This window comes from Palleronia pelagia, from assembly GCF_900110115.1.
GTDB lineage: Bacteria > Pseudomonadota > Alphaproteobacteria > Rhodobacterales > Rhodobacteraceae > Palleronia > Palleronia pelagia.
Map to the genome: position 1 here is coordinate 554,682 of NZ_FOCM01000001.1, position 55,131 is coordinate 609,812.

Genomic DNA, 55,131 nt, shown 5'->3' on the forward strand with positions numbered 1-55,131 from the left:
GGAATTCCGGGAGCGGAAGGCTGCTCAGAATGACGACGCGCTTCCTGTGGCTTGGAGTAACGAGCCGAAGCCTGGCGATGGCTTGGAGGGTCGCGCATTCGCGGGACTGTGCGAGTATCGCTTGCACTCGCGGGTCGGGATGCGCCCGCAGATCGGCCTCCCGGGCTGACCCATCGGCCATCAGAAATCGCGATGCGACCGCCGGCAGAGGACCTGAGACGTGCCTGGTGATCGGCAGCGTATCCTGAGCAAAAACCGCCCGTGCCGAGGTCTCAATGTCGGTGATCCCCGGCTGGAGACGCCCGATGACCACAATCGTAGTGTAATTTTCATAGTCGTTGACGCCTTGGGTTCTGGGCCCAAACCAGCGCGGCTTTGCGCCGAGGAGCGGCTGCCTGAGGCCGTCGTCATCGCCCTTGGCGATGGAGCGACCTAAATCTCTATGCAGCGCCGAGAGGACGGCTTTCGTCGCGACGACAAGGACGCCGCCTCCCGCGGCCTTATCGACTTCGTGCCTCAAGATCGTCAAAACCCCGGCGCGCCGTCGTGCTCCCTCGTTTAGGTCAAGCAGCCAGCTGCCTGATAGAGTCCTGTCAGAGACCTGCACGATGTCCGCGATCGGCGGTGACTGGATCGAAATGAAATCCGCCCCGGGAGCAACACGTTCGGTGATGTCGCGATCTACATCGGCGTCCAGCAAGAGAAGAGGTGCCTCACGAGCGACGGCCTCCATTCGCGAACACATGATCATGCGTTGAGAGCCATGCTCGGTGGTCACCTCGGCCAAGTTCAGGCCAACACAATGCCCCGCCTCCTTTCCGCTGAGACTGTCGAATATTCGGCGCCGACGCTTTGAGGCGACGAAGGATCTCGTGTCGAAGTTCGCGACACGGAATTTGACCGCTTCGGCGGACTGCCATGGACCAATCTCGAGGGAGCTCCGCGATCGGTCCTCCGCTCGCACCAGCTCCTGCAACTGCTCGGTGTCGATCCCGGAACTCCGCAGATGGTCGTGGAGGGGCAGGCCGCGCTGTAGCCCATCGACGAGCGCGGCCGTCGCGCGGGAGAGATTTCCATAGAGCCCATTAGGGAACAAGTTCGTCGGCGCGCGCATCAGATCCTCAATCGAGAGATGCGATGTGCGGATCAGGGTCGGCCAGACCTTCTCGTCGATCACACGAAGTGCAATGGGAAAATCGCGGTCGATCGGAGGATCGACGGTCAGATAGGCATGGGAAAGTAATACGACATGGGGACCCGGGACGTCCTTCTGTCGGAGATACGGACATCCCGAAGCGCAGGGCGACTGAACGAAGTTGTCGTCCGGGTCCTGTCCGCGACAGAGGGCCTGGGTGACCGAGGGCACGAAGCCGGAAATCTCCCTCGCGAGCTCCGCCCGATCGCACATCTTCTTCTCGCAGTCATCTGGACGCTGCGCGTCGCGTCCGCGGATCACCCGGGACGGTAGTCTTGGCGCGAGTGACCGAAACTCCTCATCAGCTCTTTCCGCGAGATCGAGCGTCGGCACGTAGATCAGCACGTGCCCGCGTGCCAGGAGCGCCTCGCCGTGGCGCGCAATCACACGCAGAGCCGTCGCCGTCTTGCCGAGACCGGCGGTCACCCGCAGGGCAAGGGCAGCATCTGGCTCCGCGGTTGCCGCCGCAGCTGCGGTGACGAAGTTATCAATTTCCTGATCGAGCCGTTCCCTGGCCTCACCCGGTGTCGACCAGTCTGGAATCTGGAACGCAGCTTCAATTTGTGTGTCGTGCTTCATCAGCATCCTCCGTTTCAGAGGATCTGGGCGCGGACGCTGTCGCGCAGAAACGCATCCAATCACGACAGCGTGAGCGGTGGCGCACCAGCAGAGGTGTCGCGCCTCAATTGATATCGCTAATTAAGACGCGACACCTTTGGTCACGACTGCCTCCGTTTCAGAGCTGCTCGCGCGGTGACTAATTCCTTATCAGGAACGAACTGATGAGGAAAAAATGCTGTCAGTAGAAGATGTTGCCGAGCACTACGGCCTGAGGCCAGATACGGTCCGACGCAAGATCCGCGCCGGTGAGCTCGATGCGATCCGGATCGGCAGAACCTATCGCCTGAATTGGCCCGACGTCTGGGCCTGCGAAGACGGTCCGATGCCGAAACGCGCGCGTATTCCGCGCTACCAGCATCGTCTGCTTTGCAAGAAGACCATCGCCGGAGCGCTCCGCGTCAGCGTGCGCACTGTCGAGCGGTGGATCGATGACGGGCTGCCCACGCGGAACGTGTTCGGGGCCGTGCGCTGCAACCCGCATGACGTGGCGGACTGGCTGGCGCTGCAAGGTGTCAATCTTCCTGCGGAGTGGTGGATCTGATGCCGACGGTCCGTCGCACAATCTCGACAGGGATCATCGCGACAAGAGCGGGACCGCTCTGCCTGTCGCACAGTCGTCCCCAAACATTTATCGGCGTTATGCTTGGGGGCGGTCCTGCGAAACGCGGGAAAATCACGACAGACTGTGCGAGACGCCCCACCGGGCGCGATCTCCTAAAAGGACCGGATGAGGTCCATGGCTTGGGCCGCGCGCGCCGCCTTTCTGCCCGAAGGCGGCCCGCGAGGCCCCACCCCTGGAGATCGAAAAGATGAAACACGACCGAATCCTGAGCAACGCCGGCTCCCCGATGTTTCCGGATTTTCTGGACTGGGCGAAGGAGACCGGCGAGAACCGCGACACCGTCTATGAGATCGAGAAGGTCGCCACGCGGCTCGACCTGACGCAAGAGGAGTTGGATCTCGTCCCGGCTGACCTCGGCTATTTCGAGAAGGTGATCGCCGTATCCGCCTATGGAGCCGTCTCCCGTTCGAAAGATCTCGACACGGCGCGCAAGCGCGGGAACTCCCGTGTTCGGTCCGCTCTGCAACGATTTCTCGCGGTGCGCGGTCATGAGACACCCGACGTTGGCGTTCGCGCGAGCTACGACAAGGCCATCCAGTTCATCATGGAGAACGAGGGGTTCGTCGACAGCGGCGCGCTCTTTACCACCAGCACCCACAGACCGCTTCTTCTCGTTCGGGCGCGCGCCCGAGTTGGCTTGCCCGACCTCGACCAGGGAGAGTTCGACCGGCTCTGGCACGACGCGACACCGGACAGCCGCAAGTCGCTGCGGAAATTCGCACAGCGCATTGCCGAGCTCCGACGCGGCCACAATTCCTGGCCCGAGCTTGCGGACCTGCTCCCGCCTCTGGACTTCGTCGTTCCGGTCGCGTCGGACCGCGCCCGGCGTATCAAGTGGAAATCGCTGCCGGCATCCTTTCGCGCGGATGCCGTGGAGGTGTTTCGGCAGACCTTGCGTCAACCTGCTGATCTGAAAGCCTGGGCTAAAGAGCAACAACGTCTTGGTCGCCCCGCGGTCGAGGTCGATGCCGAGGTCGCGGCGCGGCGCGGCAAGAAGAAAAAGCTGCCGAAGAACTTGGAGTCCGCGCTTGCCGGTTACCGGCAGTCGACGACCTGGCTGCTGCGCGAAAGCTACTCGCCAGATACCGGGTTCGCCGGGCTCGGGACGCTGCGGGAGCTCATCACGACAGACGCATTGGAGGCCGCCTGCGACGCCCAGATTGCGCGGAGCGCGGCCTCCCCTACGCTCAAGGATGCTGACAAAAGTTCTGTGCTCTGGTCCAGGTTCACCAATCTGACGACGATTGCGCGCCATGGTTTGCGCGATCCGGAGGTCCTTGCGCGGATCAGTCTCGTGCGCATGTTTTATGCCGACTACGTGCTGTCGCCGATCGAAATGACCGCCGACGCGGAGGCAATCTGCAACCGGCTTCGGAAAGCGCCGCATCTTGCGGCCGCGTTCGTCAACGCGCCGTCCCGCCTTGGCGTCATCTCGACCGAAGCATTGCAGACGGCAACCACCACCTTCGCACAGGAACGCGCGCTGCGGCTCGCCGCTTGCGCAGCTGCCTACGCTGTCCAGGTCAGCCGGGCGCTGCGCCCCGCCAACCTGTTCATGATCCGCCGCAAGGCCACGGACGGATGCCCGCGGAATCTGACCTGGATCGTCGACGGGCAGCATGCGGAGATCAAATTTGTAGGCGGCGAGGTCAAGAACGGCCAGGCCGTGACCGTCAACGTTCATGGCGAGGATGCTCGCATTCTCTGGGAGTGGGATCGGGTTCATCGCACGGATCTCATGCAGCTCCGCGGAATCCCTTCTTCGCCATATCTCTTCCCGGGAACGGCCGCCCCGCGGCTGCGGAAATCCTTCCTGAACCTGCCCTCCGGGTGCATGTCCGTCGCGTCGATCATGGAGCTTTGGGATCTCGGGGACAGGCAACTCGGGCTCGGGCTGTCTCCACATCAGTGCCGGCACGCGCTGGCGACGCTGATGCTCGCCGTCCGTCCGGGCGATTTCGCCAGTGTGGCCTCCGTTCTCGCCAACACCGATCAAGTCGCGCGGCGCCATTATGGCAAAGACAGCGGCGAGGCCGCGGCGGTCGCCGTCCGCGAATCTCTGCTGGCACAACACCCCGACATCTTCGCCCGCATGAACAGGAGAACCTGACATGAGAGGCAATCTCGACGTGATTCTGAAGGACGCCCCTGCCGCGGTGCGTCGCGCCATGATCGAAGACGCGCCGAACCTCGCGCCGGGTTCCGCCCATGTCATGGGCCGCTTCTGGTCCGCTGCCCGCGAGCGCAAGAGCAATCTGTCGATGCCGGGAGCGGAGGTCTACCGGTCCGCCGCGGCGTCCGAGTCGACGTTTCGCTGTCTACTTCGCGCTCTCGGTGCATATGCGCCTCACGTCTGCACCGCGCCGGCCAGGGAAGTGAGTGACGAATGGTATGCGCTGCGCACCAAAGCGGCCCCGAGGGTTGCCCCCACAGCGAAGATGGCGGTCGGGGCCAACTGGCCCATAGCTTGGCAAAGGATGAAACCGGCCCTCGATGCAGCGCCGATCAAAAGCAGCACCCGAAAGCGTTATTTCGACAGCATCGACCGGTGCGCCAGAGCCGTCGCGGAGGGCCTGGCTTCAGAGACCCACGGGTTCGTTGCAGCATGCGAGTTGTCGGAGGCGTTCCTATTTCACCCCGAGAAGGATCGGCGTGTGAAGCCTGTGACGGCCGCCAACTACATCGAAGGGCTGATCGCCCTTGGAGCACGGGGCGGAGTCGCAGAGGACAGCCTGATCGCCATGCGGGTGATCCTGAGCGATCTTCGCGACCAGGCCGCCATGGCCGAGAAGAACAAGTTCGAACGTCTGTCCGGCCTGATGGAACGCGGAGGCTATGCGCATGTCGCCGACCGCGTCGGACAGCTGAGGGCACGGGCTCAAGATTTGCCGGCGCATAGCGCCGCCCGCCGCCGCTGCATGCAGCAAGCCGTCGTCTGCGCCGTCATCCTCAACAAGCCGCCGCGCAAAGGCGATCTCGTGTCATGGCGGATTGGCCAGCAGATCACCCGGGACGCCGACGGCACCTGGCGCGCGGAATGGGAGCAGGAGAAGACGGGAGGTGGGACGGAAACAGGCGCGATGTGGCCCGAGATCTGCGACATCCTCGATGAATGGGTTCTCGACGGTCGTCCCGATCGGCTGATCCACGCTCGATACCAGGAGCTCGTCGGGAAGAACTGGCTGACGCTCGCTGAGAACGAGCCTTATCGCAATCTTCCCACCGAACTGACGCACACCGCGATCGGCGTGCCGTCGCACGATCTGAGGACCCTCGCCGCAGACTACATGCGCCGTCATGATCCGGCGCACGCGGCAGATGTCATTGCGACACATCTCGGGCACGGAACACGCAAAGCAGGAGGAGCCTATCGGACCGATTGCGTTGCGGCGACAGCCCAAGCTCTGTGGCAGACTTCTCGAGACATCATCGCGGCCCAGTCGACGAAGAAGCCTTCTGGGAAACGCAAGACGTAGTGACCGTGCCGGTCCGAGCGGGTGTCGCGGTTGAAAGTCAGAGAGCCCTCCGAACGGACAGTTGAGAAGGATCGATCCGAGCGCTTGCGGCCGTCTACGCGGGGCCGCAAGCGATGCGGTCGACCATCTTGTAGATAGGGAGAAGAACTGCCCCAAGGGTAGGGCACCAGGCATCCGGATCATTGCCGATCTTGACCCGCGCCTGACGCGGACACCTTCCGGAGCCAATCATGAAACCAGACCTGAAATCCGACTTCTCCGCCGACATCGCCCAGAAAATCTCGGTCGATCCGGTTCTGAACTTCGTCTCCCGAAATTACGAAGGCCTTTGGCACGCGGCGCGCCTCCTGGGCGGCTACGAGTCCGCTCGACTCGTCGACCGATGCGTGGAACTTCTCGCGCAGGATCAATGTGTGTCACAACAAGCGAGGATCATGCTCGACCAGATCCTGGCTGTTCTGTCCTTGGAACACGTCCACGACGAGAACTTGCCATACATGGGGTTCTTCGCCGTGATCGACCCGTGCGACCCCGCGGTCGAAGAGATCTGTTTGCTGACCGATGGCTTACGTCATGTTCTCTCGTGCACCATCGGTGAGACTGGCCTGCGGTGCGTCGCTTAGGGCAGCTCATCAAGACGACATCGCCGGTTTCTCCCGCCGGCGATGCTTGACCGCGCAAGGTTTTCGCCCGGCCTCTCGGCCGGCCCTTCGCGCGGGGAGATTACTAATGAACAAGACCCTGTATGGCGGCTCTGCGCTTAGCGTAGCGCTCGATGCCCGGGATTTCGTGCGGCGCCACGGAAACAGCCTCTCAGAGGTTCTTCATGTGGTCGCAGGTGAATGCGGTCTCGAGCTTTACTGCGAGGCTGACCGGCTCTTGGACGGCCTGAGTCCTGATCCTGCGCGCGTCGGGAAGGTCGTGCGGCAGATGCGCGACCGACTCGCCGAGGTCGATTCACCTGAGGACCGGTATGCGGCGTCGCTGCGATGGCATGGCGCTCGGCTCAGCGACCTCGCCGCCGCGTTGCCGAGCTGAGGAATTGGGCCCCGATCTCCGGATCGGGGTCGCCACGACGTTATCGGTCCAGCTCGAGGGTAAGATCCATCGGTTCACACGCAGAAGAAGAGAGGACCCGCATGCACCTCAGCACGGCGAAGATCTCCATCGTTCAAGACATCGAAACTCGACGACTCGAAGCGTATCACGAGCAGGCGTTCTTATGGTCCAAGGTGCCGACCGATCCCGGCTGCGCAGACGAAGTGGCGGAATTCTACACCGTTACCTTGGTCCGGTTCATCGAGGTCCTCGAAACCTCGTCGGCGCACCAGCGACTGGATCTTATTGCGAGGTCGCAGCAAAGCGCCGCGCAGCATCGGAAGGCCTCCGGCGCCGGATTCCTTGGGGTCGTTACCTCTCTATGATCCTGCGTCATCGCCCGGACGTGATCGGGATCGATCTCGACGGGGCAGGCTGGGTGGATGTTGCCGGTCTTCTGCGCGCGATGAAGCGTCACGGTCGTCCGATGTCGCGCTCACGGCTTGAAGCCGTCGTGGCGGAGGATGAAAAGAGCAGGTTCACACTGTCGGCAGACGGGTCACGTATCCGGGCGGCACAGGGCCACTCGATCTCGCTGGACCTTGGTCTTGTGCCGGATATCCCGCCGCCGGTGCTCTACCATGGCACTGCGCGGCATCACCTGAACAATATCTTCGCAGAGGGGCTACAACCGCAGCGTAGGCAGTTCGTCCATCTCAGCCGCGATTTCGAAATGGCCAGGATCGTTGGGTCCCGGCACGGGAAGGCGGTCGTGCTGACCGTGGACTGCGCTGGCATGTCAGCCTGAGATCACACCTTCTTGCTGTCCGAAAACGGTATCTGGATGACAGCTGCGGTGCCGCCGCGTTTCCTGGGGTTCGCGGGGCCTTGAGGCCGCAGACCAGCCTTTCCACAATCTCCTCTGATCTACCAGGAATGCACTGTGCCGTGCGCAATGAACGCCATGGCCGAGCGGGGGCGTTTCGGACCTCTGCCAAGCCGTCGCGGGTCCTGCACCCTCTTGAGAATGGGAGGAGACAAGAGCAGTCGCCGAAAGATTCCAAGGGCCGGATCGTGAAAAGTGGGCCAACACGAGGTCAAAACCGGTCTCGGAACAAGGACGGTCAGTGGCGCTCAAATCGAAGCGACTCAGGGAAATCTCGCGAGAAAAAATCCAGTGAGAAGAAGGGTTGCAATCTCACTACGGCGAAATGTGAGTTTCGCGGCTTACCGGATGATTGCCAAGAGCTTCGCGTGCTCCGAGACCTTCGAGACGAGGCTCTCATGAAACACCTGAGGGCATCAACTTGGTGGATAATTACTATGAGATCGCCCCGCGCTTGGTGCCTCTCTTGGAAAACCGACAGGTTGCCGAACGAGCTTGGAAGGACATCGTAAAAGCAGTAGAGCAGACTGAAAGGGGCAATACATCCGATGTGGTATCGACCTATTGAACGACGGTTGATTCATTGCGGCGCGAGGAAAATAATGCCGCATGTAGAGGCGCCGATTTGTTCCTGCGGTCGGCCGCTGAAACGAGGGCGAGAAGGTAAGGGCCGCCGAGCGATTAGGCCCGAACAGTTATTCGATTGTAAGTGATCCAATTTTTTATCGCACGCCCCGAGGTGGAAAATATAAGGTTATTTCGAAGTCGGTTCAATTATCGTTCACCTCCAAAGGTTCTTGAAGTCTCGCTCTGCATCGACCGCCCGCTGGTCAAGAATTTTGGCAATGGTTTCAACGCGCACGAGCTTGACAGATTTTTGTTTTCCGTCAGAGGTGAAGTAGGGTAGGCGAATATCGCCGGCATCTATCTTCTCCTTCATGGTCTTCTCGGTATGCCCCCAGAGAATTCCGGCCTCCTCAAGAGGGATGTAGGGCCGGAAGTGGTAATGTTTCAGCAGCAATTCAAAGGTGTCCATTCGAGCCTCCGTATTTGGATTCTCAGGAAGTGGGTTCATCCTACTCCGTGGAAAAATATGGAAGCTCAACTTTCTTTACATCTTATCGGGGTCGGCTTGGTCTGCTGCCCGTAGTGTCCATGGCCAATCTAAGAACCTATCGCCTTCCTGTTCAACATGCTCATACCGAAATAGGCATCCACCGTTCTTGTGGCCGGAGTGGTTGGCTACGAAGGCTGCCGGCTTTCCCATCTCGAAGAGCCTGGTGATGCCCTCATGACGAAGGTCATGGAACCTGAGGTCATTTATTCCAAGTCGGTCGCGATGACGGCGCCATGCCGTTCCGACAGAAGTTGTCTTGAAGGGAAAAATTAGATCTCCTTCCCGAGGCATTGAGAGAATAATTGCCAGTGCTTCGTCGGTCAGGTCGCACCAAACATCATTACCCTTCTTCTTTTTTGGGTGTTTCATGTCGCGGACCAGGATTTGTTTCTTCTCGATTCGTAGATCCTCCCAGCGAATCCGGCAGATTTCCCCAAGACGTCGACAACTGAAAATTGCGAAAACAATGATTTTTACGAGCGGAATTTTCTGCCGCTTATTTTCGACCACTGCGTCGAGGATCTTGTTCAGCTCATCAATTGTAGGCCGACGATCCCGCTCCTCGGAGCGGGCGAGTATCTCGTCTTCCCACATGTGCTCCATAGCTTCCTTCATGGCTGCAATGGGCACGGAGAACCCCCGTTTTGACGCCCAGTGAAGCGTGTTCACGAGGATCGTAAGGTATCCGGCTACCGTCTGCGGTTGGCGCTCTTCTCCAAGCATTTCGTCCGCGAGGTCAGTCAGGTCGTCCAGCGACAACCCATTCAATTTCTTCTTTCCGAACCCGCTTGCCTTCACCCAGCCAAGTTGTTGTTTAGCCGAACGCCCCAAGCTCTTGTGCTTCGCCAGGCGCGCAGTGATTGCATCTGCAACAGTATCACCACTTCTCGATACGGCCTCTACGCCATCAATTTCGATCTCGGCGATCTTTCGCTTCTTCCATTTCCTGGCCATGCTGAGTTTGGAGAAAGTCTTGGTGAAGCTTATGCTCCTACCTGAGACAAATTTTCGGATTTGCACGCGGTAGGATAGCTTGCCATTCTCACCGCGGATCTCCTGAATGTTTGGCTCGACACTGCGAGATTTGCCGTCCTTTTTGCGGCGACGGTCGGTGGGCGCATGAGAGCTGCTGTCTGGACGTGGCTTGTTGTTGTCCGCAGCGCGGGTGTCGGACACCAAATTCTTGGCCGAGGTTCCAAGACATGTGGCGGTGTGTAGACCAGGAAAGGTGATGATGGTGGCGGACATGTTTGGGCTTCCTTGGTTGATCTCAGGCGGAAGGTTGGTCCGGGTTCTGAAGCCCGGAAATCGAGTTGCTGAGACAGCTTCGGAGGCCCTCTCGATCGCGCAGGAGGCCTGCCGTTCGAGTTGCTACGTCGTAGCAACTCCGCTCGTGAAACCTGGCAAAACCCGGCATAACGCGCCGAAATCCACTGATTCTGAAGGTATGAGGCAGGTCTCGTGACTGTGAATGTAGTCGTAAAATCAGATACCTGGGCCGCGTCTCGGCTTTCTGTGGCACCCATGATGGACTGGACCGACCGCCACTGCCGGACGTTTCACCGGCAGCTGTCGCGTCGCGCGTTGCTTTATACCGAGATGGTGACGGCGCCCGCCTTGGTGCGGGGCGGGGCAACGCACCTGCTGGATTTCGGCTCGCAGGAGCATCCGGTGGCGCTGCAACTGGGCGGCTCGGAGCCGGGCGAGCTGGCACGGGCCGCGCGGATGGGGGCGGACCATGGCTATGACGAGATCAACCTGAATGTGGGCTGTCCATCGGACCGGGTGCAGTCGGGCCGGTTCGGCGCCGTGCTCATGCGCGAGCCGGAGCTGGTGGCCGAGTGCTGCGCAGGGATGATCGCGGCTCAACCTTTGCCGGTCACGGTGAAATGCCGGATCGGCGTCGATGACCAGCGGCCCGACGATGTGCTGCCGGACTTCCTTTCGAAGATCCGTGCGGCAGGTGTGCGCAGGGTCACCATCCACGCGCGCATGGCGTGGTTGCAGGGGCTAAGCCCGAAGGAAAACCGTGACGTGCCGCCGCTGGATTACGATCTGGTGCACCGGATGAAGGCCGAGTTTCCGGACCTGCACGTGTCGATCAATGGCGGTATCACCGATCTCGACCAGGTCGAGACGCACCTGGCGCGCGGGCTCGACGGCGTGATGATCGGACGCGCCGCTTACCACGATCCCGCGATGGTCTTGCTGGAGGCCGACCAGCGCATCTTCGGTGAAACGGGTCCGGCGCCCACGCGCGAGGAGGTCGTCCACGCGATGCTGCCTTATATCGACCGTCACATCGCGGCGGGCGGCAAGCTGGGGCAGGTCACGCGGCACATGCTGGGGTTGTTCACCGGCCAGCCCGGCGCTCGGCGGTGGCGGCGTGTCCTGTCCGAAGGGGCGAGCCGCCCGGGTGCGGATCGGGAACTGGTGCTCGAGGCCCTGGGCGAGGTGACGCGCGCCGCGGCGTGACCCGGCGGCGCGCATCGGCGCCTAGTCCTCCAGCGCGGCGACGCCCGGCAGGGCCTTGCCTTCCATCCATTCCAGGAACGCGCCGCCCGCGGACGAGATGTAGGTGAAATCGCCCGCCGCGCCGGCCTTGTTCAGGGCCGCGACCGTGTCGCCGCCGCCCGCGACCGACACGAGATTGCCGGCCTTCGTCTGGTCAGCGGCCATGCGCGCGGCCTGGTTTGTGGCCACGTCGAAGGGCGCGATCTCGAACGCGCCGAGGGGACCGTTCCAGATCAGCGTGCGGCAGTTCGCCATGGCCTTGCCGATGCGTTCGACCGAGTCGGGCCCGGTGTCCAGGATCATGGCGTCGGCGGGGCACTTGTCGGCCGGGACGACCTCGCTGTCGGCGCCGGCCTTGAACTCGCGCGCGACGACCACGTCCTGCGGCAGGATGATCTCGCAGCCCGCCTCGTCCGCGCGGTCGAGGATATCGCGCGCCGTGCCGGTCATGTCGTGCTCGGCCAGGGACTTGCCCACGTCGATGCCCTGCGCGGCCAGGAAGGTGTTGGCCATGCCGCCCCCGATCACCAGGTGGTTCACCTTGCGCACCAGGTTGCCCAAAAGGTCGAGCTTGGTGCTGACCTTGGCGCCGCCGACCACGGCCATCAGCGGACGCTCGGGGTCGCCCAGGGCCTTTTCCAGCGCGCCCAACTCCTCGGCCATGAGCCGCCCGGCACAGGCCGGCAGCTTGCGCGCGAGCGCTTCGGTCGAGGCATGGGCGCGGTGCGCGGCCGAGAACGCGTCGTTCACGTAGACATCGCCCAGAGACGCTAGGCGCCCGGCGAAGGCATCGTCGTTCTTTTCTTCGCCGGGATTGAAGCGCAGGTTTTCCAGCAGCGCGACATCGCCCTGGCCCAGCTGGCCCACCCGGTCGCCGTAGTCACCGTCGATGAAGGTCACGTCGCGGCCCAGTGCTTCCTGCAAGGCGGGCACCACCTGGTTCAGCGACATCTCGGGCACGACCTTGCCCTTGGGCCGGTCGAAATGGGCCAGCAGGATCGGGATGCCGCCCGCGTTCACGATATCGTTCACCGTGGGCACGATGCGGTCGATCCGGGTGGTGTCGGTCACGCGCCCGTCCTCGACCGGCACGTTGATATCCACGCGCACCAGCACGCGCTTTCCGTCCAGATCCATGTCGTCGAGCGTCTTCCAACCCATCGGGGCCTCCTGCATCAAGAACCGGTCTAGTCATCGCGTGATCGGGACCGGCGCGCAACCGCCCCCGCGATGGCTTTCCGCTTCCCAACACCGCGCGTCACGACTAGGGTCCGCGCGACCCGAAGACCAAGCAAGGATCCCCCGATGGCCGAGATCAAGGACCCCGAGAACACCATCATCATCGAGCTGAAGGACGGCCCCGTGACCATCGCGCTGCTGCCCGACGTGGCGCCGCAGCACGTGGACCGGATGAAGACGCTGGCCCGCGAAGGCGCCTATGACAACGTGGTGTTCCACCGCGTGATCGACGGCTTCATGGCGCAGACCGGCGACGTGTCGAACGGCAATGCCGAGAAGGATTTCAACATCCGCCTGGCCGGCACCGGCGGGTCCGAGCATCCCGACCTGCCGGCCGAGTTCTCGAAACTGCCGCACGATCGCGGCACGCTGGGCGCGGCACGGTCGTCGAACCCCAACTCGGCCAACTCTCAGTTCTTCATCAACTTTTCCGACAACCATTTCCTGAATGGCCAGTACACCGTCTACGGCCGCGTCATCGAGGGGATGGAGCATGTCGACAAGATCACCCGCGGCGAGCCGCCGATGAACCCCGACCGCATGCTGAGCGTGAAGGTGGCCGCGGATGCGTAAGGGCCTGATCCTTCTCGCCTGCCTCGCGGCCGGCCCGGCGGCGGCGTCGGGGATCGAGATCTCGCTGTCGGGCGGGGTCGAGGGCACCGTGCGGATCGACCTGCTCGAGGACGTGGCGCCCAACCACGCCGAGCGGATCACGGCGCTGGCCAATCGCGATGCCTATGACGGCGTGGTGTTCCACCGCGTGATCGACGGCTTCATGGCGCAGACCGGTGACGTGCAGTTCGGCCGGGCCGATGGCGACATGTCCCGCGCGGGCTATGGCGGGTCGGACCTGCCGGACCTGGCGCAGGAATTCTCGGACATCGCTTTCGAGCCGGGTGTCGTCGGCATGGCGCGCTCGGGCAACTCAGTCGACAGCGCCAATTCGCAGTTCTTCATCATGACGGAACCGGCCCCGCACCTGAACGGCGACTACACCGTCGTCGGCCGCGTGACCGAGGGCATGGACCTGATCGACCAGATCCCGGCGACGGGGCAGGGCGAGATGGTGGTGATGGACGAGGTCACGACCACGGACTGACGGTCAAGCAGCCTAAGACAGCGGCGCGGGGCGGCAGTTTTGCCGTCCCGCGTTTGCGTTTGTACCTCCCGGCAAGCCTCGGCTCAGGTGCCGCAGAAGGTCGCCGTGACCACTTCGCCGTCCAGTGGCGGCGCGGCGAATTCGGGGTGATCGTCGAAGGGCGAGACGAGGGCCGCGTTGATCGCCTGGAATGGCGCGTAGTCGCCGGTCACCGCCGCGGCGATGACCTGTTCGATCCTGTGGTTGCGCGGAATGATGGCGGGGTTGGCCCGCCGCATCCGGTCGCGGGCGGCGGTGGCATCGGTGCCCTCGCGCGCCAGCCGCGCCTCCCAGGCCTGTGCCCATTGGTCGAACGCGGCCGGATCGCCGAAGCGCTCGCGCGCGCTGCCGTCCACGAGACCCCGGAAGGTCAGCGTGAAATCGGCCCCGGCGGCCGCCATGCGGTCCAGCAGCCCCTCGATCAGGTCGGCGTCATCGTCCTCGGCCGTGGCGAGCCCCAGCTTGGCGCGGAACACGCCGAGCCATGCGTCCCGGAACCGCGGGCCGAAGCCGTGGATCATCTCGGTCGCGCGGGGGATCGCCGTCTCCTCCTCGCCCAGAACGGGCAGCAGGGCCGATGCGAACTGCGCCAGGTTCCAGGCTGCGACATCCGGCTGGCGGGCATAGGCGTAGCGTCCGCCGCGGTCGATCGACGAAAACACGCGCATGGCGTCGTAGTCGTCCATGAAGGCGCAGGGGCCGTAGTCGATGGTCTCGCCCGAGATGGCCATGTTGTCGGTGTTCATGACACCGTGGATGAAGCCCACGCCCATCCACCGCGCCACCAGGTCGGCCTGCGCGCCGATCACGGCGTCGAGCAGGCCCCAGGCGTCGCCGGCCTTGGGATAATGGCGGTCGATCACATGTTGCGTCAGCAGCTCCAACGCCTCGGTATCGCGGCGGGCGGCGAAGTACTGGAACGTGCCCACGCGGATATGCGACCGGGCCACGCGGGTCAGAACAGCGCCGGGCAGGGGCGCCTCGCGCAGGACGTCCTCGCCCGTGGTCACCGCAGCCAGCGCCCGGGTCGTTGGGATTCCAAGCGCGGCCATCGCCTCGCTCACCACGTATTCGCGCAGCACGGGGCCCAGCCAGGCGCGTCCGTCGCCGCCGCGGCTGAACGGCGTGCGGCCCGCGCCCTTCAACTGGATGTCATAGCGGCCCGTGTCGGTCAGCACCTCGCCCAGCAGGATCGCGCGCCCGTCGCCCAGCTGGGGCACCCAGCCGCCGAACTGGTGCCCGGCATAGGCCTGCGCCAGCGGGGCGGCGCCCTCGGGCACGGTGTTGCCGGCCAGCATGGCCACGCCCTCGGGCGTGCGCAGGGCCTCGGCATCCAGGCCCAGCTTCGCGGCCAGCGCGTCGTTCACGGCGACCAGGTCGGGCCGCGCGACCGGAACGGGCGGCTGCCGGCTGTGAAACCGGTCGGGCAGGGCGTCGTAGGTGTTGTCGAATGGCAGGTGCATCATGATCTCCTTGTCATGGACCTAAGCAGTTGCGGACGTATCGAAAAGACTTGCCGCGCGGGCGATTGCCCTACGTCTTTTCACCAACGCGGATCAACGACGAACGGAGGACGCCATGAAAGCCGAGACCAGAGGCGGCATGCGGATCAAGGACCGGGCCGAATACGTCTCCAAACCCAAGCCGTTGACGATGACCAAGGACCAGATGGTCAGCGACGCCGTGGCCGCCATGTGCCAGAAGAATTACGGTTCGGTCATGATCGTGGACGCCGAGGACAAGGTGATCGGCGTCGTGACCGAGCGCGACGTCATGCGCAAGATCGTGAACCAGGGCCGCGACGCAAAGGCGACCCAGCTGCACGAGATCATGACCGAGGAGCCCCGCCTCGCACGCGAGGATGACGACGTGGTCGACTGGCTGCGCATCATGTCGAACGAGCGGTTCCGCCGCCTTCCCGTGGTCGATGCCGACGGGCGCATCAAGGCGGTGTTCACGCAGGGCGACTTCGTCAGCTACACGTGGCCCGACCTGCTGAACCAGGCGCGGCAGATGACGCGCGCCTCGGTCACGCGAAACTTCCCGACGGTTCTGATCGGCGGCGGCATCATGCTTTACACGCTGATCATGATCATCGTTATATCGCTTGTTCTGTAATTAAATCAGCGTCTTGCATCGCATTTTGAATGCGGTGCATGAAGTTTGTCAAAGGACCAGGTCCAGCCGTTGCTCGGACCGGCCCTTGAACAGCAGTCGCCGAAACAGCGCGTCAGGCGCTGCGTCGTCCAGGCGGGCGGTGAGTCGTGCGATGCCAAGGTTGCGCAGGTTGCGGGCCAGGCTGTTGACCGCCTCGCTCGCCATGGCGCGGTTGCGGACCGGCGGGCGGATGTAGATCTCGTCGATATCGGCCACCATGCCGCCCTGGGCCACGGAGTAGCCGAAGCGCAACAGCACGTATCCCACGGGGCTGGAGGGCGGTCCGATCAGGTAGGCGGCCCCCGGTACGTCGCCCGCCAGCAGCGGTTCGAGCGCCGCGCTGCGCGCGTCCTCGTCCATGGCGTGACCGGTCTCGTCGTGGCAGGCCGCCATCAGGCGGTCCAGCTTGGCGGCATCCTCGGGCGCGGCCAGGCGCAATTTGGCAGTCATCGGGATGGGGCCTTTCGCGGCGGCCTAGTATCGGGCCAATCGCTCGGTCAGTAGCCCGAAGAATCCCTCGGCGTCCAGATCCCCGATGAAAAGCGCGTTGGGCGCGCGCTCGGTGACACGCCACCAGTCCGCGACGGTCATGCCGCGGGTGAGATCGGACCGCGTTTCGATCTCGACATTGATCTCGCGCCCGGTGAAAAGGTCGGGGTTCAGAAGCCAGGCGATGACCGTGGGGTCGTGCAGCGGCGCGCCGTGGCTGCCGTATTTCTCGCGGTCGAAACGCTCGAAGAAATCCGTCATCTCGGCCACGGCGATGCCCACCGGCGTGCCGAGCGCGCGGAAGGCGTCGTTGCGCTCTTTCGTGACCAGCGCCTTGTGGGTCACGTCCAGCGGAAGGATGGTCAGCGGAACACCGGACTTCATAACGATATCAGCCGCTTCGGGGTCGACATAGATGTTGAACTCGGCGGCGGGGGTGATGTTGCCGACTTCGAAATAGGCGCCGCCCATCAGCACGATGCGGGCGATCCGGTCGGCGATGTCGGGCGCCTTCTTCAGCGCCATGGCGATGTTGGTCAGCGGCCCCAGCGGGCAGATCGTGACGCTGCCCGGTCCCTCGGCCCGTAGGGTGTCGATGATGAAATCCACCGCGTGGGCGTCCTGCAGCGGCATTTGCGGATCGGGCAACACCGGCCCATCCAGCCCCGTGCGGCCATGGACGTGCTCGGCCGTGACCAGCGGGCGCATCAGCGGCGCGGCGCAGCCCGCGAAGACGGGGACTTCGGTCCGGCCGGCCAATTCGCAAACGATGCGGGCGTTCTTGGCCGTGAGCTCCAGCGGGACGTTGCCGGCCACGGCGGTGATGCCCAGCACCTCGATCTCGGGGCTGGCCAGGGCCAGCAGGATGGCCACGGCATCGTCCTGGCCGGGGTCGGTATCGATGATGATCTTCATGCAAGCCTTTTCCAGGACATGGTTTTCAGGCCGAAAGCCTCAGGAGATCGCGTCGAGGATACGCGCCCAGGACCGCATCCCGCGATGGAAGCTTTCCAGGTCGTATTTCTCGTTCGGCGAATGGATCTGGTCGTCGCCCTTGCCGAACCCGATCAGCATCGAGTCGATACCGAGGATCTGCTGCAAGTGCCCCGCCACGGGGATCGAGCCGCCCGCGCCGACATAGGCCGCGTCCTTGGGCCATTCGCCCGACAACGCCTTGCGCGCCGCCTCGAAGGCCGGGTCGCTGATATCCATGCGGCTGGCCGGGGCCGCGCCGTGTCCGTGGAACTCGACCGTGCAATCGGGCGGCATCGCGTCGCGCACCATCTGGCGAAAGCTCTCGCGTATCTTCAGCGGATCCTGCGCGGCCACCAGTCGGAAGCTGATCTTGGCGCTGGCCTGGCTGGGCAGAACGGTCTTGAAGCCCGCCCCGGCATATCCACCCTTGATCCCGTTGATTTCGCAGGTGGGCCGCGCCCAGATCTGCTCCAGCGCGCTGCGGTCGGCCTCGCCCGCGGGGGAGCTCAGCCCCACCTCGCCAAGGAAGCTGCCCGCGTCGAAACCCAGCGCATCCCATTGCTGCGACACCTGCTCCGAAACCTCTTCCACGTCGTCGTAGAAGCCCGGGACGGTGACGCGGCCCTGCAGGTCGTGCAGTCCGGCCAGCACCTTGGCCAGCACGCGGATCGGGTTCATGGCGGGCCCGCCGTAGGAGCCCGAGTGCAGGTCGCGCGACGGGCCGGTGACAGTGACCTCCTCGCCCAGCAATCCGCGCAGCATGGTGGTGATGGCGGGCGTGTCGCGTCCATAAAGCGCCGTGTCGCAGATCAGCCCCAGGTCTGCGGCCAGCAGATCGCGGTTCTGCTCCAGGAACGGCACGAGCGAGGGCGAGCCCGATTCTTCCTCGCCCTCGAACAGGAAGGTCAGTCGCGCGGGCAGGGTGCCGTGCACGGCCTTCCACGCGCGGCAGGCCTCGACGAAGGTCATCAGCTGGCCCTTGTCGTCCGAGGCACCGCGGCCGCGGATGACCTTGCCCTTCGGCGTATCCTCGATGGCCGGATCGAACGGGTCGCGGTCCCACAGCTCGAGCGGATCGACCGGTTGCACGTCGTAGTGGCCGTAGAACAGCAGGCTGCGCCCGCCCTCGCCGCCATGGCCCACCACCATCGGGTGGCCCGGCGTCTTGTGGGCGGTCGCGTCGACGCCGATCTGCCCCAGCTCGGCCACCAGCCAATCCGCCGCCTCGGACACCTGGCCCTTGTAGGCGGGATCGGTCGAGATGGACGGAATTCTCAGGAAAGTCAGCAACCTGTCGGTCGCGGCGCCGAGATCGGCATCGATACGGGACAATACGGCGTCGAGGCTCATCGCGGGCTCCGGTCGGCAAAATACGAGCGGCGAACGTAACAGCCCGGTCGTCACAGTCCAGTGCGACGATTGATCCGGGAAATCGGGTCTGTGCCCCGGCGGCGAATTGGCCTATCTAAGCGACAGGAGAAATGTGAAAGACTGCTTGTGTCCTACGAAACAGATATCGACGCCGCGATCCAGAAACTGCACGACGAAGGACGCTATCGCACGTTCATCGACATCGCGCGAGAGCGGGGCAATTTCCCCCACGCCACCTGGACCCGGCCCGATGGCACAGAACGCCCCGTAACCGTTTGGTGCGGCAACGATTATCTTGGCATGGGGCAGCATCCGGTGGTGCTGGAGGCGATGCACGCGGCGCTGGACGCCGTGGGCGCCGGATCGGGCGGCACGCGCAACATCTCGGGCACGACGGTGTATCACAAGGTGCTCGAGTCCGAACTGGCCGATCTGCATGGCAAGGAAGCGGCGCTTCTTTTCACCTCGGCCTACATCGCCAATGACGCGACGCTTTCGACGCTGCCCAAGATCTTTCCCGGGCTCATCATCTATTCCGACGCTCTGAACCACGCATCCATGATCGAGGGCGTGCGCCGCAACGGCGGGGCCAAGCGGGTGTTCCGCCACAACGACGTGGCGCACCTGCGCGAATTGCTGGAGGCCGACGATCCGAGCGTGCCCAAGCTCATCGCCTTCGAGTCGGTCTATTCCATGGATGGCGATTTCGGGCCCATCGCCGAGATCTGCGACCTGGCCGATGAATTCAACGCGCTGACCTATATCGACGAGGTTCACGCGGTAGGCATGTACGGCCCGCGCGGCGGCGGCGTCACCGAGCGGGACGGCCTGGCGGGGCGCATCGACATCATCAACGGCACCCTGGCCAAGGCCTATGGCGTCATGGGCGGCTATATCGCGGCATCCGAGAAGATGTGCGACGCGGTGCGGTCCTATGCGCCCGGGTTCATCTTCACCACCTCGCTGACGCCCTCCACGGCGGCGGGGGCGGCGGCCTCGGTGCGTCACCTGAAGCACGACCAGGCGCTGCGCGACGCGCACCAGACCCAGGCGCGGATCCTAAAGACGCGGCTGAAAGGGCTTGGCCTGCCGCTGATCGACCACGGCAGCCACATCGTGCCGGTCCACGTGGGCAACCCGGTGCACTGCAAGATGATGTCGGACATGCTGCTGGAGGATCACGGGATCTACGTCCAGCCGATCAATTTCCCGACCGTGCCGCGCGGGACCGAGCGGCTGCGCTTCACCCCGTCGCCGGTCCACGGGCCGCGGGAAATGGATGCTTTGGTTAACGCGATGGATACGCTTTGGGCGCAATGTGCGCTAAATCGCGCCGATTTATCGGCTTGACGCCACAAAGAGTTATCCAGAACGTTCCATTCTGTGTTATTTCGTTGTCAAAAGGCACAATAGGGTCGAATCGCGGTCGGGATGCCGTTGATCCGGTCAGATGAAGTGCATGGAGCGACGAGGGGACGGGCATGATAGGGCGCAATCGCCAACCCGATACTGAACCCGCCGAGATCAAGGGGTTCGACGATTTCGACATGCGCCTTGGCGATGTGATGCGCGGTGAACGCGCGACGCTCGGCAAATCCCTTCTCGACGTCCAACGCGAACTGAAGATCAAGGCGACCTACATCGCCGCGATCGAGAACGCCGACCCCTCGGCCTTCGAGACGCCCGGCTTCATCGCGGGCTACGTCCGGTCCTACGCCCGTTACCTGGAACTCGACCCCGACTGGGCCTTCAAGGCGTTCTGCGTCGAATCCGGTTTCGAGACGGCCCACGGCATGAGCGAGGCGGCATCGTCCAAGCGCCGCGAACCGCGGGTCCAGAACTCGACCCGCGATCCGTTCCTCGATTCGCCGCTGGGCTTCGTGCCCAAGGGCGACGGTCTACTCTCGCGGATCGAGCCGGGGGCCATCGGCTCCATCGCCGTGCTGTTCGGCCTGATCGGTTTGATCGGCTACGGTGGCTATGCCGTTCTGAACGAAGTGCAGCGCGTGCAGGTGGTTCCCGTGGACCAGGCGCCCGAGGTCGTGGCGGATATCGACCCGCTGGACAGCGCGCGTCCCGCCGCGCCGGCCGAGGATGACCCGACCGAGCTGGCCACGGCGGCACCTGACAATTTCGACCGCATCTACCGCCCGCAGGCTCTGGACGTGCCCGTCATGGTTGCCCGCGACGGGCCGATCGCCAATCTGGACCCGCGTGAATTCGGCGCGCTGTCGGACCGTGCGCGCACGGAGCCCACCACGCTGGCCGGCGCGTCGCCGGAAGCGCCCACCGCTCCGGGCGCGGGCACAAGCCAGCTGCGAGGCCCCGACATGGCCGCCGCCCAGGTCGCAGAAGCGGGGACCGGCGACGGGAGCGGACCGGCCGGTGTGCAGGTGCTGGCCGACGGGACGCCCGAGGTGGTCCTGGTCGCCGTGCGGCCCAGCTGGGTGCGGGTGCGCTCGGCCGAGGGCACGACGCTCTACGAACAGATCATGCAGGAAGGTGACACGTTCACGCTGCCCGCGACCGAGGAGCCGGCGACCCTGCGCACGGGCGAGTCGGGGGCGATCTACTTCTCGGTCAACGGCACGGCTTACGGTCCCGCAGGGTCCAGCGGCCAGATCACGTCGAACCTGGCGCTGAGCGCACAGAACCTGACCGAGACCTACCAGACCGCCGACATCGCCGCGGACCAGGCGCTGGCCCGCGTCGTGGCCGAGATGTCGGCCCAGCCCGAGCTGCCCGGCGCGACCGAGAGCGACGGCACCGAGTGACCCTGCGCCGCGCGCGGCGGTCGACGCGCTGGTAGCGGTTGGCATCGGCGTCAGGGGCCACTAGGTCTGGAGCAACGCATCCTGCCGGAGCCAATCGATGTCGCTGAACGCCGTTCGTCCCTGGAAGAACATCTATCGCCGCAAGTCGCGCCAGATCATGGTGGGCAACGTTCCCGTGGGGGGCGACGCGCCGATCTCGGTCCAGACGATGACCAACACCGACTCGGGCGATGCGCGTGCGACCTTGAACCAGGTCCTGGCGTGTGCCGATGCGGGCGCCGACATCGTCCGTGTGTCCTGCCCCGACACCGACGCCACCGCCGCGCTGAAAACGGTCTGCCGCGAAAGCCCCGTGCCGATCGTCGCCGACATCCACTTCCACTACAAACGCGCGATCGAGGCGGCCGAGGCCGGCGCCGGCTGCCTGCGGATCAACCCGGGCAATATCGGCGACGAGAAGCGGGTGAAGGAAGTGATCCGCGCCGCGAAGGACCATGGCTGTTCGATCCGCATCGGCGTGAACGCCGGCAGCCTCGAGCGCGATTTGCTGGAAAAATACGGCGAGCCGTGCCCCGACGCGATGGTGGAGTCGGGGCTCGATCATATCAAGATCCTGCAGGACAACGATTTCCACGAGTTCAAGATCAGCGTGAAGGCCAGCGACGTGTTCCTGTCGGCCGCCGCCTACCAGGGCATCGCCGAAGCGACGGATGCGCCCATTCACCTTGGCATCACCGAGGCGGGCAGCCTGAACGCGGGCACCGTGAAATCGGCCATCGGGCTGGGCAACATGCTGTGGATGGGCATCGGGGATACGCTGCGCGTGTCGCTCAGCGCCGATCCGGTGGAAGAGGTACGCGTGGGTTACGAGATCCTGAAGGCGCTGGGGCTGCGGCACCGGGGCGTGAACATCATCTCGTGCCCCAGCTGCGCGCGGCAGGGCTTCGACGTCATCAAGACGGTCGAGATCCTGGAAGAGCGGCTGGCGCATATCAAGACGCCCATGTCGCTCAGCATCATCGGTTGCGTGGTCAACGGACCGGGCGAGGCGCTGATGACCGACGTGGGGTTCACCGGCGGCGGGGCGGGGTCCGGCATGGTGTACCTGGCCGGCAAGCAGAGCCACAAGATGTCGAACGACCAGATGATCGATCACATCGTGGAGCAGGTCGAGGAACGGGCCCAGCAGATCGAGTCCGAGACGACGCCGGAAGCGGCGGAGTAACCGCGCCTCTCAACGCAATGATTTTCAAGGAAAATTCGGGCGAATTTCGGGTCGGAATTCGCTGCCGCGTCAGCTTTCGCGTTCGGCGGCGAGCTCGTCGATATCCTTGAACTTAATCGACTCGCCGCAGCCGCAGGCGTCGGCCACGTTGGGATTGCGGAATTTGAAGCCCGATTCCAGCAGGCTGATCTCGTAATCGATCTCGGTGCCGAACAGGAACATTTGCGCCATGGGCGCGATCATTACCCGCGCGTCGCCCTGCTCGACGACTTCGTCATGGGTGTCGATCTCGGTCACGTAGTCCATGGTGTATTCCATGCCCGCGCAGCCGCCCTTCTTGACCCCGATGCGCAGGCCCTGGTGGCCGTCGCGGGACATGAGCTTGGAGATCTGGCGTTCGGCGGCCGGGGTGATCGTGACGGCCTGCTTGCCGGGAATGGCGAACATGGTGCGCTCCTGTTGACTTGTCCCAAAGGTAAGGGTGCAGCGGGGACGGCTCAAGGGGGCGAAACGGCGCGCCGTTCGAGTATTTTCGGACCAGTGATGCCAGGGACGCGCCCTAACGGGCCGGATTGCCCTTGACCGTGACGCCTGCGGGGACATCGCGGGTGACCACCGCGCCCGCGCCGATGATGGCGCCGTCGCCCACGGTGACACCCGGTAGCACGATGGCCCCGCCGCCGATCCACACGTCATCGCCGATGGTGATGGGCGCGCCGTTCTCCAGCATCTGGCGCCGGGTCTCGGACTCGCGCGGATGGTCGGCCGTCAGCAGCTGCACGTAAGGCCCGATGGCGGCGCGGTGGCCGATGCGGATCTCGCAGACATCCAGGAAACAGCAGCCGAAATTGGCGAAGACCTGGTCGCCCAAGTGGATGTTAAAGCCGTAATCCACGTAGAAGGGCGCCCGGAGCGCCGGCGCGGCGCCGTGACTGCCCAGAAGCGCCGCGAGGATCGGGCCGCGGGCGTCCTCGCCCACGATGGTCTGGTTGTAGGCGCGCATGAGGCCCTGGGCCCGGGTGCGGGCGGCGGCAAGCTCGGGATCGCCCGGGTGATAGAGCTGACCCGACACCATCTTCTCGCGCTCGCTGGCCATGGGACCCCCTTTGTTGCGGATGAAATTCGGGCGGCCCCGAGGGACCGCCCGCCTGTCGTCATGAAAAGGTATGACGGGTCTCAGAGCCCGTAGCAATTGGCGTAATAGGTCACCGTGGCGGGCCAGTCCGAGAACACGCCTTCGACGCCCACGTCCTGCGCCAGCACGTGGAGCAGGGTGAAGTAATCCTCGTCCCCGTCGATCAGGTCGCTCACCGACTGGAAATACCAGCCGCCGCCGCCCGCCAGCGGGCCGGAGCGTTCGAGCGTCCAGGTGATGATGCCCAGGTCGGCGGCCTTGGCCTCGATGGCGAGGGTCGAGGGAATGATCTCGCCGTCTTGCGCCGTCACCAGCATCCAGAGCGGCGGGGCGATGTAGTTCACGCCCATCTCTTTCAGCTCGGCCATGGTGTTGGGCCAGGTCGAGGCGTCCATGGGGTCATAGCCCTCGGTGTCGTACTCATCCATCAGGTAGACGGCCTGCGCGCCGAACTCGGGCTCGGCCTCGATCCAGTAGAGCACGTCGTCGAGGTTGAAGCTTTGTGGCCAGACGCGCGAAGGGTCGATGCCGGCGGTCTTGTACTCGTCGATCAGCTTCTGGGCGTAGTCCTCTTGGGTGAAACCATCGAACGGCATCTCGACCGACGGGCTTTTCAGCTCGGGCGTGAAGTCGGCGCCGAGCGAATCGAACAGCTCGATCGACTCGGCATGCGTCATCAGCGTGGCGCCGGGCACGTAGAGGTCGGTGCGGAAATCGGCGGTGCCGCCCAGGTAGCCCTCTGGGGTGGTGGCCGAGGCGTCGGCGGCGTCCATCTTGGGCGACAGGGTGCGGAACTCGGCGAGGCTCAGATCCGAGGTGCGGCATTCTGCGGCGGCGTCGTTGTCGCCTTCGGCGGGCGTGAAGGGCATGGTGCACTTTTCGCCCAGGTCGGTCGCCACGATGTCGGTGGTGGTGTGCAGGTCGTTCTGCGCGTGGCGGCAGACCAGTTCCTTGTCGGCGGTGAAGGTCACGTCGCATTCGAGGATGCCCGCGCCCATCTGCGCGGCGGCGACGTTCGATTCGACCGTGTGCTCGGGGAACATGAGCGGTGCACCGCGGTGGCCGACCGAGAATTTCGTGGCCTGCGGCGTCTGGCCCTTGCAGGACATGAGCTTGGTCTTCAGTTCGCCCTCGGGCAGCTTGTCGACCAGGAACGCGGGCCGGGTGCCATAGGTCAGCGCGGGGCCCGACGCGTGGGATTCGGCGAAGGCGGGCAGGGACAGGGCGCCCAGAAGTAGGGCGGGAAGGATCGGTTTCGTCATCGTCGGGACCTTTCAAATGGCAACATCACCGCGAGGATGATGGCCGGTCTGAAACGGTCTGACGACAGTCGTGTCACAGGGGCGTGACAATGCGCGCCCCTTTGCCGATCACATGAAGCCGAGCTCGAGCCGGGCCTCGTCGGACATCATGTCCATGCCCCAGGGCGGCTCCCACGTGAGGGCCACGTCGACCTGCTTGACCCCCGGCAGCGGCTCGATCGCGTCGGCGACCCATCCGGGCATTTCGCCCGCCACGGGGCAGCCGGGCGCGGTCAGGGTCATGATGACGTTGACCTCGTTCGCCTCATTGATCTCGATCGTGTAGACGAGGCCCAGGTCGTAGATGTTCACCGGGATTTCCGGGTCATAGACGCTGCGGCAGGCCTCGACCACCTGTTCGTGCAACGGGTGTTCGGTCGAAGACGGCTTGATGAGCGGTGCGCCTTCCATCTGCGGGCTGTCGGGCTGGTCGTCCATGGGGCGATCCTTCGTTGAATTCCGACAATGGACATAAGGATTGCACCGCGCGCCGTCCAGACCCGTCAGGCGGCGGCGTCATCCATGCCCACCCGCGGGAGCACCGGCTTGCCGGTCTCGTCCTCGAGACGCCGGGCGGCTTTCAGCATGGCCTCGCGCAGGTCGCATTCGGTCGCCCAGGCCTTGTCCTGTTCGGGGATCGGCGCCTCGAAGCGGACCTGCTGGCCGAAGGCGTCCTGGCCCAGCACGATCACCTTGACGCGGTCCTTTGGTTCGACCCGGTCGTCCTCCTCGCAGAGGGCGATGAACTCGTCACGCAGGGCATCGACATCGGCCTCCTGCGCGAAGGTCAGCACCGAGAAGCGGATCGAGGCCCCGTCCTCCATCGATAGGTTCTCGAACTCCTTCGACACGAAATAGCTGACCGGCACGACCTTGCGCTGGCCGTTCCAGGTCTTCAGCTGGACGAAGGTGAAATGGATGCGCTCGACGTTGCAGAAGGTGCCGTCGAAGATCAGCTGGTCGCCGATCCGGGCCGAGCGGTTCAGCGCGATCTGCAAGGACGCCAGGATATTGCCCAGCACCGTCCGTGCCGCGAAGCCCAGGATCAGTGTCAGCGCGCCGGCCGAGGCCAGCAGCGAGAAGCCCAGGGACCGGAACAGGTTGGCCGAGGACATGACGACGCCGGCCGCGATCATCAGCCCGATCACGATGAGAGCCCGCCTGCCCGCCGTCATCACGGTCGCCAGGTTGCGGATCGTGGAATTGTCGGGGTCGGCCAGCTTCTCGCTGTCGAAGGTCACGATGCGGTCCAGAACCGTGTCGATGACCTCCAGCGCGAACAGCAGAACGGCGGTCGTGTAGCCGATAACGGTCAAGGGGGTCAGGATGGCGCCGGCCATTCCCGAGACGGTGAAGACGCGCATGGCGGCGATCAGCAGGACCGTGGTCACCACGAATATGATCAGCGGCCAGCGCAAGGCGCGCAGAGTGATCCGGCTCCAGTACGAGTTGGCAAAGCGGTCGAGCTCGTGAAACCCGCGATAGGCGAGCAATCCCGACACGAGGGTGATCGCCACGATCACCGGGATTCCGATCAGCTCCCACCGCTCGGGGCCAAGGAACGTCTCGCGCTTCAGGACGTCGGGCAAGACGTTCTCGAGCCACGAGGGCCCGTATTGCGCGTAGAGATCCGGGATCTGGTCGACCGTGCGCCGGGAAAAGATCCAGATCGGTTCGGCATCGCCTACCCGCACCCGCGACAGCCGGACCGCCGCCTCGCGCGGGCCGTCGTCCAGCACACCGAGAAGGATCGAGCGCCGCGGCTCGCCCGACATGGTGGCCGAGTTGGCCTGCTGCGCGTTCAATGCGTCCGGCCGTTCCAGCAGCAGGCGCCACGAGATCAGCGCCTGGCGGTCCAGCACGAAGGCCAGTTGCCGGGCGAGCCGGGGGCCCAGCACGGGCTGGTTCACCTCGTCCAGCCCGTTCATGTTCAGCACGTGGGCCACCGCGGGATCGCCCACGTCGATGAGGTCGAGAAACGTCTCGATCGCCCCCTGCGGCGTGGAAAGATCCAGGTAATCGGGTCTGTTCTCAAGTCCGGTATTCAGCGATTCCAGCTGGAAATACGTGCCGACGGGGCCCTCGCCATCCTGCGCGGACGCGGGCCAGGCCACAGCGATGACGATCGCGCAGACCAGCGCGACGGCGGTGATGATTCGTCTCCCCATGATACGCAAAGCGCGTTGGCGTCCGTCAGGTTCCCGCCGTGCCGGCGCTTTTGCGGCTGCGGCGCACCGGGGCGGGCCGCGCGCGGCGTTCGACCATGTCGTAAAGCGCGCCGGCGATGTCCTTGCCGCTGGCGCCCTCGATCCCTTCAAGGCCGGGGGAGGAATTGACCTCGAGCACCTTGGGCCCGTCGCTGGCGCGCAGGAGATCCACGCCCGCCAGCCCGAGGCCGAAGGCGCGCGCGGCCCGTTGCGCGGTGTCGCGCTCGGCCCGGGTGATCTTCACCGCCTTCGCCGCGCCGCCCAGGTGGAGGTTGGACCGGAAATCGCCCGCGACGCCAGTGCGCTTGATCGACGCGACCACGCGGCCGTCCAGCACCAGGCAGCGGATATCCTCGCCCGCGGCTTCCTTGACGAAGCTTTGCACCAGGAAATTCGCCCGCAGCCCGCGGAAGGCGGTGATGACGGATTCAGCGGCCTTCTTGGTCTCGGCCAGCACCACGCCCTTGCCCTGGGTCGATTCCAGCAATTTCACGATCATCGGCGCGCCGCCCGCCAGCGCCATCAGGCTGCCCGTGTCCTTGGGCGAGGCGGCGAAGGCGGTGGCGGGCATGCCGATCTTCTGGCGCGCCAGCACCTGATGCGCGTGCAGCTTGTCGCGGCTCGCGGTGATGCCCGCGCTGCCATTGATGCACCAGGTCCCAATGGTCTCGAACTGGCGGATGATGGCGGTGCCGTAGGGCGTGATCGACGCGCCGATGCGGGGGATCACCGCGTCGTAGCGGGGCAGGCGCTTGCCGTCGTAATGGACCTCGGGCGCCATGGCGTTCAGGGCAATGTAGCAGCGCAGGGTGTCGATCACCTCGACCGTGTGGCCGCGCCGCTCGCCCTCTTCGACCAGCCGGCGGGTGGAATAGTTGTTCTCGCGGCTGAGGACCGCGATGCGCAGCGCGCGGTCGGGCGCCACCTCGCGCACTTTGGCAGAGGAATAGACATCATAACTCAGCGTGGGCTGGCAGAACGACTCGTTCGGGGTGACGATGACCTCGTCGTTGAAGGCCTGACGGCCCAGCAGCATGCGGTATTGCATGGAGCTACGGTCGGTCAGTGTCATGTCGACCGGCCATTCGCGGTCAGCCACGCGCATCTTGGTGGTGATGACGAAGCGCAGCTCGGTCTCGCCGTTCGAGCTGGTGACCTCGCGCCGGTCGGTCACCGGGGCCGAGCACGCGATGGCGAGCTCCGGCCGGCTGGGAATCGGGTGCATCAGGAACCGCACCTTGGGCTGCGCGGCGGTGCCGAAGGGCTCGATATCGCTTGCGTGCAGCGCGCTGGTCTTCGCGCCCGTGTCGACCTTGGCCTTCAGCGCGGGCAGGCCCAGCTGCGGCAGGCTCACCCATTCTTCCCAACCCAGTCTCAGCGGTTCAGACATATGCGCCTCCTGCTTTTGCGGCGCCTCTGTCGCACAGCCGCCGCCACAGGGAAAGGTCTGGCGGGCCGCGCCGCGCTCTGGTCATATGCCGCCATGGTTAACGAGACGCAAAAGGCGTTCTGGGGCGGTGACGTGGGCGCACGCTGGGTCGAGATGGCGCCGTTCCTCGACGCGACCTTCACGCCCGTCACCCACGCCGTGGCCGACGCGCTGGGGGATCTGTCGGGGGCGGTGGTGCTGGACGTGGGCTGCGGGGCCGGTGCGCTCAGCCGGGTGCTGGCCGCGCGCGCCGGGCAGGTGCAAGGGATCGACATCTCGCCCGCGTTCCTGGCCGCCGCCCGGGCGAGGGCGCCCGGAAATGCCGACTACACCCTCGCCGATGCCGAGACCGACGCTATGCCCGGTGCGCCGGTCGATGCCATCGCGTCGCAATTCGGCATGATGTTCTTCACCGACACAAAAGCCGCGCTCGCCAATCTCCGGCGCGCGGCGCGGCCCGGTGCGCGGCTGGCCTTCGCCACCTGGGCCGCGACCGAGGTGAATCCCTGGTTCTCGGTCCCGCGCGCGCTGGCCGTCGCCGCCACAGGGCCGCTCGACAGCGATCCCGACGCGCCCGGGCCCATGCGGCTGCGGGACGTGGACGCCACCGTGGCGCTGATGCGGGCGGCCGGATGGCAGAAGTCCCGGGGCAGGGCGCTCGACATCGTCCTGCCGCAGCCGGGCACGTTGGAACAGGTCGCCTACAACGCCACCCGGGTCGGCGGCGCCAGCTCGGTGCTGGGACACCACCGGGCCGACAAGTCCACCCGCGCCGCCGTGACCGGGCGGATCGCGCAGGCCTTCGCGCCCTGGGCCGCGGACGGCGCGGTGCATGTTCCGGCGCGGATCAACCTGTTCACCGCGGTGGCCTGACCGGCCGATGGCGGCATCACTGGTCGTCAAATACTCATCCGACGTCCGCCACCCACGCCACGATCCGCCTTTTCCGCGCCCGCGTTTCGGCCTAGACCGCCGGCCATGACCCGCTTTTCCTTCGACCTGCACGCCACCGACGGCGCCGCCCGCACCGGCACCATCCATACCCCGCGCGGCGATATCCGCACGCCCGCCTTCATGCCCGTGGGCACGGCGGCGACGGTCAAGGCGACGCTGCCCGAAAGCGTGCGCGCCACCGGGGCCGACATCCTGCTGGGCAACACCTATCACCTGATGCTGCGCCCCACGGCCGAGCGGATCGACCGGCTGGGCGGGTTGCACGGGTTCATGAACTGGGACCGGCCGATCCTGACCGACAGCGGCGGCTTCCAGGTGATGAGCCTGGCCGACCTGCGCAAGCTGACCGAGCGGGGGGTGACCTTCAAATCCCATATCGACGGCTCGCGCCACGAGATCACGCCCGAGCGCAGCATGGAGATCCAGCGCCTGCTGGGCAGCGACATCGTCATGTGTTTCGATGAATGCCCCGCGCTGCCCGCCGACCGCGACCGCATCGCCAGTTCCATGCGCTTGTCCATGCGGTGGGCCGCGCGGTCGAAGGACGCGTTCGGCGACCGGCCGGGCCACGCGCTGTTCGGCATCCAGCAGGGCGGGCTCGAGCCCGATCTGCGCGAGGAGAGCGCGAAGGCCCTGGTCGATATCGGCTTCGACGGCTACGCCGTGGGTGGCCTGGCCGTGGGCGAGGGGCAGGAGGCCATGTTCGGCGTGCTGGACTACGCCCCCGCGCAGCTGCCGGCGGACAAGCCGCGATACCTGATGGGGGTGGGCAAGCCCGACGACATCGTGGGCGCCGTCAAGCGCGGCATCGACATGATGGATTGCGTGCTGCCATCCCGCTCGGGGCGGACCGGGCAGGCCTTCACCCGGCGCGGCGTGGTCAACATCAAGAACGCCCGGCACGCCGACGACCCCCGCCCGCTGGACGAAAGCTGCTCCTGCCCGGCCTGCACCGGCTATTCTCGCGCCTACCTGCACCATGTGTTTCGCGCCGGCGAGATGATCTCGGGCATGCTGCTGACATGGCACAACCTGCATTACTTCCAGGAGATCATGCAGGGCATGCGCGACGCCATCGCCGCCGGCCGCTTCGCCGCGTGGGAGGCCGATTTCCACGCGACCCGCGCCGAGGGGGATATCGCGCCGCTATGAAAGCCGTCGTCGCCGCGCTGCTGATCGTTCTCGCCGCACCGGCGGCCAACGCCACGTCGCTGTGCGAGGCCCCGGACGACGCGCTGGCAGACCTCTTGGCCGGCACCTGGACGGGTGAGCCGCGCCAGTCCATCGACAGCCTCGACACCGCGCGGATTCGCGCGCCGGGAGAGATCCGGGTGCGCTTGGCCGCCGGTGATCCGGGCCTGGCGATGACCACGGGTTTTCTCGACAACCTCGGCATCGCGCCGCTGGACATGCGACGCGCCCGGCCCGTGCCTTTCGATGTCGACCGGGTGGACGACGTGCTCGACACGACCGAGAACGCGGTGCTTGCGGACCTCCTGTCCGATACGCCCTGCGGGCCCGAGAGCCTGCCGCAGTTCAGCGGTACAGTGGATATCGAGGGCGGCACCCGGGTCGAGGGGACGATCACGATCGTCGCCTATTTCACCGACCGGCTGCTCGGGATCACCGAACTGACGCTGCAGAACGATGGCGCGACCCTCTACCTGACCGAAACCGTGCTGCTGCGCCCCGCCGAACCGGCCCCGGGCGACGGGTGAGGCAAAGCGGCCCTTGCGACCGCTGCGCGCAGGCGTCACAGTCAGCGTCATCACGGGTCTCACCCTGGTTGAAGCGTCCCCACGCCGCCCCCAGATAACGGAAGACCGGGGAACGACAGCATCGCCGCCCAAGCGGGATCGTTCGTTCCTGCCAAGAAGGATACAAAGATGACCGAGCATTCCTACCCAGTCCTGCCGCTGCGCGACATCGTGGTCTTCCCCCACATGATCGTGCCGCTCTTCGTGGGCCGCGAGAAATCCGTGCGCGCCCTGGAAGAGGTGATGGCCGACGACAAGCAGATCCTGCTGGCCAGCCAGATCGATGCCGCCCAGGACGAACCCGACGAGAACGGGATCTACCGCGTGGGCGTTCTGGCCAACGTGCTGCAATTGCTGAAGCTGCCCGACGGCACCGTGAAGGTGCTGGTCGAGGGCCGCGGCCGCGTGAAGATCGACGACTACGTGCCGAACGAGCGCTTCTTCGAGGCGACGGCCACCCCTTTGACCGAGACCCCGGGCGAGCCCGAGACCGTGGGCGCGCTGACCAAGTCGGTCGGCGAAGAGTTCGAGCGCTATTCGAAGGTCAAGAAAAACATCCCCGAAGAGGCCCTGTCGGCCGTGTCGGAGACGCGCGAGGCCGCCAAGCTGGCCGACCTCGTGGCCGGTCACCTGGGCGTCGAGGTGGAACAGAAGCAGGGGCTTCTGGAAACGCTCGACGTGGGCGAGCGGCTGGAGAAGGTCTATGGCATGATGCAGGGCGAGATGTCCGTCCTGCAGGTCGAGAAGAAGATCAAGACCCGCGTCAAGTCGCAGATGGAGCGCACCCAGCGCGAATACTATCTGAATGAGCAGATGAAGGCCATTCAGAAGGAGCTGGGCGACGGCGAGGACGGTGCCGGCGAGGTGGCCGAGCTGGAGCAGAAGGTCGCCGAGACCAAGTTCAGCAAGGAAGCCCGCGAAAAGGCCGAGGCCGAGCTGAAGAAGCTCAAGAACATGTCGCCCATGTCGGCCGAGGCCACGGTGGTGCGCAACTACCTCGACTGGATGCTGTCGATCCCGTGGGGCACCAAGTCCCGCGTGAAGAAGGATCTGGGCCGCGCGCAGAAGATCCTCGACGACGATCACTACAGCCTCGAGAAGGTGAAGGAGCGGATCGTCGAGTACCTGGCCGTGCAGCAGCGCTCGAAGAAGCTGAAGGGGCCGATCATGTGCCTCGTCGGTCCTCCGGGCGTGGGTAAGACGTCGCTGGGCAAATCGGTTGCCAAGGCCACGGGACGCGAATTCATTCGCATCTCGCTGGGTGGCGTGCGTGACGAATCCGAGATCCGCGGCCACCGCCGGACCTATATCGGCTCGATGCCGGGCAAGATCATCCAGGCGCTGAAGAAGGCCAAGACCACGAACCCGCTCATCCTGCTCGACGAGATCGACAAGATGGGACAGGACTTCCGTGGCGACCCGGCCTCGGCGATGCTCGAGGTGCTGGACCCGGAACAGAACGGCACCTTCGTCGACCACTATCTCGAGGTGGAATACGACCTGTCCAACGTGATGTTCCTGACCACGGCGAACTCCTACAACATGCCGGGGCCGCTTCTGGACCGGATGGAGATCATCCCGCTGGCGGGCTACACCGAGGACGAGAAGGCCGAGATCGCGCGCCGTCACCTTCTGGGCAAGCAGGTCAAGAATCACGGCCTGAAGAAGGGCGAGTTCGAGGTCACCGACGAGGCGCTGACCGCCATCATCCGCACCTATACCCGCGAGGCGGGCGTGCGGAACCTGGAGCGTGAGCTGGCCAAGCTGGCGCGCAAGGCGACCACGATGATCGTCAAGAAAGAGGCCGAGAAGGTCACCGTGACCGAGGACAACCTGGCCGATTTCCTGGGCGTGCCCAAGCATCGCTATGGCCTGGCCGAGGAAGAGGACCAGATCGGCGTTGTCACGGGACTGGCCTATACCAGCGTCGGCGGCGAGCTTCTGTCGATCGAGGCGCTGCGCCTGCCGGGCAAGGGCCGGATGAAGACCACCGGCAAGCTGGGCGACGTGATGAAGGAATCCATCGACGCGGCCAGCAGCTATGTCCGGTCGATCAGCCCGCAGATCGGGGTGAAGCCGCCGAAATTCGACACGCTGGATATCCACGTCCACGTGCCCGACGGCGCGACTCCGAAGGACGGCCCCTCGGCCGGCCTAGCCATGGTAACGGCCATCGTGTCGGTGCTGACGCAGATCCCGGTGCGCAAGGACATCGCCATGACCGGCGAGGTCACGCTGCGCGGCAATGCCTCGGCCATCGGCGGGTTGAAGGAGAAACTGCTCGCGGCCCTGCGTGGTGGCATCAAGACGGTGCTGATCCCGCAGGAGAACGAGAAGGACCTGGCCGACATCCCCGATAACGTGAAGGAGGGGCTGACCATCATCCCCGTCCGCCACGTCTCCGAGGTGCTGGAGCACGCCCTGACCGCCAAACCCGAAGCGGTGGAATGGGGCGAGGCCGACCAGGAAGCGGCGGACGCCCAGGCGCGCCTGGCGCCCGGTGCGGACCCGGCCGCAACGCCCACCGCGCACTGACGGAACCGGCAAACTGACCACCAAACGGGCGCCTTCGGGCGCCCGTTCTCGTCTCAGGGTGGAATGTGAGGGTCCGGGCCGCTCGGCCGATGACAGGCGCATCGCCAGCGGCTAACCTGCGCGCAAACCAGACAGGGATGACAGGATACCATGGCACGACCGACGAAAGGGGCCACCGGCAGCAAGTCCGCCGCGCCAAAGCCCGGCACACCGCCCAAACCGGAACTGGCCAGCGTGCCCGAGGCCCCGCCGCCGTCGCTGGTCAAGCCCGCGCAGAAGGTCGCCGACGGTCCCGAGATCAAGAAGAAGGACCTGCTCGAACGTGTCGCCGCGCAGGCGGGCGTGAAGAAGCCCGAGGCCAAGCCGATCGTCGAGGCCATGCTGGCCGTCATGGGACAGGCGCTGAGCGACGGCGAACAGCTGAACCTGCAACCCTTCGGAAAGGTGAAGGTGCAGAAGAAAAAGGACCTGCCGAACGGCCAGGCGCTGACCCTGAAACTGCGTCGCTCGTCGCAATCACTGGACGAAACGGAAGCCCTTGCAGACCCCGACGCGGGCGGCTAGAAGGCGGCCCAACGGGTGATTAGCTCAGTGGTAGAGCGCTTCGTTCACATCGAAGATGTCAGCAGTTCGAATCTGTTATCACCCACCATTTCCCCCTTTTTCCGGAACATATGTTGATCTGGCCCGCCCGGCGACCCACTGACCATGACCCTGCCTGACCGGGTCGAGGTGGCCGTGGTCGGTGGCGGGCCGGCCGGCGCGCAATGCGTGCTGTGGCTGACCAAGCTGGGCATAGATTGCCTGCTGCTCGAACCCGGGACCCTGGGCGGTTTGCAGGCGCGCTCGCCCTTCACCAACTCATGGCTCGCGGTCGTTCAGGCGACCACCGCCGCGCGGTCGGTGGCGCGCAACATTGCGGACAACCTGTCGGCGCAGGGCTGCCGCGTGGCGGGTGAGCGTTGCGTCGCCGTGTCGGCGTCGTCCGACGGCTTCGTCCTGACGCTCGCCGGCGGAGGAACGGTGTCGGCGCGGACGGTCGTCCTGGCCACGGGCACGCGCGAGCGGACCGGCGGGCTCGAGTCGCTGCCGGGTGTCGAGATCGGACTGGTCGGCACGGCGGCGCTGGACGATATCGGCGGGCGCAACGTGGTGATCCTGGGCGGTGGCGATGCGGCCTGCGAAGCGCACGGGATCCTGTCGGCGCGTGATCCCGCCTCGCTGCACCTCTTCGCCCGGACACGGCGCGCACGGGACGACTTGTGGGACGCAATCCCGGCGGAGCACAAGCACACGGGCGCATACACGGTCGAGAACGGCGCCGTGCACTGGTCCCGCGGGGCGCATCGCTTCGACCGCGCGCTGGTCTGCTACGGCTGGGCGCCCGCCGTGCCAACGTTGCCCGGCACGATCGAAACCGACGCGGCGGGCCACCTGGTGGTCGATGCGGTGTGCCAGACCAATCTTCCCGGTCTATACGCTGTGGGCGACGTGAACGGTCGCGGTTATCCTTGCGTGGCGACCGCGCTGGCCGATGGTGTCATCGTGGCGAAGGACATCGAAAGACGACGCGGCGGGACGACATGAACATCGCGAACCAGGTCCAGATCATCTTCATTCCGGTCTGGGTGCGGGTCCTGATAGGATTGCTGGTGGCGGGCACGCTGGGCGTGGCGATGCTGCTGTTCTGGGGCGCGCTGGTCGAGGATACCAGCCCCGACTGGGTCGAGGCCGGAGCCTACGTGCTGGGTATCGTCTTTCCGTTGCTGCTGGTCTGCATCATCGCGCTGGGGGCGTCATTCGGCGAACGCTCGATCCGGCGCCGGACCGAGCGGGTGCTGACCCGCACGATCCCTTACCAGTTGCAGTTCCTGCCCGAGGAGGATCGGCAGTGGCGGACCTTCCCGTCGCGCCGCTGGTCGCCGCGCACGGATACCGAGGCACTGGCCAAGGTCGAGCTGCATCACAGCCGGGGCCGCTGCCACGCCGATTACCGCATAAGCCTGCCGGGTGAGACGGGCGGCCATCTCCGCCTGCGGGTCGAGTTGAACGTAAAGCGCGCCAACGTGAACATCGCGTTCCGTCACGACCACCTGGCGCGAATGGCCGAGGCCGACGGCACGCCGCTGGACCCGGCCGGCATCCTGCGCAGCCATTTCCAGCACACGCTGGAGGTCGAGCAGATCCAGGCGCGCGACGCGGGCGCGCAGGGCCCAGAGGGGCGCACCGGCATCGCCTATGCCTTCAATCCCGAGCCGTTGATCCGCGTGGTCGACGGGCGCACCTACGTTGTCCTTGTGGCCTCCACCCGGCTGGCCGAGGACACGGTCTGGAATCCCTCGGAAAAGGTCTATTTCGCGCAGGACCTGATGTTCATGATCCGCGCCCTGCTGCAGGAAAGCCCCAAGATGTTCGCCCGGCCCTTCGACGATGCCTAACATTCTCATCACCGGCGGGGCCAAGCGGCTGGGCGCCGACGTGGCCCGGCATTTCGCCGCGCTCGGGTGGAACGTCGTCGTCCATTACCGCAGCTCGGCCACCGAGGCCGAGGCGCTGGCCGAGGAGTTGAACCGGGACCGCAAGGTCTGCGCGCTGGTGCAGGGCGCGCTGGACAGCCAGCAGGCCTGCCACGCTGTCTTCGACGCGGCGCGCGCGGCGTTCGGGCCGGTGGACCTGCTTCTCAACAACGCCTCGAGTTTCGTGAACGACGACATCACCGACCTGACCGACGCGAGCTTCGACACGCATTTCGAGGTGAACCTTCGCGCGCCGGTCTTTCTCGCGCAGGCGATGGAGGCGCAGGGCGACAACACGGACGGGCTGATCGTCAACATGCTCGACAACAAGCTCGACGCGCTCAACCCGGATTTCTTCACCTACACCGTGTCGAAGGCCGCGCTGAAGGCCGCGACCGAGATGCTGGCCCTGCGCTTCGACGGGCGGCCGCGGGTCTGCGGTATCGCGCCCAGCATCGTGCTGATCTCGGGCAAGCAGAGCCAAGAGAACTTCGTGAAATCGTCGCGCATCAATCCGCTGAAGCGACGGGTCAGCCCGGCGGACATCGCCGCGACGGTCGAATATCTGTGGAATGACGGGGCCGCGAATGGGCAGATCGTGACGCTAGACGGCGGGCAGGCCCTGTGGGCGCTGCCGCGCGACGTGGCGTTCCTGGTGAAGGAGGGGCAGGCGGGATGACGCGCTTCAAGGTGTTGCTGGAAGAGCTTGAGATCGAGATGTACCTGGGCATCCACCAGTTCGAGAAGGACGCCATGCAGCGGGTCCTCGTCTCGACCGAGATCGATGTCGAGGTCGCGGCGGCCGATGGTGACCTCTATTTCGACTACGACCGGGTGGCCGACCTGATCCGCGGCTATGCCGGCACGCGGGTCGCCACGCAGGAGGAACTGACGACCCAGATCCACGCCGCCATCGCGGCGATGGAGGGCGTCCGGCACGCCCGGGTCCATTCGAAAAAGCCGGACGTCTATCCGGACTGCAAGGCGGTTGGCCTCGTTTTCGAAGGCTAGGCGAAGGTCACGTGGTCTGCGAAGGGCAGGGCGCGGATGCGCTGTCCCGTCGCGGCGAATATCGCATTGCCCAAAGCCGGGGCCGCGGGCGGCACGCAGGGCTCGCCGATGCCGCGGATATGGTCCGATGTTTCCAGCGCCCGCGTCGTGATCGGCGGGCACTGGGGCAGGCGCAGCGCGCGATAGCTGTCGAAATTATCCTGTTCGGGCACACCGTCGCGATAGGTCAGCTTGGCGAACATCGCGTGTCCCAGCCCCCAGGCCATGCCGCCCTGCATCTGGTTCGCCACGTTGTCGGGGTTCAGCACGCGGCCGATTTCGGACACCGCGTATCCCGCCACCAGCCGCAGGCCGCGTGGGGTGGTGGCGACCTCGACCACCTGCGCTGTGGGCACGCCGAAGGACAGGCAGAAGGCCAGCCCGCGGCCGTGCCCCGCGGGCAGATCGGTGCCCCAGCCCGACAGATCCGCCACGGCTTCGAGCACGCGGGCCGAGGCCGGATCGCTGCACAGCCGCAGGCGTTCTTCCAGGGGATCGGCCCCGGCGGCGTGGGCCAGCTCGTCGATGGCGCATTCGTGGAAGAACGCGTTGGCCGATGCGCCCACCGACCGCCACGAGCTGACGCCGACGGTCTCGGTCGCACGGTAGCCGGTGACCCGCAGGGCGGGAATCGCGAAGGGCTGGTCCCAGGCACCGGCCACTATGGCCACATCCGGCCCCATCGCCGGATACCCCAGCCGGCCCATCTGCGACGCGGCGGTCGACGGCGCGGCGATGGCGAGATCCAGCGCGCCGATGCCGCCGTCGGCCACGGCCCCCCGTGCCCGCGCTACGGCGGCCGGGCGCGGGAAGTCGTGGGTCATGTCCTCTTCGCGGGTCCAGGTGAGCTTGACCGGGCGACCCCCGGTGTGGGGCGCGATCCGGACCGCCTGGAGGGCGTAGTCGAGCTCGAGCCGCCGCCCGAAAGACCCGCCGCCGGTCAGCACGGTCACCTCCACGTCCTCTGGCGATATCCCGAGCAATTCGGCGGCCTTGTCGCGCAGCATCAACGGCACCTGGGTCGAAGTCCAGATCCGCAGCTTGCCGTTCGCAAGCTGCGCGGTGGCACTCATGGGTTCCATCGGCGCGTGGGCGAGGTAAGGCACGAAATACTCGGCGTCCCAAGGCTCGGCCGCCCCGGCCAATGCATCATCCACGTCACCGTCATCGCGCAGCCGGCTGTCGCGGGTGTCGTCGGTGAGTGCGGCCATGAGGCGGGTCCGTGTTTCACGGCTGTCCTCGCGCGGGCCTGAGGGGGCCGTCCAATCGACCCGCAGCAGCTTCGCGGCCTTCATCGCCGGGTAGGTGCCACTGGCGATGACCGCGACCGCGCCGTCCACCTGCACCACGTCGCTGACACCGCGCACGGCACGAGCCGCGCTGTCGTCGAGATTGCCGATCGTCGCGTCCGGCCACGGCGGCTGGCGGATCGCGGCATAGACCATCTCCGGCAAGTAGAAGTCGATGCCATAGCGCGCCCGGCCCGTCACCTTGTCCCGTAGCGCGAGGTCCGGGAAGGACGTGCCCAGCAGTCGCCAGTCTTCCGGATCCTTCATCGCCACCCGGTCGGGCAGCTCGGTCTCGGCGACGCGGCCGGCCAGCGCCCCATAGGGCAGGGCGGTGCCGTCGGGCAGAACGACCTGCCCGGCCTCGGTGCGCAGGTCGCCCGCGTCAATCCCTGTCTCGGCGGCGGCGGCGCGCAGCAGCGTGGCGCGGGCCACCGCGCCGGCGGCGCGCATCTTGTCGTAGGCGTCCGGCACGGTGGACGAGCCGCCGGTGATCTGAAGGCCGAGCACCTTGGCCGCCGCCGCGCCGATGCCGCGGCCGGCCTGCGCGAGGTAGCTGTCGTCGGTGGCTGCGATGGGCAGGCCTTCGCCCGCCACGACGCCGTTCCAGTAAGCCGGCGACGGCGGGCCGTGCAGCGTGCGGATGGCGCCCCAGTCCAGGTCCATCTCTTCGGCCAGAAGCGCGGCCAGCACGCTGGTCGCGCCCTGTCCCAGCTCGGCGCGCGGGGTGATGAGCGTGACACCTGTGGCATCGAGCAGCACGTAGGGGGTGATCGGCACCTCGCCCGGGCCCGCGCTGGCCTCCAGCGGGTTTTCGGGGTCACGGACCACCAGGTAGGTGCCGAAGGCGACACCACCCGCCAAGGCGGCACTGCCGATGAGGAAACTGCGGCGCGCGATCCGGGCCGCGCGTCCCATCAGTCGTCGCCCTTCAGCGCGTCGCGCAACCCGGCGAAGGGCTTGGTGTCCTCGTCCCGGATCGGCTCGGCCCCCGGCGGCGTCGCGCCGACATCGCCCATCTCGGCCCCCTCGGCGCGCGGGAAGGCGGGGATGGACAGCGCCAGCTCCTCGATCAGCACGCTGTCCAGGTGCAGCGTGTCGGGCAGCGGCTCAAGGCTGTCATCCTCGGGCATCTCCTGTTCGGCCGGCAGATCCTGCTGCTGGAAGGCCTCGACGTAGCGGCGGGCGACCGGGCGGTCGATACGCGTGGTCACCGGCTCGAGCGTGATGCCGCAGGGCTGCACCACGGTCGCGCCCAGCGTCGCCTCGAGCCGCCAGTCGGCGCGGCCTTCGGGGTGAAGCGCGCCTGCCAGGCGCAGCTTGCGCAGTGCCGACAGGTCCAGCTCCTCGGCCAACGCCGCGCGGGTGTCGGCGTCTGGCACCAGTTCGAACGCGTGCGGATGCGTCCGGTCGAGCCGCGCCAGGCGCAGGGAGCGTGACGTCACTTTAGCGCCGTCATGGGGTGTTTGGGGCATTCGCGTCTCCATTCTTGAAGTGCGCGGTGGATTTGCGTTACCTGTCACCGGAATAGGCCGAGGCGTCTCGGCAGGACAAGGGGCAGGGACGAGAATGGCAGCAGCACTGCGTCGCGGTATCGCGCTTGGTCTGGTGCTGGCGCTGGCCGCCTGCACGGCCGTCTATCGCAATCATGGATACGTGCCGACCGATCAGGACCTGGCGCAACTGGATGTGGGCGTCTCGACCCAGGCGGACGTGACACAGGCCATCGGGCGGCCCACCAGCATGGGCGTTCTCGACGACAGCGGCTGGTATTACGTGCAAAGCCGGTTTCGCAATTTCGGCTGGCGCGCGCCGGAAGAGATCGACCGCGAAGTCGTCGCCGTCAGCTTCAACAGCGGCGGCACCGTCAGCAACATCGAACGCTACGGCCTTGAGGATGGTCGCGTCGTGCGCCTGTCGCGACGCGTGACCGAGGCCAACGTTCAGGGCGTGGGCTTCCTGCGTCAGCTGTTCGGCAACCTGGGCAACTTCAACGCCGCCGACTTCTTCGAGTGAGGCGCCGCGCGCCGCCCGTCGGGGCGACGCGCCTGACCCCTCAGCGCGACGGCTCGAAATCCAGCGCCACGCCGTTGATGCAATAGCGCAGACCCGTGGGCTTTGGGCCATCGGGGAAAACGTGGCCCAGATGCGCCTCGCAGCGTGCGCAATGCACTTCGGTCCGGACCATGAAGAACTTGCGATCTTCCGAGGTCTCGACATTCGCGTCGTCGGCCGGCTTGTAAAAGGACGGCCAGCCCGTGCCGCTTTCGAACTTGTGGTCCTGGTCGAACACGGGCAGCCCGCAGCACACGCAGTTATAGGTGCCCGGCCCGTCCGGGAAATCCTCGTGCGTGCCGGCGCGTTCGGTGCCGTGCTTGCGGGTGACCTTGTAGGCCTCGGGCGTCAGTTGCTCGCGCCATTCGGCGTCGGTCTTCTCAATCTTCTCCATGACGGTCCTTCGGTGTCTCCTGTCGGGGCCGCGCGCGCCGGTGGCAGGGCGGCCTATGGTTGCATTCCTTGGCCATTAGATAGACACGTCACCTGACCATCCAAGGGGTGAGGGGCGCCGCGGCTCGCCATGATCGACCTTCAGACAGGGCGTTTCCGCCTGCGATCGGGGCGCGCGCCGGGCGATCTGGACCGGGCGATGGCGCTGCGTGCGCGGATTTTCCCGGTGGACCGGGATGGCCCCGACGCGGTGGACGACCGCGCCACCCACGCCACGGTCGAGGACAGCGTCAGCGGCGCGCCCGTGGCCGCCTTCCGCGCGCTGAGCCTGCGGGGGCCCGAGCTTGCGAATGCCAGCTACGCGGGCCAGTTCTACGACCTGTCGAAACTGGCGGCTTTTCCGGCGCCGCTGATCGAACTGGGCCGGTTTTGCGTCGCGCCCGGGGTGGGCGACCCCGACATCCTGCGGCTGGCCTGGGCGGGCATCACCCGGCTGGCGGACCGTGACGACGCGGGGCTTCTGTTCGGGTGCACCAGCTTCGCGGGTTGCGACCCGGCGCCTCACGCCGCGGCGCTGTCGCTGCTGGGCGCGCGATATCGCGGCCCCGACCGGTGGCGCCCCACGCCCGGCCGCGGCCCGGTGGTCCGGTTCGACGACCTGGCGCCGGCCATCGATCCGCGCGCGGCGCTGCAGGCCATGCCGACGCTCATGCGGTCCTATCTGGGGATGGGCGGCTGGGTGTCCGACCACGCCGTGATCGATGCCGGGATGGGCACGCTGCATGTCTTTACCGGGGTCGAGACCGCGCGGATTCCCCCCGCGCGGGCGCGCCGTCTTCGGGCGCTGGCGGCGACAGGCTGACGGGTCGCGCCGGTTGCGCCGTCGGGCCGAGGTATTTGCAGACCGGTGATGGGTCGGGGCCGCGTAGTCCGGAGCCGCGCTGGTCCACGACGGATGTTCGCGCGTGCCGCGTTGACCTTCCCCGCGGCTGCGCCTACCTGCGAGCCATGGCGCGTGCACCCCTTCTCCAGCTCAATGGCATCTCGCTGACCTACGGCGGGAACCCGGTTTTCGACGATCTCGACCTCGTGGTGCATCCCGGCGACCGGGTGGCGCTGGTGGGGCGCAACGGCTCAGGCAAGTCGACCCTGATGAAGGTCATGGCCGGGCTGGTCGAGCCCGACCGGGGGGACGTCGTGCTGCCGCCCGGCACCACCGTCGGCTATATGGAGCAGGACCCGAGCATGGAAGGGTTCGCCACGCTGGGCGACTTCGCCGCGAGCGCGCTGGACCCGGGGGAGGCCTACAAGGTCGAGATGGTGGCCGAGGGGCTGAAGTTCGATCCTGCCGCCGACCCGGCCAAGGCCAGCGGCGGCGAGCGGCGGCGCGCGGCGCTGGCCAAGCTTCTGGCCGAGGCGCCCGAGCTCATGCTGCTGGACGAGCCCACGAACCACCTGGATATCGAGGCCATCGCCTGGCTCGAGGACCAGCTGAAATCCAGCCGGACGAGCTTCGTGCTCATCAGCCACGACCGGGCTTTCCTGAAGGCGCTGACGCGCGCCACGCTGTGGATCGACCGGGGCGCGGTGCGCCGCCAGGAAAAGGGGTTCGAGGCCTTCGAGGAATGGCGGGACGCCACCTGGGAGGAAGAGGACATCCAGCGCCACAAGCTCGACCGCAAGATCAAGGCCGAAGCGCGGTGGGCCGTGGAAGGCATCAGTGCCCGGCGCAAGCGCAACCAGGGCCGGGTGCGCGCCTTGCAGGACCTGCGCCAGCAGCGCGCCGACATGATCCGGCGGCAGGGGACGGCCGCGCTGGACACCGCCGCGGCGCCGGGCAGCGGCAAGCGCGTGATCGAGGCGCGGGGAATTTCGAAATCCTACGGCGACCGGACCATCCTCAGCCCGTTCGATATTCGCATCCAGCGCGGCGACCGGGTGGCCTTCGTGGGGCCCAACGGCGTGGGCAAGACCACGGTGCTGAAGATGCTGACGGGCGAGCTTTCACCCGACACGGGCGAGGTGCAGCATGGCACCAACCTGGAGATCGCCGTCTTCGACCAGGCCCGCGCGCAGCTCGACCCGGACATGACCCTGTGGGAAAGCCTGACCGGCACGCCCGAGATGCGCGTGGGCGGCGCGGCCGATCAGGTCATGGTGCGCGGCCAGCCCCGCCACGTGGTGGGCTACCTCAAGGATTTCCTGTTCTCCGAAAGCCAGGCCCGCGCCCCGGTGCGGTCGCTGTCGGGGGGCGAGCGCGCGCGCCTGCTGCTGGCGCGGATCCTGGCGAAGCCGTCCAACCTGCTGGTTCTGGACGAGCCGACGAACGACCTGGATATCGAGACGCTGGATCTTTTGCAGGACGTGCTGGGCGATTACGACGGCACGGTTCTGCTGGTCAGCCACGACCGCGACTTCCTGGACCGGGTCGCAACGCAGACCGTCGCCTTCGAGGGCGGGGGCCGCGCGACAATCTATGCCGGGGGCTGGAGCGACTACCAGGCGCAAAAGCCCGACCGGGCCATGCCGCAGCCGGCCGCGAAGCCGCAAACCTCCGACAAGGCGTCAAAGCCCAACAGCGGCGAGACGGGCAAGACCGGGGATGACATGTCCGGAGCCGCTCGGTTGAGCTTCACCGAATCACATCGCCTCGAGGTTTTGCCGGGCGAGATCGCTCGGCTCGAGGCTGAAATATCGAAACTTGAGCAATTGCTGGCCGATCCGGCGCTTTTCACCGCGGAACCGGTAAAATTTCGCAAGGCCACCGAGGCACTGGCCATTCGCCAAGAAAAACTGGCCGCCGCCGAGGACGACTGGCTGGATCTTGCTGAAAAAGCGGGAGGCTGAGCGATGCAAATACGTAGCACTCGCCCAGAATTGAGCGAAACCCTGCTTGTTCGACGGGTCCAAGGGGCAGACAATTGCCGTAGCCGTTGCACGACTTATTTGTCGTGTTGAGCACCCGAGGTCGCCGAATGATCAGCGTAACGAAGGCCGAAGCGCCTCGCGTCAAAGTTTGAACCACAAAGGAGCAGAAATGAAACTGCTAACTGTTTCCGCCGCCGCCATCGTTGCGGCTTCCACCGCCTTCGCAGGCGGCATCGAAACTGCGCCCGCGCCCGTCGCGCCGCTGGCTCCGCTGCCGCCGGTCTCGATCGACTGGACCGGTGCATATGCCGGTACGTCGCTGGGCTACGGCACGGGCGATATCGGTACGCTGTCCGATCCCAGCGGCGAGATCGCCGGTGTCTTCGCCGGCTACAACGTGGATTTCGGCAATACCGTCGTGGGCGCCGAACTCGACCTCAACGCCGCCAATATCGACGATGAGCCGATTGCCTTCATCGACCGTGTGCACCGCCTGAAGGTCAAAGCCGGTTACGGCACCGGCGCAGCGCTGTTCTACGGCACCGTCGGCGGGGCGTATGCCTCGGGCGAAGTCGGTGGCGCGAGCGTCAGCGACAACGGCTATCTCTACGGTGTCGGCGTCGATTATGCCGTTTCCGACCGCTTCCACTACGGTCTGGAACTGCTGCGTCACGAATTCGACGACTTCGACAACTCGGGTGTCGACGTGGACGCGACCACCCTTCAGGCGCGCTTCGGCTACCGCTTCTGATCGAAAGATCTTTCGGACCGGAAAAGGGCAGGCCGCCGGGCCTGCCCTTTTTCAATCGGAAATGCCGTTTCGCGACAGCATGGCATCCACCTCGGCACCGGGCATGCCGTCGGTCAGGGGCGTGAAGTCCCCGTGCCGGAACATGGCGATGCCCGCATCGCGAATCGCGGCGTGGGTCACGCGGGCCAGGGCCGATCCCAGCGAAATGCGCGCCGCGCCAGCCCCCGCGAGCGCCGCGCGGTCGTGCCGGGCCAACGGACCGGCAGCCAGCACGTTCACCGGCTTCGACGTTGCGGCGCAAACCCGTTTCAGCGCCGCCAGGTCGCCTGGCAACGGCACGTAAAGGACATCCGCCCCGGCGGTATCGAACGCGGCGATCCGCGCCAGCGCCTCGTCCAGGTCGTAGCGGCCGTTCATCACCCCGTCGGCCCGGGCGCAGAGGACGAAGTCGCGGGGCAGGGCCCGCGCCGCGGCGGCCCCGGCGCGGACGCGCTCGATGGCAAGATCGCGGTCGTAATGGGCCGCGTCGGGATGGGGCGTATCCTCGATGCTGATGCCGGCCAGGCCCGCCTCGGCGGCCAGGCGCACGGTTTCGGCCACCTTTTCGGGTGCGTCGCCCCAGCCATCCTCGAAATCGCCGGACACGGGCAGCGGGGTCGCCGCCACAAGGTCCTGCGCGTGGGCAAGCGCCTGGTCGCGGGTGAGGCTGCCATCCGGCAGGCCCAGCGTGAACGCCTGCGCCGCCGACGAGGTCGCGATGGCCCGGGCGCCCAGCGCCGCCAGCATCCGGGCTGATCCCGCGTCCCAGGCATTGGCCAGGATGAACGGGTCGCCGGGACAGTGCAGGGCGCGAAAGACCGCGCCCGGATCACTCATGGCGCGTGTCGGGGCTACCGACCAGCTCGACGATGGCCGGTGGCACCTTGAGGCCGGCCTGCACCTCGGCATCCAGCGACGTCTCGGAATGGCGCACGGCGTCCAGCCGGGCGATCACGCTGTCGATCTGGTCGAAGGGCACGACGACCACGCCGTCCGCGTCGGCCACGATCATGTCGCCGGTGGTGACGTGCTGCCCACCCAGCGCCATCGCGCCGCCCACCGTGCCGGGGCCGGTGGTGAAGGGCGAGCCCGGGTTCAGCCCCGTGCACCAGGCCGGAAGGCCCACCGCCTCGATCCCCTCGAGATCGCGCAAGGGCCCATCGGTGACGAGACCCATGGCGCCGCCGTTCTTCGCCATTCCGCAGACCCGGTCGCCTGCGGCCGAGCAGCCCTGCCAGCCCGCCACGCCGATCATCAGGATATCGCCTGGCTGTACGAAGTTCAGGGCGGCCAGGGTGGCGAGGATATCGCCCGGCTGATTCTCGGCGCAGAGCGCGGGGCCCGCCACCCGGTGGCGATGCCGGTCCAGCGGCGCGATGCGGGTGTCCAGCGATCCGCGCCCGAACATGGCGTCCACGACGAAGCCGGTGGGCGTGTCCTGGAAAGCCGCGATCTGGGCCTCGGTGGGGCGCGGGCGGTCGCGTTTCACCACCAGCTTGACGGGTTCCTCGATCATGTCTGCCTCCCTCTGCCTGACGGGGCGAGGGTGCGGCGGCGGGGCGGGTTCTGCAACGGGAATGTGGCAAGGTTCGTGGTGTCCGGCACGAGGTATTTGGAGAAAGGTGAAAGCCTGGGGCGCGCACCGTGACGGACGTCGGGCCGGTGGCGGGCGTGAGAGCGCGCGAGGCGCCGCGGGACTTGCGCCGTGGGCCGAGACTTGCCAAGAGGCGCCCATGAGCTTGATCCGCCTGACCAACAGCGCAACCCGCCGCAAGGAAGACTTCACGCCGCTCGATCCGCGGAACGTGCGGATGTATGTCTGCGGGCCCACGGTCTATGACCGCGCCCACCTGGGCAATGCGCGGCCGGCGATCGTGTTCGATGTGCTCTACCGCCTGCTGCGGCAGGTCTACGGCGCGGAGCATGTCACATACGTGCGCAACATCACCGATGTGGACGACAAGATCAACGCGCGCGCGGCCGAGACGGGTCGGTCCATCGGCGACATCACCGCCGAGACGACGGGGTGGTATTTCGAGGACATGGCCGCCATCGGCAACCTCATGCCGGACCACACGCCGCGCGCCACCGATTACATCGCCCAGATGGTCACGATGATCGAGGACCTGGTGGCCAAGGGGCACGCCTACGCGGCCGAGGGGCACGTGCTGTTCCGCGTGCGGTCCTACGAGGATTACGGCGCGCTGTCGGGCCGGTCGGTGGACGATATGCGTGCCGGCGCGCGAGTCGAGGTCGCGCCCTACAAGGAAGACCCGATGGACTTCGTCCTGTGGAAGCCGTCGGGCGAGGGCCAGCCGGGATGGGACTCGCCCTGGGGTGTCGGGCGGCCGGGCTGGCATATCGAGTGCTCGGCCATGGCGGCGGACCTGCTGGGCGAAAGCTTCGACATCCACGGCGGCGGCAACGACCTGATGTTTCCGCACCACGAGAACGAGATCGCCCAGAGCTGCTGTGCCCATGGCGGGGCCCGGATGGCGCAGGTCTGGCTGCATAACGAGATGCTGCAGGTCGAGGGCAAGAAGATGTCCAAGTCGCTGGGCAACTTCTTCACCGTGCGCGACCTGCTGGATCGCGGCGTCCCGGGCGAGGTGATCCGCTTCGTCATGCTGTCTACGCACTACCGCAAGCCGATGGACTGGACCGATGCCAAGGCACGCGAGGCGGAGGCCACCCTTCGGCGCTGGCGCGACCTCGCGGGCGATGCGGCGGCGGGGGACGCGGGACCTGTGGTCGAGGCGCTGGCCGACGACCTGAACACGCCCGAGGCGCTGACGCGCTTGCACGCCGCCGCGCGCGCGGGCGATGCCGGCGCGCTGAAGGCTGGCGCGGCGATGCTGGGGCTGCTGGACGATGCCATGGGGAACTGGGCCGCCGCCCCGGAGACGGACCTGAGCGCGCTGGCCGAGCGGCTGCGCGAGACCCGCGCCACGGCGATGGCGACCAAGGATTTCGCCGCGCTGGACCGGATGAAGGCCGCGCTGCTGGCGGCGGGGGTCGAGGTGCGGATGTCGAAGGACAGCGTGGAGCTGCTGCCGACGGCCGATTTCGCGCCCGAGAAACTGGACGGGGTGTGATGGCGATCGTGTTCACCGTGGGCTGTCCGTGCCGCTGGCACGAACGATCGGGCTACGTGCCCTGCCTGTCGACCAATCGGTGCACGCCATGACCGACCGCCTCTACCTCTATGACACGACCCTGCGCGACGGGCAGCAGACCCAGGGCGTGCAGTTCTCGACCGACGACAAGCTGCGGATCACCGCGATGCTGGACGACCTTGGCGTCGATCACATCGAGGGCGGCTGGCCGGGCGCGAACCCCACCGACAGCGCGTTCTTCGAGACGGTGCCGCAGACCCGCGCCACGATGACGGCCTTCGGCATGACCAAGCGGGCCGGACGCTCGGCCGCCAATGACGACGTGCTGGCCGCGGTCCTGAACGCCGGGACGAAATCGGTCTGCATCGTCGGCAAGACCAACGCGAAGCAGGTGCGCGAGGCGCTGGGGATCACGCTGGAGGAAAACCTCGAGAACATCCGCGCCTCGGTCGCCCATATCGTGGATCAGGGCCGCGAGGCGCTGTTCGACGCCGAACATTTCTTCGACGGCTACGCCATCGACCCCGGCTACGCCCGCAACTGTATCGCCACGGCGCTGGACGCGGGCGCCCGCTGGGCCGTTCTGTGCGACACCAATGGGGGCACGCTGCCCACGCGCATCGGCGACGTGGTGCGCGACCTGATCGCGCCGACAGACGGGGCCGAGGGGCTGCCCGGCGACCGGCTGGGCATTCACACCCACAACGATATCGGCATGGCCGAGGCCGGCGCGCTGGCTGCCGTCGATGCCGGCGTGCGGCAGGTGCAGGGCACGCTGAACGGCCTGGGCGAGCGCTGCGGCAACGCCAACCTCACCTCGCTGATCCCGACGCTGCTGCTGAAGGAGCCCTACGCCAGCCGCCATGCCACCGGCGTCACGGCCGAGGGTCTTAAACGGCTCACCCGGATGTCCCGCGCGCTGGACGACATCCTGAACCGCGTGCCGCGGCCCAGCGCGCCCTATGTCGGCGCCTCGGCCTTCGCGCACAAGGCGGGCCTGCACGCCAGCGCCATCGCCAAGAACCCCGGCAGCTACGAACACGTGGACCCGTCCACGGTGGGCAACGCGCGCATCGTGCCCATGTCGAACCAGGCCGGGCAGTCGAACCTGCGCGCCCGGCTGACGGCGATGGGCCTGAAGGTCGAAAAGGGCGATCCGGCCCTGGGCCGCATCCTCGAGACGATCAAGGCGCGCGAGGCCGAGGGCTATTCCTACGATACGGCGCAGGCGAGCTTCGAGATGCTGGCGCGGCGCGAGCTGAAACTTCTGCCGGCCTTCTTCGAGGTCAAGCGCTACCGCGTCACCGTCGAGCGTCGGAAGAACAAGTACAACAAGATGATCACCCTGTCCGAGGCTGTCGTGGTGGTGAAGATCGGCGACGAGAAGAAGCTGAGCGTCAGCGAAAGCCTGGACGAGACCGGGAGCGACCGGGGCCCGGTCAACGCCCTGTCCAAGGCGCTGGCCAAGGACCTGGGGCCGTACCAGGACGCCATCGACGACATGCGGCTGGTGGATTTCAAGGTGCGCATCACCCAGGGCGGCACCGAGGCGGTGACGCGCGTCATCATCGACAGCGAGGATGGCAATGGCCGGCGCTGGTCCACCGTGGGCGTGTCGCCCAACATCGTGGATGCGAGCTTCGAGGCGCTGCTGGACGCGGTGCAGTGGAAACTGATCCGCGACGCCGGGGCGACGGCGACCGCGTGACGGACGCGGCCCGACGCCTACCTGTCTCGCCATGAGTGTGAATGCCTGCGCCGCCGCCGTGCAAAGCGGCGATCCCGACCGGTTCCTGGCCGCCATGGCGGCGCCGCCGCATGCGCGGGCGGTGCTGTTCCCGATCTTCGCCTACAACCTCGAGATCGCCCGCGCGCCCTATGTCACGTCCGAGCCGATGCTGGCCGAGATAAGGCTGCAATGGTGGCGCGACGCGCTGGAGGAGATCCGCACCGGCCAGACGCCCCGCCGGCACGAGGTGGTCGAGCCGCTGGCCGCCATCCTCGACGCGCCGACCTGCGAGACGCTGACCCGCATCGCGGACGCGCGGCGCTGGGACATCGAAGGCGAGCCGTTCCTGAGCGAGGCGCAGTTCCGTGCCCATATCGACGCGAGCTCGGGCAACCTGCTGTGGTCCGCCGCGCATCTGCTGGGCGCGACGGACGAGGGGGCGGTGCGCAAGCTGGCCTTCGCCGACGGGCTCGCGCGGTGGTTCCAGGCGGTGCCGGAGATGCGGGCGCGCAATATGGCCCCGCTGGTGGACGACAGCGACGACGCGCTACGAACTCTGGCGCAGAAGGCGCTGGATGGGGTGAAAGGCCTGCGCCTGTCGCAACCCGCCCGGCACGCCACGCTTTCGGCGGCGGATGCCGTGTCGCTTCTGAAAGCGGTAGTGCAGAACCCGGCTCGGGTCCGGGACGGTGGATTGACGGTGTCGGAATTCGGCAAACGGTGGCGGCGGCTGATTGGCGGCCTGCGGTAGCCTTTCGGCCAGATCGTTGCCACCGGCGGCATGTCGTGGAATTTAGGTATTTATGGAAAGATGAAGCCGGTTGGAATCCGGGAGAGAGCGGACCCGCTTCCGGCTCAGGCGGCGAGGCCCTTGCGCCGGGCCCAGAGCCAGGCCAGCGCGCCGAAGGCCGCCACTAGGAACGGGATCATGGCGAGGTTCACCGCCGTCCAGCCCTGTTGTGCCGTGCCGCCAGCGCAGTTCATCAGCCCGCCCGAGCTGAGCGAGGCCAGCGTCACACAGCCGAAGACCAGCGCGTCGTTCATGCCCTGCACGCGGCCCCGCTCCTCGGGCCGGTGCGCGCCCGCCAGCATCGCCGTGGCGCCGATGAAGCCGAAGTTCCAGCCCAGACCCAGCAGAACCAGCGCGATGAAGAAGTTCTCGAGCTGCACGCCGGCAAGCGCCACGGCGCCCGCCGCCGCCAGGAGTGTGAGGCCCAGCGCCACGATCCGCTCGACCCCGAAGCGGGCGATCAGGTGGCCGGTGAAGAAGCTGGGCGCGTACATGGCAAGCACGTGGGCCGACACGATATCGGCCGCGTTGGCCTTGTCGAAGCCGCAGCCGACAACGGCCAGCGGCGTCGAAGTCATCACCAGGTTCATCAGCGCGTAGCTGACCATGGCGCAGATCACGGCGACGGCGATGCGCGGCGTGGTCAGAAGCTCCCACCGGGTGCGGCCCTTGGGGCTGTTTTCGTCCGGGACCGGCGGGCGCGGGATGCGCAGGAAGAAGAACAGCAGCGCGCCGAACAGGTTCACGCCGATCACCGCCAGGTAGGTGCCCATGAAGGGCACGACCATGGCATCGGCCGTGAGCTTGACCAGTTGCGGACCGATCAGGGCCGAGGCCAGCCCGCCCGCCATGACGTAGCTGATCGCCTTGGGGCGGAACGCTTCGGACGCGGTATCGGTGGCGGCGAAGCGGTAGAAGTTGTGCGCGCTCATGTAGATGCCGGTGAAGAGCGAGCCCATCAGGAACACCGGGAACGACCCCAGGTAGAGCCCGTAGGCGCCCACCGCCCCCCCCATGGCGCCGCCCAGCGCGCCGAGGAAGAATCCCGCGCGGCGCCCGAAGCTTTGCATGAGCCACGCCATGGGCTGCGCCGACAGCATGGAGCCCAGCACGATCAACGAGATCGGCAGCGTGGCGAAGCACGGGTTCGAGGCCAGAGACTGCCCCGCCAGCCCGCCCAGCACGAAGATCATGGGCATCTGCGCGCCCAGGAACGCCTGCGCGGCGGCCAGGATGAGAACGTTGCGAACGGCGGTCGCGTGGGGGGCATCTTCGGTCATGGAGGTGCCGTATCCCGAAAGCCCGCGGTGGGGAAGTCAGGACAGGTGATCGTCCCCATCAGCCGCCGCGATGGATGCCGCGTCGATCACGTGGGCGAAGGATCCCGAGACATGGCCCCGGCGCAACCCCATGGGCCCGAGGTCGCGGCCCTCGGCGTCGCGGGCGCGGAACAGCGGCGTGCCCTCGGCGCGCTCGGTGGTGGCATAGTGGAACTCGTGGGCGTTGAGCCGGCCTTGCCACGGCCCCGCGGCGGCCGCGCAGTCCAGCGTCCGGTAGCCCAGCGACAGCTTGCGCCGCGCGAAACTGGTGCGGAGGTCCAGAAGATTGGCCATGGGGTGCGTCACCCCGTCGGCATCCGTGAGGGTCTCGCCCAGCACCATGTAGCCGCCGCACTCGCCGTAGATCGCGGTCCGCTCGGCCGCCGCGCGGAGGGACCCGAGGAAGGTGGTCGCGGCGGCGATGCGCGCGGCGTGCAGCTCGGGGTAGCCGCCGGGCAGGTAGACCAGGTCGGCGGGGGGCACCGCCTGATCGGCCAGCGGCGAGAACCAGTCTATCCGGCTGCCGGCGCGGGTCCAGTCGTCGACCTGGTGGGGGTAGGTGAAGCTGAAGGCCGCGTCGCGTGCGATTGCGATGCGGGCGGGGGCAATCCCCGGGGAAAGCGGCGCCGAAGTAGTCAGGGGGCGGGCCAGGGCCACCAGCGCGTCGAGATCGACCGCATCGGCCACGCGGTCGGCGGCGGCGTCGAGAAAGCGGCGGATGTCGGGATGCTCGCCCGCCTGCACCAGCCCCAGGTGCCGGGACGGGAGAGACAACGCTTCGGCACGGGGGATGGCGCCCAGCACCGGCATTCCGATGCGCTCCAGGGCCGCGCGCAGCATCGCCGCGTGCCGGTCGCTGCCGACGCGGTTCAGGATCACACCCGCCACCCGCACGGCCGGGTCGTGCCCGGCGAAGCCCGCGACCAGCGGAGCGACCGACTGCGCCATGCGGCCCGCATCGACCACCAGCACCACCGGCAGGTCCAGTTGCCGGGCGAGGTCGGCCGTGGCCCCGCGCCCCGTGGGCGGGGCACCATCGAAGAGGCCCATGGCGCCCTCGATCAGCAGCAGACCGTCGCCCGCCGCCCGCGCGGTGATCCGGTCGGGCGTCATGGCCCAGGCGTCGAGATTGGGGCTGGGCGCGTCGCAGGCGGCCTCGTGAAAGCGCGGATCGATGTAGTCGGGGCCTGACTTGGCACCGCGCACGGCGTGGCCCGCGCGGCGGAGCGCGCGCAGCAGGCCGAGGGTCACGGTGGTCTTGCCGCTGCCCGAGGCGGGCGCGGCCAGGATCAGGCCCCGGCCGCTCATGCGCTTTCGGCTGGGCGCCCCCGGTCCAGCGGGTCGGTGTTGCGCGGCGCGGCGCCCGCGGCCATGGCCTGCCAGTCCAGCGCCTGGCGCATCAGCGTGGCGCGGCCCACGCAGATGATCGCCGGCGGCTCGAGCGCGGCGGCCGCGATATCGTCGGCGCAGCGGGCCAGCGTTGTCTCGACCACGCGCTGGTCGCCCGTGGTGGCCTGGGTGACGACGGCGACCGGCTCGGACGGCGCGCGCCCGGCGTCGAGCAGCGCGCCCGCGATCTGGGCGATGTGCTTCATGCCCATGTAGATCACGATCACCTGGCTCCCGCGCGAGATCGCGGCCCAGTCCAGCGTCTGGGGCGTGTTGCCCGACTGGTCGTGGCCGGTGACGAAGGTGACGGACTGGTTCACGTCGCGATGGGTGACGGGAATGCCCGCGTAGGCCAGCCCGCCGATCCCCGCGCTGATGCCGGGGATGATGCGGATCGGCACGTCGTGCTGCACCAGCGTCTGCGCCTCTTCGCCGCCGCGCCCGAAAACGAAGGGGTCGCCGCCCTTCAGCCGCAGCACGCGTTTGCCCGCGCGGGCCAGCTCCACCAGCCGCAGCGAGATGTCGCGCTGCACCGAAGACGGCTTGCCGCCGCGCTTGCCCGCGTAGATGTGTTCGGCCCCCGGCGCCCAATCGAGGATCGCCGGTTCCACCAGCGCGTCGTAGACAACGACATCGGCCTGCCGCAGCGCGTTCAGCGCGTGCAGGGTCAGAAGGCCCGGGTCACCCGGACCGGCCCCGCAGAGCCAGACCCAACCGGGCTGGAAGGCGGGCCACCCCTGTGGCGCGTGGGGAAGGGAGTCGGTCATGCCTCACCCTATCGCGCGGGCGGGGGGCGAGGGGAAGCGGAAATGCGCCGCGCCGCGGCAGGAATGCGACCCTTCCGCCGCCTTCCACCTTCGGCCATAGTCCCGCGCGATGACACGCAAACCCGAAGGCCCCCTGCGCCGCGGCTGGACCACCGGCGCCTGCGCCACCGCCGCCGTCCAGGGCGCGCTGCGGCGGCTGTGGGCGGGTGCGTTTCCGGAACGGGTGTCCATCGTGCTGCCGCGCGGCGAGGTGCCGGTCTTCGAACTGGCCCATCGCGACGCGGGCGACGGCTGGGCCGAGGCGGGCGTGGTGAAGGACGCGGGCGACGATCCCGACGTGACCCACGGCGCGTTGATCGTCGCGCGCGTCACGCAAGGCGAGGCCGGCGCGGGCGTGCGGTTCTTCGCGGGAGAGGGCGTGGGGACGGTGACCAAGCCGGGCCTGCCGATCCCGGCGGGCGAGGCGGCGATCAACCCGGTGCCGCGCCGGATGATGACCGCCGAGGTCGACGCACTGGCGGCCGAACTGGGCCAGTCGCCCCATATCGACATCACCATTCGCGTGCCCGGCGGGGCCGAGATCGCGCGCCGCACCTGGAACCCGCGGCTGGGGATCGAGGGCGGCCTGTCGATCCTCGGGACGACGGGGGTCGTGCGGCCGTTTTCCTGCGCCGCGTGGATCGCGTCGATTCATCGCGGCATCGACGTCGCGCGGGCGGACGGCCTGACCCATGTGGCCGGCAGCACCGGCGCGCAGTCGGAACGGGCGGTGCAGGACCTCTACGGCCTTCCCGACCATGCCATGCTGGACATGGGCGATTTCGTGGGCGGCATGGTCAAGTACCTGCGTCGCCATCCGGTCGACCGGCTGACCGTCGGCGGCGGCATCGCCAAGCTCGCCAAGCTGG

General features: G+C 66.8%; 53 protein-coding genes and 1 tRNA gene (2 of these 54 running past the window's edge). 32 read left to right on the forward strand and 22 right to left on the reverse strand.

The features are described from left to right. On the reverse strand, positions 1-1,774 hold the 5' portion of the coding sequence (locus BMX96_RS02740) for a DEAD/DEAH box helicase family protein (protein WP_175481636.1). It extends 395 nt beyond the left edge of the window; only the first 1,774 of its 2,169 coding nucleotides appear in the window; it begins with the start codon at positions 1,772-1,774; its stop codon lies off the left edge, out of view. A gap of 214 nt (positions 1,775-1,988) precedes the next feature. Between BMX96_RS02740 and BMX96_RS02745 the strand changes: the two genes are divergently transcribed. From BMX96_RS02745 to BMX96_RS02775, 7 genes are all read left to right on the forward strand, one after another. Then, complete coding sequence (locus tag BMX96_RS02745; protein WP_091844027.1) at positions 1,989-2,357, forward strand: helix-turn-helix domain-containing protein; 369 nt, start codon at positions 1,989-1,991, stop codon at positions 2,355-2,357. Between the two features lie 268 nt (positions 2,358-2,625). Beyond that, positions 2,626-4,548 (forward strand): site-specific integrase, encoded by a 1,923-nt coding sequence (locus BMX96_RS02750; protein ID WP_091844029.1) that lies wholly within the window; start codon positions 2,626-2,628, stop codon positions 4,546-4,548. Position 4,549: 1 nt separating this feature from the next. After that, a complete protein-coding gene (locus BMX96_RS02755) occupies positions 4,550-5,914 on the forward strand; it encodes a hypothetical protein (RefSeq protein WP_091844031.1) in 1,365 nt (454 codons plus the stop codon). A gap of 230 nt (positions 5,915-6,144) precedes the next feature. After that, positions 6,145-6,537, forward strand: a complete 393-nt coding sequence (locus BMX96_RS02760; RefSeq protein WP_091844033.1) for a hypothetical protein — start codon at positions 6,145-6,147, stop codon at positions 6,535-6,537. A 106-nt stretch (positions 6,538-6,643) separates the two neighbouring features. Further along, complete coding sequence (locus BMX96_RS02765) at positions 6,644-6,952, forward strand: hypothetical protein (RefSeq protein WP_091844035.1); 309 nt, start codon at positions 6,644-6,646, stop codon at positions 6,950-6,952. 101 nt (positions 6,953-7,053) lie between these two features. Then, positions 7,054-7,338, forward strand: coding sequence for a hypothetical protein (locus tag BMX96_RS02770; protein ID WP_091844037.1), 285 nt, complete (start codon positions 7,054-7,056; stop codon positions 7,336-7,338). Beyond that, positions 7,335-7,760 carry an RNA 2'-phosphotransferase gene (locus BMX96_RS02775; RefSeq protein ID WP_236736932.1) on the forward strand — a complete coding sequence of 142 codons (426 nt, stop codon included), beginning with the start codon at positions 7,335-7,337 and terminating at the stop codon, positions 7,758-7,760. Before BMX96_RS02770 ends, BMX96_RS02775 begins: the two co-directional genes overlap by 4 nt. Positions 7,761-8,619: 859 nt before the next feature. On the opposite strand, the gene BMX96_RS02785 is transcribed toward BMX96_RS02775, so the two are convergent. Both BMX96_RS02785 and BMX96_RS02790 read right to left on the reverse strand, forming a co-directional pair. Next, the gene (locus tag BMX96_RS02785) at positions 8,620-8,874 is read right to left on the reverse strand and encodes a pyocin activator PrtN family protein (protein WP_175481637.1); all 255 of its coding nucleotides are present in this window, start codon (positions 8,872-8,874) and stop codon (positions 8,620-8,622) included. A gap of 75 nt (positions 8,875-8,949) precedes the next feature. Then, positions 8,950-10,203: a site-specific integrase gene (locus tag BMX96_RS02790; protein ID WP_236736933.1), complete on the reverse strand. Its 1,254-nt coding sequence runs from the start codon at positions 10,201-10,203 to the stop codon at positions 8,950-8,952. Positions 10,204-10,422: 219 nt separating this feature from the next. Between BMX96_RS02790 and dusA the strand changes: the two genes are divergently transcribed. Then, positions 10,423-11,430, forward strand: a complete 1,008-nt coding sequence (dusA, locus tag BMX96_RS02795; RefSeq protein ID WP_269085876.1) for a tRNA dihydrouridine(20/20a) synthase DusA — start codon at positions 10,423-10,425, stop codon at positions 11,428-11,430. A gap of 21 nt (positions 11,431-11,451) precedes the next feature. Here the strand turns inward: dusA and BMX96_RS02800 are convergent, their stop codons facing one another. Continuing rightward, positions 11,452-12,630 (reverse strand): phosphoglycerate kinase, encoded by a 1,179-nt coding sequence (locus BMX96_RS02800; protein ID WP_091844045.1) that lies wholly within the window; start codon positions 12,628-12,630, stop codon positions 11,452-11,454. A 144-nt stretch (positions 12,631-12,774) separates the two neighbouring features. On the opposite strand from BMX96_RS02800, the gene BMX96_RS02805 reads away from it, so the two are divergent. Continuing rightward, the gene (locus BMX96_RS02805; RefSeq protein WP_091844047.1) at positions 12,775-13,281 is read left to right on the forward strand and encodes a peptidylprolyl isomerase; all 507 of its coding nucleotides are present in this window, start codon (positions 12,775-12,777) and stop codon (positions 13,279-13,281) included. Continuing rightward, complete coding sequence (locus BMX96_RS02810; protein WP_073125640.1) at positions 13,274-13,807, forward strand: peptidylprolyl isomerase; 534 nt, start codon at positions 13,274-13,276, stop codon at positions 13,805-13,807. The genes BMX96_RS02805 and BMX96_RS02810 overlap by 8 nt, the downstream gene beginning before the upstream one ends. An 83-nt stretch (positions 13,808-13,890) precedes the next feature. Here BMX96_RS02810 and BMX96_RS02815 read toward each other — a convergent pair whose 3' ends face one another. Next, positions 13,891-15,312, reverse strand: a complete 1,422-nt coding sequence (locus tag BMX96_RS02815) for a protein adenylyltransferase SelO (RefSeq protein ID WP_456238453.1) — start codon at positions 15,310-15,312, stop codon at positions 13,891-13,893. A 112-nt stretch (positions 15,313-15,424) separates the two neighbouring features. On the opposite strand from BMX96_RS02815, the gene BMX96_RS02820 reads away from it, so the two are divergent. Further along, complete coding sequence (locus BMX96_RS02820; RefSeq protein WP_091844051.1) at positions 15,425-15,964, forward strand: CBS domain-containing protein; 540 nt, start codon at positions 15,425-15,427, stop codon at positions 15,962-15,964. Positions 15,965-16,012: 48 nt separating this feature from the next. On the opposite strand, the gene BMX96_RS02825 is transcribed toward BMX96_RS02820, so the two are convergent. From BMX96_RS02825 to BMX96_RS02835, 3 genes are read right to left on the reverse strand one after another with little or no spacing between them, the layout of a single operon-like run. Then, positions 16,013-16,453 carry a GNAT family N-acetyltransferase gene (locus BMX96_RS02825; RefSeq protein WP_091844053.1) on the reverse strand — a complete coding sequence of 147 codons (441 nt, stop codon included), beginning with the start codon at positions 16,451-16,453 and terminating at the stop codon, positions 16,013-16,015. 24 nt (positions 16,454-16,477) lie between these two features. After that, a complete protein-coding gene (locus BMX96_RS02830; RefSeq protein ID WP_091844055.1) occupies positions 16,478-17,407 on the reverse strand; it encodes a nucleoside hydrolase in 930 nt (309 codons plus the stop codon). A gap of 39 nt (positions 17,408-17,446) precedes the next feature. Beyond that, the gene (locus tag BMX96_RS02835; RefSeq protein ID WP_091844057.1) at positions 17,447-18,817 is read right to left on the reverse strand and encodes a M20/M25/M40 family metallo-hydrolase; all 1,371 of its coding nucleotides are present in this window, start codon (positions 18,815-18,817) and stop codon (positions 17,447-17,449) included. A gap of 147 nt (positions 18,818-18,964) precedes the next feature. Here BMX96_RS02835 and hemA point away from each other — a divergent pair, with 147 nt between their 5' ends. From hemA to ispG, 3 genes are all read left to right on the forward strand, one after another. After that, on the forward strand, positions 18,965-20,188 hold the full coding sequence (gene hemA / locus BMX96_RS02840) for a 5-aminolevulinate synthase (RefSeq protein WP_091844059.1): 1,224 nt from the start codon (positions 18,965-18,967) through the stop codon (positions 20,186-20,188). 131 nt (positions 20,189-20,319) lie between these two features. Further along, a complete protein-coding gene (locus BMX96_RS02845) occupies positions 20,320-21,612 on the forward strand; it encodes a helix-turn-helix domain-containing protein (RefSeq protein ID WP_091844061.1) in 1,293 nt (430 codons plus the stop codon). 97 nt (positions 21,613-21,709) lie between these two features. Beyond that, entirely contained in the window at positions 21,710-22,837 is a 1,128-nt protein-coding gene (ispG, locus tag BMX96_RS02850; RefSeq protein WP_091844063.1) for a flavodoxin-dependent (E)-4-hydroxy-3-methylbut-2-enyl-diphosphate synthase, read from the forward strand. Between the two features lie 69 nt (positions 22,838-22,906). Here the strand turns inward: ispG and BMX96_RS02855 are convergent, their stop codons facing one another. The 6 genes from BMX96_RS02855 to rimK all read right to left on the reverse strand — a co-directional run bounded on the left by BMX96_RS02855 (position 22,907) and on the right by rimK (position 28,870). After that, positions 22,907-23,284 (reverse strand): HesB/IscA family protein, encoded by a 378-nt coding sequence (locus BMX96_RS02855; RefSeq protein ID WP_073125669.1) that lies wholly within the window; start codon positions 23,282-23,284, stop codon positions 22,907-22,909. 112 nt (positions 23,285-23,396) lie between these two features. Continuing rightward, positions 23,397-23,933 (reverse strand): sugar O-acetyltransferase, encoded by a 537-nt coding sequence (locus BMX96_RS02860; protein ID WP_091844065.1) that lies wholly within the window; start codon positions 23,931-23,933, stop codon positions 23,397-23,399. An 80-nt stretch (positions 23,934-24,013) separates the two neighbouring features. Continuing rightward, positions 24,014-25,234: a glycerophosphodiester phosphodiesterase family protein gene (locus BMX96_RS02865; protein WP_091844067.1), complete on the reverse strand. Its 1,221-nt coding sequence runs from the start codon at positions 25,232-25,234 to the stop codon at positions 24,014-24,016. Positions 25,235-25,342: 108 nt separating this feature from the next. Then, entirely contained in the window at positions 25,343-25,711 is a 369-nt protein-coding gene (locus BMX96_RS02870; protein WP_073125680.1) for an SUF system Fe-S cluster assembly protein, read from the reverse strand. Between the two features lie 65 nt (positions 25,712-25,776). Further along, the gene (locus BMX96_RS02875; RefSeq protein ID WP_091844069.1) at positions 25,777-27,441 is read right to left on the reverse strand and encodes a mechanosensitive ion channel family protein; all 1,665 of its coding nucleotides are present in this window, start codon (positions 27,439-27,441) and stop codon (positions 25,777-25,779) included. Between the two features lie 25 nt (positions 27,442-27,466). After that, on the reverse strand, positions 27,467-28,870 hold the full coding sequence (rimK, locus tag BMX96_RS02880) for a 30S ribosomal protein S6--L-glutamate ligase (protein ID WP_091844071.1): 1,404 nt from the start codon (positions 28,868-28,870) through the stop codon (positions 27,467-27,469). Positions 28,871-28,963: 93 nt separating this feature from the next. Between rimK and BMX96_RS02885 the strand changes: the two genes are divergently transcribed. From BMX96_RS02885 to BMX96_RS02930, 10 genes are all read left to right on the forward strand, one after another. Next, positions 28,964-29,782 (forward strand): class I SAM-dependent methyltransferase, encoded by an 819-nt coding sequence (locus BMX96_RS02885; RefSeq protein WP_175481638.1) that lies wholly within the window; start codon positions 28,964-28,966, stop codon positions 29,780-29,782. Between the two features lie 105 nt (positions 29,783-29,887). Beyond that, on the forward strand, positions 29,888-31,015 hold the full coding sequence (gene tgt, locus BMX96_RS02890; RefSeq protein WP_091844075.1) for a tRNA guanosine(34) transglycosylase Tgt: 1,128 nt from the start codon (positions 29,888-29,890) through the stop codon (positions 31,013-31,015). Further along, positions 31,012-31,581: a hypothetical protein gene (locus BMX96_RS02895; RefSeq protein WP_091844078.1), complete on the forward strand. Its 570-nt coding sequence runs from the start codon at positions 31,012-31,014 to the stop codon at positions 31,579-31,581. Before tgt ends, BMX96_RS02895 begins: the two co-directional genes overlap by 4 nt. A 168-nt stretch (positions 31,582-31,749) precedes the next feature. Next, the gene (gene lon / locus BMX96_RS02900) at positions 31,750-34,155 is read left to right on the forward strand and encodes an endopeptidase La (protein ID WP_091844080.1); all 2,406 of its coding nucleotides are present in this window, start codon (positions 31,750-31,752) and stop codon (positions 34,153-34,155) included. A 150-nt stretch (positions 34,156-34,305) separates the two neighbouring features. After that, positions 34,306-34,719 carry an HU family DNA-binding protein gene (locus BMX96_RS19845; protein ID WP_236736935.1) on the forward strand — a complete coding sequence of 138 codons (414 nt, stop codon included), beginning with the start codon at positions 34,306-34,308 and terminating at the stop codon, positions 34,717-34,719. Between the two features lie 13 nt (positions 34,720-34,732). After that, positions 34,733-34,807 (forward strand) — tRNA-Val (locus BMX96_RS02910). Positions 34,808-34,863: 56 nt separating this feature from the next. Then, on the forward strand, positions 34,864-35,742 hold the full coding sequence (locus BMX96_RS02915; protein WP_091844082.1) for an NAD(P)/FAD-dependent oxidoreductase: 879 nt from the start codon (positions 34,864-34,866) through the stop codon (positions 35,740-35,742). Beyond that, entirely contained in the window at positions 35,739-36,593 is an 855-nt protein-coding gene (locus BMX96_RS02920; protein ID WP_091844084.1) for a hypothetical protein, read from the forward strand. Before BMX96_RS02915 ends, BMX96_RS02920 begins: the two co-directional genes overlap by 4 nt. After that, on the forward strand, positions 36,586-37,350 hold the full coding sequence (locus tag BMX96_RS02925; protein ID WP_091844086.1) for an SDR family oxidoreductase: 765 nt from the start codon (positions 36,586-36,588) through the stop codon (positions 37,348-37,350). The genes BMX96_RS02920 and BMX96_RS02925 overlap by 8 nt, the downstream gene beginning before the upstream one ends. Continuing rightward, the gene (locus BMX96_RS02930) at positions 37,347-37,682 is read left to right on the forward strand and encodes a dihydroneopterin aldolase (protein ID WP_091844088.1); all 336 of its coding nucleotides are present in this window, start codon (positions 37,347-37,349) and stop codon (positions 37,680-37,682) included. The genes BMX96_RS02925 and BMX96_RS02930 overlap by 4 nt, the downstream gene beginning before the upstream one ends. Here BMX96_RS02930 and BMX96_RS02935 read toward each other — a convergent pair. After that, a complete protein-coding gene (locus BMX96_RS02935) occupies positions 37,679-39,925 on the reverse strand; it encodes a xanthine dehydrogenase family protein molybdopterin-binding subunit (RefSeq protein WP_091844090.1) in 2,247 nt (748 codons plus the stop codon). The genes BMX96_RS02930 and BMX96_RS02935 overlap by 4 nt on opposite strands. Then, a complete protein-coding gene (locus tag BMX96_RS02940) occupies positions 39,925-40,452 on the reverse strand; it encodes a YceD family protein (protein WP_236736936.1) in 528 nt (175 codons plus the stop codon). Before BMX96_RS02940 ends, BMX96_RS02935 begins: the two co-directional genes overlap by 1 nt. 124 nt (positions 40,453-40,576) lie before the next feature. On the opposite strand from BMX96_RS02940, the gene BMX96_RS02945 reads away from it, so the two are divergent. Next, positions 40,577-41,023, forward strand: a complete 447-nt coding sequence (locus BMX96_RS02945; protein WP_091844094.1) for an outer membrane protein assembly factor BamE — start codon at positions 40,577-40,579, stop codon at positions 41,021-41,023. Positions 41,024-41,063: 40 nt separating this feature from the next. On the opposite strand, the gene msrB is transcribed toward BMX96_RS02945, so the two are convergent. Beyond that, positions 41,064-41,456 carry a peptide-methionine (R)-S-oxide reductase MsrB gene (gene msrB / locus BMX96_RS02950; protein ID WP_073125725.1) on the reverse strand — a complete coding sequence of 131 codons (393 nt, stop codon included), beginning with the start codon at positions 41,454-41,456 and terminating at the stop codon, positions 41,064-41,066. 129 nt (positions 41,457-41,585) lie between these two features. On the opposite strand from msrB, the gene BMX96_RS02955 reads away from it, so the two are divergent. The 3 genes from BMX96_RS02955 to BMX96_RS02965 all read left to right on the forward strand — a co-directional run bounded on the left by BMX96_RS02955 (position 41,586) and on the right by BMX96_RS02965 (position 45,074). Beyond that, a complete protein-coding gene (locus tag BMX96_RS02955) occupies positions 41,586-42,317 on the forward strand; it encodes a GNAT family N-acetyltransferase (RefSeq protein ID WP_091844096.1) in 732 nt (243 codons plus the stop codon). A gap of 146 nt (positions 42,318-42,463) precedes the next feature. Beyond that, positions 42,464-44,302, forward strand: coding sequence for an ABC-F family ATP-binding cassette domain-containing protein (locus tag BMX96_RS02960; RefSeq protein ID WP_091844098.1), 1,839 nt, complete (start codon positions 42,464-42,466; stop codon positions 44,300-44,302). 190 nt (positions 44,303-44,492) lie between these two features. After that, positions 44,493-45,074 (forward strand): outer membrane protein, encoded by a 582-nt coding sequence (locus BMX96_RS02965; protein WP_091844100.1) that lies wholly within the window; start codon positions 44,493-44,495, stop codon positions 45,072-45,074. A gap of 51 nt (positions 45,075-45,125) precedes the next feature. Here the strand turns inward: BMX96_RS02965 and BMX96_RS02970 are convergent, their stop codons facing one another. After that, entirely contained in the window at positions 45,126-45,950 is an 825-nt protein-coding gene (locus BMX96_RS02970; protein ID WP_091844101.1) for an isocitrate lyase/PEP mutase family protein, read from the reverse strand. Further along, a complete protein-coding gene (locus tag BMX96_RS02975) occupies positions 45,943-46,629 on the reverse strand; it encodes an RraA family protein (protein ID WP_091844102.1) in 687 nt (228 codons plus the stop codon). Before BMX96_RS02975 ends, BMX96_RS02970 begins: the two co-directional genes overlap by 8 nt. Positions 46,630-46,846: 217 nt before the next feature. On the opposite strand from BMX96_RS02975, the gene cysS reads away from it, so the two are divergent. The 3 genes from cysS to BMX96_RS02990 all read left to right on the forward strand — a co-directional run bounded on the left by cysS (position 46,847) and on the right by BMX96_RS02990 (position 50,709). Further along, a complete protein-coding gene (gene cysS, locus BMX96_RS02980) occupies positions 46,847-48,208 on the forward strand; it encodes a cysteine--tRNA ligase (protein WP_091844104.1) in 1,362 nt (453 codons plus the stop codon). Between the two features lie 88 nt (positions 48,209-48,296). After that, positions 48,297-49,937: a citramalate synthase gene (cimA, locus tag BMX96_RS02985; RefSeq protein WP_091844386.1), complete on the forward strand. Its 1,641-nt coding sequence runs from the start codon at positions 48,297-48,299 to the stop codon at positions 49,935-49,937. 31 nt (positions 49,938-49,968) lie between these two features. Further along, complete coding sequence (locus BMX96_RS02990; protein ID WP_091844106.1) at positions 49,969-50,709, forward strand: squalene/phytoene synthase family protein; 741 nt, start codon at positions 49,969-49,971, stop codon at positions 50,707-50,709. Positions 50,710-50,813: 104 nt separating this feature from the next. Here BMX96_RS02990 and BMX96_RS02995 read toward each other — a convergent pair whose 3' ends face one another. Genes BMX96_RS02995 through cobA form a run of 3 tightly spaced genes read right to left on the reverse strand, consistent with a single transcriptional unit; the run spans position 50,814 to position 54,223 of the window. Next, a complete protein-coding gene (locus BMX96_RS02995; protein WP_091844109.1) occupies positions 50,814-52,028 on the reverse strand; it encodes an MFS transporter in 1,215 nt (404 codons plus the stop codon). A gap of 36 nt (positions 52,029-52,064) precedes the next feature. Then, on the reverse strand, positions 52,065-53,375 hold the full coding sequence (locus tag BMX96_RS03000; RefSeq protein WP_091844111.1) for a cobyrinic acid a,c-diamide synthase CobB: 1,311 nt from the start codon (positions 53,373-53,375) through the stop codon (positions 52,065-52,067). Next, positions 53,372-54,223 carry a uroporphyrinogen-III C-methyltransferase gene (gene cobA / locus BMX96_RS03005; RefSeq protein ID WP_091844113.1) on the reverse strand — a complete coding sequence of 284 codons (852 nt, stop codon included), beginning with the start codon at positions 54,221-54,223 and terminating at the stop codon, positions 53,372-53,374. The genes BMX96_RS03000 and cobA overlap by 4 nt, the downstream gene beginning before the upstream one ends. Before the next feature lie 109 nt (positions 54,224-54,332). Here cobA and BMX96_RS03010 point away from each other — a divergent pair, with 109 nt between their 5' ends. Beyond that, positions 54,333-55,131, forward strand: the 5' portion of a protein-coding gene (locus tag BMX96_RS03010) for a cobalt-precorrin-5B (C(1))-methyltransferase (RefSeq protein WP_091844115.1). 251 nt of this gene lie beyond the right edge of the window; only the first 799 of its 1,050 coding nucleotides appear in the window; the start codon lies at positions 54,333-54,335; the stop codon falls past the right edge of the window.

Bases quoted from the DNA above. Each gene is read 5' to 3' on its own strand.
- BMX96_RS02870 (WP_073125680.1), bottom strand. From the start codon at position 25,711: ATGGACGACCAGCCCGACAGCCCGCAGATGGAAGGCGCACCGCTCATC.
- BMX96_RS02965 (WP_091844100.1), top strand. From the start codon at position 44,493: ATGAAACTGCTAACTGTTTCCGCCGCCGCCATCGTTGCGGCTTCCACC.
- BMX96_RS02885 (WP_175481638.1), top strand. From the start codon at position 28,964: ATGGTTAACGAGACGCAAAAGGCGTTCTGGGGCGGTGACGTGGGCGCA.
- rimK (WP_091844071.1), bottom strand. From the start codon at position 28,870: ATGTCTGAACCGCTGAGACTGGGTTGGGAAGAATGGGTGAGCCTGCCG.
- BMX96_RS02875 (WP_091844069.1), bottom strand. From the start codon at position 27,441: ATGGGGAGACGAATCATCACCGCCGTCGCGCTGGTCTGCGCGATCGTC.
- BMX96_RS02970 (WP_091844101.1), bottom strand. From the start codon at position 45,950: ATGAGTGATCCGGGCGCGGTCTTTCGCGCCCTGCACTGTCCCGGCGAC.
- BMX96_RS02810 (WP_073125640.1), top strand. From the start codon at position 13,274: ATGCGTAAGGGCCTGATCCTTCTCGCCTGCCTCGCGGCCGGCCCGGCG.
- BMX96_RS02995 (WP_091844109.1), bottom strand. From the start codon at position 52,028: ATGACCGAAGATGCCCCCCACGCGACCGCCGTTCGCAACGTTCTCATC.
- BMX96_RS02815 (WP_456238453.1), bottom strand. From the start codon at position 15,312: ATGATGCACCTGCCATTCGACAACACCTACGACGCCCTGCCCGACCGG.
- BMX96_RS02790 (WP_236736933.1), bottom strand. From the start codon at position 10,203: ATGTCCGCCACCATCATCACCTTTCCTGGTCTACACACCGCCACATGT.
- BMX96_RS03000 (WP_091844111.1), bottom strand. From the start codon at position 53,375: ATGAGCGGCCGGGGCCTGATCCTGGCCGCGCCCGCCTCGGGCAGCGGC.
- BMX96_RS02745 (WP_091844027.1), top strand. From the start codon at position 1,989: ATGCTGTCAGTAGAAGATGTTGCCGAGCACTACGGCCTGAGGCCAGAT.
- BMX96_RS02945 (WP_091844094.1), top strand. From the start codon at position 40,577: ATGGCAGCAGCACTGCGTCGCGGTATCGCGCTTGGTCTGGTGCTGGCG.
- BMX96_RS02830 (WP_091844055.1), bottom strand. From the start codon at position 17,407: ATGAAGATCATCATCGATACCGACCCCGGCCAGGACGATGCCGTGGCC.
- BMX96_RS02785 (WP_175481637.1), bottom strand. From the start codon at position 8,874: ATGGACACCTTTGAATTGCTGCTGAAACATTACCACTTCCGGCCCTAC.
- BMX96_RS02975 (WP_091844102.1), bottom strand. From the start codon at position 46,629: ATGATCGAGGAACCCGTCAAGCTGGTGGTGAAACGCGACCGCCCGCGC.
- BMX96_RS02960 (WP_091844098.1), top strand. From the start codon at position 42,464: ATGGCGCGTGCACCCCTTCTCCAGCTCAATGGCATCTCGCTGACCTAC.
- BMX96_RS02750 (WP_091844029.1), top strand. From the start codon at position 2,626: ATGAAACACGACCGAATCCTGAGCAACGCCGGCTCCCCGATGTTTCCG.
- BMX96_RS02820 (WP_091844051.1), top strand. From the start codon at position 15,425: ATGAAAGCCGAGACCAGAGGCGGCATGCGGATCAAGGACCGGGCCGAA.
- BMX96_RS02755 (WP_091844031.1), top strand. From the start codon at position 4,550: ATGAGAGGCAATCTCGACGTGATTCTGAAGGACGCCCCTGCCGCGGTG.
- ispG (WP_091844063.1), top strand. From the start codon at position 21,710: ATGTCGCTGAACGCCGTTCGTCCCTGGAAGAACATCTATCGCCGCAAG.
- BMX96_RS02955 (WP_091844096.1), top strand. From the start codon at position 41,586: ATGATCGACCTTCAGACAGGGCGTTTCCGCCTGCGATCGGGGCGCGCG.
- BMX96_RS02765 (WP_091844035.1), top strand. From the start codon at position 6,644: ATGAACAAGACCCTGTATGGCGGCTCTGCGCTTAGCGTAGCGCTCGAT.
- BMX96_RS02770 (WP_091844037.1), top strand. From the start codon at position 7,054: ATGCACCTCAGCACGGCGAAGATCTCCATCGTTCAAGACATCGAAACT.
- BMX96_RS02835 (WP_091844057.1), bottom strand. From the start codon at position 18,817: ATGAGCCTCGACGCCGTATTGTCCCGTATCGATGCCGATCTCGGCGCC.
- BMX96_RS02935 (WP_091844090.1), bottom strand. From the start codon at position 39,925: ATGGGACGCGCGGCCCGGATCGCGCGCCGCAGTTTCCTCATCGGCAGT.
- BMX96_RS02760 (WP_091844033.1), top strand. From the start codon at position 6,145: ATGAAACCAGACCTGAAATCCGACTTCTCCGCCGACATCGCCCAGAAA.
- BMX96_RS02775 (WP_236736932.1), top strand. From the start codon at position 7,335: ATGATCCTGCGTCATCGCCCGGACGTGATCGGGATCGATCTCGACGGG.
- cobA (WP_091844113.1), bottom strand. From the start codon at position 54,223: ATGACCGACTCCCTTCCCCACGCGCCACAGGGGTGGCCCGCCTTCCAG.
- BMX96_RS02915 (WP_091844082.1), top strand. From the start codon at position 34,864: ATGACCCTGCCTGACCGGGTCGAGGTGGCCGTGGTCGGTGGCGGGCCG.
- BMX96_RS02925 (WP_091844086.1), top strand. From the start codon at position 36,586: ATGCCTAACATTCTCATCACCGGCGGGGCCAAGCGGCTGGGCGCCGAC.
- tgt (WP_091844075.1), top strand. From the start codon at position 29,888: ATGACCCGCTTTTCCTTCGACCTGCACGCCACCGACGGCGCCGCCCGC.
- BMX96_RS02895 (WP_091844078.1), top strand. From the start codon at position 31,012: ATGAAAGCCGTCGTCGCCGCGCTGCTGATCGTTCTCGCCGCACCGGCG.
- lon (WP_091844080.1), top strand. From the start codon at position 31,750: ATGACCGAGCATTCCTACCCAGTCCTGCCGCTGCGCGACATCGTGGTC.
- BMX96_RS02990 (WP_091844106.1), top strand. From the start codon at position 49,969: ATGAGTGTGAATGCCTGCGCCGCCGCCGTGCAAAGCGGCGATCCCGAC.
- cimA (WP_091844386.1), top strand. From the start codon at position 48,297: ATGACCGACCGCCTCTACCTCTATGACACGACCCTGCGCGACGGGCAG.
- BMX96_RS02805 (WP_091844047.1), top strand. From the start codon at position 12,775: ATGGCCGAGATCAAGGACCCCGAGAACACCATCATCATCGAGCTGAAG.
- BMX96_RS02855 (WP_073125669.1), bottom strand. From the start codon at position 23,284: ATGTTCGCCATTCCCGGCAAGCAGGCCGTCACGATCACCCCGGCCGCC.
- msrB (WP_073125725.1), bottom strand. From the start codon at position 41,456: ATGGAGAAGATTGAGAAGACCGACGCCGAATGGCGCGAGCAACTGACG.
- BMX96_RS02860 (WP_091844065.1), bottom strand. From the start codon at position 23,933: ATGGCCAGCGAGCGCGAGAAGATGGTGTCGGGTCAGCTCTATCACCCG.
- cysS (WP_091844104.1), top strand. From the start codon at position 46,847: ATGAGCTTGATCCGCCTGACCAACAGCGCAACCCGCCGCAAGGAAGAC.
- BMX96_RS02920 (WP_091844084.1), top strand. From the start codon at position 35,739: ATGAACATCGCGAACCAGGTCCAGATCATCTTCATTCCGGTCTGGGTG.
- BMX96_RS02825 (WP_091844053.1), bottom strand. From the start codon at position 16,453: ATGACTGCCAAATTGCGCCTGGCCGCGCCCGAGGATGCCGCCAAGCTG.
- BMX96_RS19845 (WP_236736935.1), top strand. From the start codon at position 34,306: ATGGCACGACCGACGAAAGGGGCCACCGGCAGCAAGTCCGCCGCGCCA.
- BMX96_RS02930 (WP_091844088.1), top strand. From the start codon at position 37,347: ATGACGCGCTTCAAGGTGTTGCTGGAAGAGCTTGAGATCGAGATGTAC.
- BMX96_RS02865 (WP_091844067.1), bottom strand. From the start codon at position 25,234: ATGACGAAACCGATCCTTCCCGCCCTACTTCTGGGCGCCCTGTCCCTG.
- BMX96_RS02845 (WP_091844061.1), top strand. From the start codon at position 20,320: ATGATAGGGCGCAATCGCCAACCCGATACTGAACCCGCCGAGATCAAG.
- BMX96_RS02800 (WP_091844045.1), bottom strand. From the start codon at position 12,630: ATGGGTTGGAAGACGCTCGACGACATGGATCTGGACGGAAAGCGCGTG.